Source organism: Qipengyuania sp. NPDC077563, assembly GCF_044901345.1.
GTDB classification, from domain to species: Bacteria; Pseudomonadota; Alphaproteobacteria; order Sphingomonadales; family Sphingomonadaceae; genus Qipengyuania; species Qipengyuania aestuarii.
Map to the genome: position 1 here is coordinate 160,687 of NZ_JBJDPC010000004.1, position 56,177 is coordinate 216,863.

Annotated in this window: 48 protein-coding genes and 1 tRNA gene (1 of these 49 running past the window's edge); 17 read left to right on the forward strand and 32 right to left on the reverse strand. The window is 60.4% G+C overall.

From position 1 onward, the window contains the following. Positions 1-207, forward strand: partial view of a potassium channel family protein gene (locus ACI2I1_RS15245; RefSeq protein ID WP_404679802.1) — the final stretch only. Its footprint begins 489 nt before the window's first position; the window shows 207 of its 696 coding nt (coding positions 490-696); the start codon falls outside the window, past its left edge; its stop codon occupies positions 205-207. Here ACI2I1_RS15245 and ACI2I1_RS15250 read toward each other — a convergent pair. Beyond that, a complete protein-coding gene (locus ACI2I1_RS15250) occupies positions 189-1,088 on the reverse strand; it encodes a family 16 glycosylhydrolase (protein WP_404679803.1) in 900 nt (299 codons plus the stop codon). The two genes, ACI2I1_RS15245 and ACI2I1_RS15250, sit on opposite strands and share 19 nt — an antisense overlap. 176 nt (positions 1,089-1,264) lie before the next feature. On the opposite strand from ACI2I1_RS15250, the gene ACI2I1_RS15255 reads away from it, so the two are divergent. Then, positions 1,265-3,169 (forward strand): M1 family metallopeptidase, encoded by a 1,905-nt coding sequence (locus ACI2I1_RS15255; RefSeq protein WP_404679804.1) that lies wholly within the window; start codon positions 1,265-1,267, stop codon positions 3,167-3,169. Between the two features lies 1 nt (position 3,170). Here the strand turns inward: ACI2I1_RS15255 and fumC are convergent, their stop codons facing one another. Beyond that, positions 3,171-4,556, reverse strand: coding sequence for a class II fumarate hydratase (gene fumC / locus ACI2I1_RS15260; protein ID WP_404679805.1), 1,386 nt, complete (start codon positions 4,554-4,556; stop codon positions 3,171-3,173). A 232-nt stretch (positions 4,557-4,788) separates the two neighbouring features. Here fumC and ACI2I1_RS15265 point away from each other — a divergent pair, with 232 nt between their 5' ends. From ACI2I1_RS15265 to ACI2I1_RS15275, 3 genes are all read left to right on the forward strand, one after another. Next, entirely contained in the window at positions 4,789-5,736 is a 948-nt protein-coding gene (locus ACI2I1_RS15265) for a hypothetical protein (RefSeq protein ID WP_404679806.1), read from the forward strand. Positions 5,737-5,797: 61 nt separating this feature from the next. Further along, a complete protein-coding gene (locus ACI2I1_RS15270) occupies positions 5,798-7,891 on the forward strand; it encodes a RelA/SpoT family protein (RefSeq protein WP_404679807.1) in 2,094 nt (697 codons plus the stop codon). A 10-nt stretch (positions 7,892-7,901) separates the two neighbouring features. Further along, positions 7,902-8,267, forward strand: a complete 366-nt coding sequence (locus ACI2I1_RS15275; RefSeq protein ID WP_404679808.1) for a VOC family protein — start codon at positions 7,902-7,904, stop codon at positions 8,265-8,267. A 102-nt stretch (positions 8,268-8,369) separates the two neighbouring features. On the opposite strand, the gene ACI2I1_RS15280 is transcribed toward ACI2I1_RS15275, so the two are convergent. The 4 genes from ACI2I1_RS15280 to ACI2I1_RS15295 are packed head-to-tail and all read right to left on the reverse strand — an operon-like array spanning position 8,370 to position 10,534. Beyond that, positions 8,370-8,810: a hypothetical protein gene (locus ACI2I1_RS15280; RefSeq protein ID WP_404679809.1), complete on the reverse strand. Its 441-nt coding sequence runs from the start codon at positions 8,808-8,810 to the stop codon at positions 8,370-8,372. Continuing rightward, the gene (locus ACI2I1_RS15285) at positions 8,807-9,256 is read right to left on the reverse strand and encodes a hypothetical protein (protein WP_404679810.1); all 450 of its coding nucleotides are present in this window, start codon (positions 9,254-9,256) and stop codon (positions 8,807-8,809) included. The genes ACI2I1_RS15280 and ACI2I1_RS15285 overlap by 4 nt, the downstream gene beginning before the upstream one ends. Beyond that, positions 9,253-9,570, reverse strand: coding sequence for a DUF1905 domain-containing protein (locus ACI2I1_RS15290; protein WP_404679811.1), 318 nt, complete (start codon positions 9,568-9,570; stop codon positions 9,253-9,255). Before ACI2I1_RS15290 ends, ACI2I1_RS15285 begins: the two co-directional genes overlap by 4 nt. 4 nt (positions 9,571-9,574) lie before the next feature. Then, positions 9,575-10,534 (reverse strand): peptidylprolyl isomerase, encoded by a 960-nt coding sequence (locus tag ACI2I1_RS15295; protein WP_404679812.1) that lies wholly within the window; start codon positions 10,532-10,534, stop codon positions 9,575-9,577. A gap of 254 nt (positions 10,535-10,788) precedes the next feature. Between ACI2I1_RS15295 and ACI2I1_RS15300 the strand changes: the two genes are divergently transcribed. Then, positions 10,789-10,879: transfer RNA gene (locus ACI2I1_RS15300), tRNA-Ser, on the forward strand. Positions 10,880-10,922: 43 nt separating this feature from the next. Here ACI2I1_RS15300 and ACI2I1_RS15305 read toward each other — a convergent pair. The 4 genes from ACI2I1_RS15305 to ACI2I1_RS15320 form a co-directional block, all read right to left on the reverse strand. After that, the gene (locus tag ACI2I1_RS15305) at positions 10,923-12,569 is read right to left on the reverse strand and encodes an HAD-IIIC family phosphatase (protein WP_404679813.1); all 1,647 of its coding nucleotides are present in this window, start codon (positions 12,567-12,569) and stop codon (positions 10,923-10,925) included. Positions 12,570-12,814: 245 nt separating this feature from the next. Then, on the reverse strand, positions 12,815-13,060 hold the full coding sequence (locus ACI2I1_RS15310; RefSeq protein WP_224813229.1) for an acyl carrier protein: 246 nt from the start codon (positions 13,058-13,060) through the stop codon (positions 12,815-12,817). 42 nt (positions 13,061-13,102) lie between these two features. After that, a complete protein-coding gene (locus ACI2I1_RS15315) occupies positions 13,103-14,293 on the reverse strand; it encodes a hypothetical protein (RefSeq protein WP_404679814.1) in 1,191 nt (396 codons plus the stop codon). Between the two features lie 4 nt (positions 14,294-14,297). Beyond that, positions 14,298-15,866 carry an MBOAT family O-acyltransferase gene (locus ACI2I1_RS15320; protein WP_404679815.1) on the reverse strand — a complete coding sequence of 523 codons (1,569 nt, stop codon included), beginning with the start codon at positions 15,864-15,866 and terminating at the stop codon, positions 14,298-14,300. Between the two features lie 532 nt (positions 15,867-16,398). Between ACI2I1_RS15320 and ACI2I1_RS15325 the strand changes: the two genes are divergently transcribed. The 3 genes from ACI2I1_RS15325 to asnB all read left to right on the forward strand — a co-directional run bounded on the left by ACI2I1_RS15325 (position 16,399) and on the right by asnB (position 20,821). Then, complete coding sequence (locus tag ACI2I1_RS15325; protein ID WP_404679816.1) at positions 16,399-17,250, forward strand: sulfotransferase family protein; 852 nt, start codon at positions 16,399-16,401, stop codon at positions 17,248-17,250. Positions 17,251-17,472: 222 nt separating this feature from the next. Continuing rightward, the gene (locus tag ACI2I1_RS15330) at positions 17,473-18,714 is read left to right on the forward strand and encodes a polysaccharide pyruvyl transferase family protein (RefSeq protein ID WP_404679817.1); all 1,242 of its coding nucleotides are present in this window, start codon (positions 17,473-17,475) and stop codon (positions 18,712-18,714) included. Between the two features lie 136 nt (positions 18,715-18,850). Further along, entirely contained in the window at positions 18,851-20,821 is a 1,971-nt protein-coding gene (gene asnB, locus ACI2I1_RS15335; protein WP_404679818.1) for an asparagine synthase (glutamine-hydrolyzing), read from the forward strand. Positions 20,822-20,824: 3 nt separating this feature from the next. Here asnB and ACI2I1_RS15340 read toward each other — a convergent pair whose 3' ends face one another. Both ACI2I1_RS15340 and ACI2I1_RS15345 read right to left on the reverse strand, forming a co-directional pair. Further along, positions 20,825-22,159, reverse strand: a complete 1,335-nt coding sequence (locus ACI2I1_RS15340) for a lipopolysaccharide biosynthesis protein (protein WP_404679819.1) — start codon at positions 22,157-22,159, stop codon at positions 20,825-20,827. Further along, entirely contained in the window at positions 22,156-23,601 is a 1,446-nt protein-coding gene (locus ACI2I1_RS15345) for a hypothetical protein (protein ID WP_404679820.1), read from the reverse strand. The genes ACI2I1_RS15340 and ACI2I1_RS15345 overlap by 4 nt, the downstream gene beginning before the upstream one ends. A gap of 589 nt (positions 23,602-24,190) precedes the next feature. Here ACI2I1_RS15345 and ACI2I1_RS15350 point away from each other — a divergent pair. Together ACI2I1_RS15350 and ACI2I1_RS15355 are read left to right on the forward strand one after the other, a co-directional pair. Beyond that, positions 24,191-25,156 (forward strand): pectate lyase, encoded by a 966-nt coding sequence (locus ACI2I1_RS15350; RefSeq protein WP_404679821.1) that lies wholly within the window; start codon positions 24,191-24,193, stop codon positions 25,154-25,156. Positions 25,157-25,186: 30 nt separating this feature from the next. Then, on the forward strand, positions 25,187-26,368 hold the full coding sequence (locus tag ACI2I1_RS15355) for a glycosyltransferase (RefSeq protein WP_404679822.1): 1,182 nt from the start codon (positions 25,187-25,189) through the stop codon (positions 26,366-26,368). On the opposite strand, the gene ACI2I1_RS15360 is transcribed toward ACI2I1_RS15355, so the two are convergent. The 6 genes from ACI2I1_RS15360 to ACI2I1_RS15385 all read right to left on the reverse strand — a co-directional run bounded on the left by ACI2I1_RS15360 (position 26,340) and on the right by ACI2I1_RS15385 (position 33,458). Further along, the gene (locus ACI2I1_RS15360) at positions 26,340-27,119 is read right to left on the reverse strand and encodes a class I SAM-dependent methyltransferase (RefSeq protein ID WP_404679823.1); all 780 of its coding nucleotides are present in this window, start codon (positions 27,117-27,119) and stop codon (positions 26,340-26,342) included. The genes ACI2I1_RS15355 and ACI2I1_RS15360 overlap by 29 nt on opposite strands. A gap of 167 nt (positions 27,120-27,286) precedes the next feature. Next, positions 27,287-28,525, reverse strand: coding sequence for a glycosyltransferase family 4 protein (locus ACI2I1_RS15365; protein ID WP_404679824.1), 1,239 nt, complete (start codon positions 28,523-28,525; stop codon positions 27,287-27,289). Positions 28,526-28,699: 174 nt separating this feature from the next. After that, a complete protein-coding gene (locus tag ACI2I1_RS15370) occupies positions 28,700-29,929 on the reverse strand; it encodes a hypothetical protein (protein ID WP_404679825.1) in 1,230 nt (409 codons plus the stop codon). Positions 29,930-30,631: 702 nt separating this feature from the next. Beyond that, a complete protein-coding gene (locus ACI2I1_RS15375; RefSeq protein WP_404679826.1) occupies positions 30,632-31,321 on the reverse strand; it encodes a PIG-L deacetylase family protein in 690 nt (229 codons plus the stop codon). Continuing rightward, positions 31,318-32,181 (reverse strand): methionyl-tRNA formyltransferase, encoded by an 864-nt coding sequence (locus ACI2I1_RS15380; protein ID WP_404679827.1) that lies wholly within the window; start codon positions 32,179-32,181, stop codon positions 31,318-31,320. Before ACI2I1_RS15380 ends, ACI2I1_RS15375 begins: the two co-directional genes overlap by 4 nt. A gap of 59 nt (positions 32,182-32,240) precedes the next feature. Next, positions 32,241-33,458, reverse strand: a complete 1,218-nt coding sequence (locus ACI2I1_RS15385; protein ID WP_404679828.1) for a glycosyltransferase family 4 protein — start codon at positions 33,456-33,458, stop codon at positions 32,241-32,243. A 392-nt stretch (positions 33,459-33,850) separates the two neighbouring features. On the opposite strand from ACI2I1_RS15385, the gene ACI2I1_RS15390 reads away from it, so the two are divergent. From ACI2I1_RS15390 to ACI2I1_RS15415, 6 genes are all read left to right on the forward strand, one after another. Beyond that, positions 33,851-35,935 (forward strand): polysaccharide biosynthesis protein, encoded by a 2,085-nt coding sequence (locus ACI2I1_RS15390; protein ID WP_404679829.1) that lies wholly within the window; start codon positions 33,851-33,853, stop codon positions 35,933-35,935. Beyond that, on the forward strand, positions 35,925-37,124 hold the full coding sequence (locus tag ACI2I1_RS15395) for a DegT/DnrJ/EryC1/StrS family aminotransferase (protein ID WP_404679830.1): 1,200 nt from the start codon (positions 35,925-35,927) through the stop codon (positions 37,122-37,124). The genes ACI2I1_RS15390 and ACI2I1_RS15395 overlap by 11 nt, the downstream gene beginning before the upstream one ends. Before the next feature lie 36 nt (positions 37,125-37,160). After that, positions 37,161-37,736 (forward strand): polysaccharide biosynthesis/export family protein, encoded by a 576-nt coding sequence (locus ACI2I1_RS15400; protein WP_404679831.1) that lies wholly within the window; start codon positions 37,161-37,163, stop codon positions 37,734-37,736. Further along, entirely contained in the window at positions 37,736-38,986 is a 1,251-nt protein-coding gene (locus ACI2I1_RS15405) for an outer membrane beta-barrel protein (protein ID WP_404679832.1), read from the forward strand. The genes ACI2I1_RS15400 and ACI2I1_RS15405 overlap by 1 nt, the downstream gene beginning before the upstream one ends. 216 nt (positions 38,987-39,202) lie before the next feature. Then, positions 39,203-41,548 (forward strand): GumC family protein, encoded by a 2,346-nt coding sequence (locus tag ACI2I1_RS15410; RefSeq protein WP_404679833.1) that lies wholly within the window; start codon positions 39,203-39,205, stop codon positions 41,546-41,548. 3 nt (positions 41,549-41,551) lie between these two features. Next, on the forward strand, positions 41,552-42,130 hold the full coding sequence (locus ACI2I1_RS15415; RefSeq protein WP_404679834.1) for a sugar transferase: 579 nt from the start codon (positions 41,552-41,554) through the stop codon (positions 42,128-42,130). Here the strand turns inward: ACI2I1_RS15415 and ACI2I1_RS15420 are convergent. From ACI2I1_RS15420 to ACI2I1_RS15485, 14 genes are all read right to left on the reverse strand, one after another. Continuing rightward, positions 42,127-42,837, reverse strand: coding sequence for an HAD family hydrolase (locus ACI2I1_RS15420; RefSeq protein WP_404679835.1), 711 nt, complete (start codon positions 42,835-42,837; stop codon positions 42,127-42,129). The two genes, ACI2I1_RS15415 and ACI2I1_RS15420, sit on opposite strands and share 4 nt — an antisense overlap. Next, positions 42,821-43,786 carry an ATP-grasp domain-containing protein gene (locus ACI2I1_RS15425; RefSeq protein WP_404679836.1) on the reverse strand — a complete coding sequence of 322 codons (966 nt, stop codon included), beginning with the start codon at positions 43,784-43,786 and terminating at the stop codon, positions 42,821-42,823. The genes ACI2I1_RS15420 and ACI2I1_RS15425 overlap by 17 nt, the downstream gene beginning before the upstream one ends. After that, positions 43,783-44,916 carry a glycosyltransferase family 4 protein gene (locus ACI2I1_RS15430; RefSeq protein WP_404679837.1) on the reverse strand — a complete coding sequence of 378 codons (1,134 nt, stop codon included), beginning with the start codon at positions 44,914-44,916 and terminating at the stop codon, positions 43,783-43,785. The genes ACI2I1_RS15425 and ACI2I1_RS15430 overlap by 4 nt, the downstream gene beginning before the upstream one ends. Before the next feature lie 200 nt (positions 44,917-45,116). Further along, entirely contained in the window at positions 45,117-46,418 is a 1,302-nt protein-coding gene (locus tag ACI2I1_RS15435) for a UDP-glucose/GDP-mannose dehydrogenase family protein (protein ID WP_221543224.1), read from the reverse strand. Positions 46,419-46,637: 219 nt separating this feature from the next. Next, positions 46,638-47,435 carry a LuxR C-terminal-related transcriptional regulator gene (locus tag ACI2I1_RS15440; protein WP_404679838.1) on the reverse strand — a complete coding sequence of 266 codons (798 nt, stop codon included), beginning with the start codon at positions 47,433-47,435 and terminating at the stop codon, positions 46,638-46,640. Between the two features lie 298 nt (positions 47,436-47,733). Next, positions 47,734-48,666 carry a hypothetical protein gene (locus tag ACI2I1_RS15445; protein ID WP_404679839.1) on the reverse strand — a complete coding sequence of 311 codons (933 nt, stop codon included), beginning with the start codon at positions 48,664-48,666 and terminating at the stop codon, positions 47,734-47,736. Beyond that, positions 48,657-50,030, reverse strand: coding sequence for a glycosyltransferase (locus ACI2I1_RS15450; RefSeq protein WP_404679840.1), 1,374 nt, complete (start codon positions 50,028-50,030; stop codon positions 48,657-48,659). The genes ACI2I1_RS15445 and ACI2I1_RS15450 overlap by 10 nt, the downstream gene beginning before the upstream one ends. Before the next feature lie 188 nt (positions 50,031-50,218). Next, the gene (locus ACI2I1_RS15455; protein WP_404679841.1) at positions 50,219-50,554 is read right to left on the reverse strand and encodes a hypothetical protein; all 336 of its coding nucleotides are present in this window, start codon (positions 50,552-50,554) and stop codon (positions 50,219-50,221) included. Between the two features lie 183 nt (positions 50,555-50,737). Beyond that, complete coding sequence (locus tag ACI2I1_RS15460) at positions 50,738-51,310, reverse strand: NTP transferase domain-containing protein (protein ID WP_404679842.1); 573 nt, start codon at positions 51,308-51,310, stop codon at positions 50,738-50,740. Continuing rightward, entirely contained in the window at positions 51,285-52,136 is an 852-nt protein-coding gene (locus tag ACI2I1_RS15465) for an XdhC family protein (protein WP_404679843.1), read from the reverse strand. The genes ACI2I1_RS15460 and ACI2I1_RS15465 overlap by 26 nt, the downstream gene beginning before the upstream one ends. After that, a complete protein-coding gene (locus ACI2I1_RS15470) occupies positions 52,136-54,325 on the reverse strand; it encodes a xanthine dehydrogenase family protein molybdopterin-binding subunit (protein ID WP_404679844.1) in 2,190 nt (729 codons plus the stop codon). The genes ACI2I1_RS15465 and ACI2I1_RS15470 overlap by 1 nt, the downstream gene beginning before the upstream one ends. Then, the gene (locus tag ACI2I1_RS15475; RefSeq protein ID WP_404679845.1) at positions 54,322-55,308 is read right to left on the reverse strand and encodes an FAD binding domain-containing protein; all 987 of its coding nucleotides are present in this window, start codon (positions 55,306-55,308) and stop codon (positions 54,322-54,324) included. The genes ACI2I1_RS15470 and ACI2I1_RS15475 overlap by 4 nt, the downstream gene beginning before the upstream one ends. Beyond that, a complete protein-coding gene (locus tag ACI2I1_RS15480) occupies positions 55,305-55,832 on the reverse strand; it encodes a 2Fe-2S iron-sulfur cluster-binding protein (RefSeq protein WP_404679846.1) in 528 nt (175 codons plus the stop codon). The genes ACI2I1_RS15475 and ACI2I1_RS15480 overlap by 4 nt, the downstream gene beginning before the upstream one ends. A gap of 120 nt (positions 55,833-55,952) precedes the next feature. After that, on the reverse strand, positions 55,953-56,177 hold a 225-nt coding region (locus tag ACI2I1_RS15485; protein WP_404679847.1), incomplete at its 5' end, for a hypothetical protein.

Consider the following 56,177-nt stretch of genomic DNA (forward strand, 5'->3'; position numbering starts at 1 on the left):
CTGCCGCTGGTGACCAGCGAATGCCGCAAGAAATTCGATGTCACCGTGATCGGCGTGAAGCGCCGCGGCGAGGATTTCATCCACGCCATACCCGACACGCTAATCATGCCGGGCGACCTGCTGGTGGTATCCGGCAAGGTGGAAAACCTTGAGGCCTTCGCCGCGCTGCAGCCCTCTACTGCGGAACCTCAGCCTTCGGGGGCGTAGACCCTGACCCAGTCGACCAGCATCGCGACCTCGCCCGACTTCACCGCATCGACTGTATCCTGCGGTACGCCGTTGTAAGGTTCTTCGATCCGGTTGGTCTTGAACGGATAGGCACCGCCCATCGCGAAATTGAGAATCAGGTATTTCTCATTGTCGAAGCGCCAGTCGCCATAATTCTCCACCATCGGGCGGGTAACGCGGTAGTGGACATGACCGTCGATCAGGAAGTCGATCTGCCGGTCGGTCCATTCCACGGCGTAGGTATGCCAGCTCGTGACATCAACGCCTTCAGGAAAGAAGAACTTGTTTACCAGCGGCGTCTCGCCTGAGTAGCCGGGGCCGTGCAGGGCCACGCCGACCCAATCCTTTTCGCCGACATATTCCATAATGTCGATCTCGCCCGTGCCCGGCCATTTGTCGTTGCCGAGTAGCCAGAAGGCGGGCCAGACCCCGACATTGGCAGGCATCTTTATCCGCGCTTCCGCGCGGCCATGTTCGAAGTCGAACTTTCCCTGCGTCTCGATCCGGCCTGACAGGAAAGCTGCCTTGCGGTCCCGGTTCGGATCAATGCCCGGCTTGAATACCGGGCGCAGCATCAGCACGCCGCCATCGGCTCCTTCGATCCCGTCGATGAAATTGATAGTCGCTGGGTCGTCGACATAGGCCTGCTGTTCGTTGTTGACCCAGAAGTCGGTGCCGATGACAATCCATTTGTCCCGGTCGAGCGTGCCAGTGTTGAATTCGTCTGCGAAGAGCAACTCACGCTCCGCCGAAGGTTCGCCGTGCGGCGAGGTCGGCATTTGCGTTGATTGCGCGGAAAGCGGCCCTGCGGTTGCGAGCGCAAGTGCTGAGGGCAGGGCAGTGAAGATAGTGCGGATCATGAACCTCTCCCAAGATTTCTGTGAACGTTCTCATGGCCGATCCTTGGGGAGAAGGCCAGCCTTCGGGTACGATTGCACGTCTCGGGCTGGATAAGCGCGCCCGGATCGGCAATAGGCATTGCAGCATTTGGACAAGGCCGGCCCATGCCGGCTCCGAGGTTTTTCAGGAGAATTCCATGCGTCGCATCGCCACTGCCCTTTCGCTGCTGCTTGCCAGCACCGCTTGCACTACCGTTCCGTCGGAAGGCGGATCGATGACGGCGGGTGAACCGATGGTCTCGCCGATCCTGACCGGTGCCGATGCGGTGGACAGCATGACCTATGCGCAGCCACAGGTGGCTCGGGTGACGCATGTCGATCTTGACCTGGCGCTCGATTTCGATCGCAAGCGAGTGACCGGCGTCGCCAATCTCGATATCCTCGCGCGGCCCGATGCGGGTGCGATCGTGCTCGATTCCAATGGACTGGAGATTGTGGGGGTGCGCGACGGCGCGGGCAATCCGCTGGCTTGGAAGCTGGGCGATACCGTCAGCGAAGGCGGCAAGGGCGCGCCGCTCACGATTACCATGGGCAACGCCCGCGAAGTGCAGATTCAGTACGCCTCCGCTCCCAATGCCGAGGCGCTGCAATGGCTGACTCCCGAACAGACGGCGGGCGGTCAGTATCGCTATCTCTTCAGTCAGGGGCAGGCGATTCTCAATCGGACCTGGATCCCCACGCAGGACAGCCCCGGCATCCGTCAGACATGGGCAGCGCGCATCACCGCACCCAAGCCGCTCGATGTGGTGATGAGCGGCGTCCGTCAGGGCGAGCCCGAAGATCTTGGCAACGGCCGCCGCGCTTTCCGCTTCGTCATGGACAAGCCAGTCCCGCCGTATCTCATAGCGATTGCCGCAGGCGATATCGACTTCGCCGCGATCGGTCCGCGCACCGGTGTCTGGGCCGAGCCGTCCACACTGGCGCGCGCGCGCGCCGAGGTGGGCGATACGGAAGAAATGGTCGAGGCAGCGGAAGAACTCTACGGCGATTATCGCTGGGGCCGCTATGACATGATCGTGCTGCCACCGTCCTTCCCTTATGGCGGGATGGAAAACCCGGTGATGACTTTCCTCACGCCGACCTTCATCGCGGGCGATCGGTCGAACAACGGGCTTGTGGCGCACGAGCTGGCGCATAGCTGGTCGGGCAATCTGGTCACCAATGCAGTCTGGGAAGACAGCTGGCTGAACGAAGGTGTGACCTCCTATTTCGAGAACCGGATCGTGGAAGCCGTATACGGCAAGAAGCGCGCCGAACAGGAAGCCGCGCTGTCTTTCGCCAATATCGAGGAAACGCTGGCCGAAGTCGGCATGAATGCGCCGGGCACTGCGCTGCACCACAGCACCGACGGGGCCGAGATCGGCAGCGCCATCACTTACGACAAAGGACATTTCTTCCTGCGGACGGTCGAAAGCATCGTCGGACGTGAGCGGTTCGATGCGTGGCTGCGCCAGTGGTTCGACAATCACGCCTTCCAGCCCGCCACGAGCCAGCTCTTTTATGACGACATGATGGCGAACCTCGTGCGCAACGATGCCGAAGCCGAGCAGCTGGCTTTGCGGGAATGGATTTTCCAGCCGGGCTTACCCTCCAATGTGGCCCGTCCGGACCCTGCGGCCTTCGCTGAGGTCGACAGTGCAGTGCAGGCTTATGCCGCATCCAGCTCGATTCCGGCAGCTTACAACGGATGGACCAGCGCCGAGCGCATGCGTTTCCTCGATAATATCCCGAAGGAGCGCAGCGCGGCGCAGTTGTCTGAACTGGATCGGCAGTTGGGTCTCTCGACTACCCAGAACAACGAGATCCTGTTCCTGTGGCTCGAACTGGCGCTGGCCAATCGCTATGAACCGGCCGTGCCTCAGGCGGAGCAGTTCCTCGCCCGCGTCGGGCGAGCAAAGTTCGTGCGCCCGCTATTCCAGGTTCTATGGAGCGAAGGCGAATGGGGGCGCCCGATCGCGAAACGGATCTACGCCAAGACGCGCCCGAGCTACCACGCCGTGACGCGCGGGGCAGTGGACCGGGTGCTGGGAATGGCGGGCTAGGTCAGACCATATCCTGAGGGCGGACGAGCCGGTCAAAGGTTTCGGCATCGACAAGGTCGAGCTCGAGACCGGCTTCCTTCAAGGTTTGCCCATTGGCCAGCGCATGCTTGGCGATCTTCGCCGCGTTGTCGTAGCCGATCTCGGGTGCCAATGCGGTCACGAGCATGAGCGAGCGGTCGACCAGCTCGGCGATGCGATCCTTGTTCGCCTCGATCCCTTCGACGCAGCGGCTGGCAAAGCTGTCCATGCCGATGGCGAGCAGCTCGATCGAACGCAGGACATTGGATCCGATCAGCGGCATGAAAGTGTTGAGTTCGAACTGACCCTGCATGCCGCCGACGGTCACCGCCTGATGGTTTCCGATGACCTGCGCGGCCACCATGGTCAGCATTTCCACCTGTGTTGGGTTGACCTTGCCCGGCATGATCGAGCTTCCCGGCTCATTCGCCGGCAGCGACAGTTCGCCCAGGCCCGATCTCGGCCCGGATGCCAAAAGCCGGATATCATTGGCAATCTTGTTGAGTGCGACGGCTAGCGTGTTGAGAGTGCCGGAAAACGACACGAGCCCGTCTTTCGCGGCCAGCTGTTCGAAAGTGTTTTCGGCGGGTCGGAAGGCTTCGCCCGTGATGGCGTTGATTTGCTCCACCATTTCCGCGCTCCACCGCTCGGGTGCATTCAGCCCTGTTCCGACCGCAGTGCCCCCGATAGCCAGTGCCGCGAGATCGCGGCTAAGCGAGTCCTCGATCCGCTTGCGGCAGCTGTCAATCTGAGCGGCATAGCCTGAAAATTCCTGGCCGAGTGTCAGCGGCGTTGCATCTTGCGTATGGGTGCGGCCGATCTTCACGAGCTTCTCAAAGCATTGTGATTTGGCTGCCAGCGCTTGATGGAGTTTTTCCAGCGACGGCAGCAGAGTTTCCCGTGCAGCCATGAGGGCGGCGATGTGCAGCGCGGTCGGAAAACTGTCGTTCGAGCTTTGCGACTTGTTGACGTGATCGTTGGGATGGACCGGCTCCTTACCGCCCCGCGTCTGGTTTAGAGCTTCGTTGGCAATACCGGCGATCACTTCATTGATGTTCATGTTCGTTTGCGTGCCACTTCCAGTCTGGAAAATGGTCAGGGGAAACTGGTCGTCATGCTCACCTCGGCGGATTGCTTCAGCCGCATCCTCGATCGCATGTGCCAGTTTGGTGTCCAGCCCGTGCCTGCGATTGACGCGGGCGGCCGCCTGTTTGACGGTCGCTTGGGCATGCACGATCTGAAGCGGCATGCGCTGGTGCGGAGGGAAGGGGAAGTTCTCCAGGCTGCGCTGCGTCTGCGCACCCCAATAGGCATCCGCAGGCACTTCGATGGGCCCGAGGGAATCGGTTTCGGTTCTCATGTCGCTCATGGTCGGCCTCGCTAGGATGCTGTCGGTTGACCTTCAAGCTAGTGACTAGAGCGAGGCCTTGCCACCTGTATGGGGGTGTTCGGAGGTTCGCTCTTTTCAGATCGGTTGAAGCGATCTATTCTCAAGGCATGCCGTGGCAGCATGCACCGGAAGGGCAAAGGCCCGCCATTACCGCCGATCCCTGCGGGTCGCATTGGTGACCTCTCGTTCTGTCTCCAAGGCGGTGCCACTGTTGGTGCTTCTCGCCCCCTTTTTCGCCATACTATCCGCTCGATTTGCGACACATAGCGACCTTGCCGCGCGCTATCCGCGCACTGCGGCGCTCTTGTTTGTCTGGATTGCCGCCGACGCTCTGGCGCTTGCGCTGTTAGCCAAGGCGCCGACTAAAAATCCCGATCTGCGCGCGCTATTGGGAGCGATTGCGCTTGGCTGCGTCATCGCCACCGTTTCGGCAGCTATGCCTGTCAGATCGGCCTTGCTCGATATGAAGGCTTTGCTTGTCGCCATGGGGCTCACGATCATCGCCTATGTGAGTTGGAGCCTGCATCTCGCCGTCCAAGCCTTTCGCCGCACACGCTCAATGCAAGCCGCGGCATGCGTTGTCCTGCCGGAAAAACTGGTGCGCTTCGCCGTGTATGAAGGCGCAATGATGCGACTGGCGCTGTTCAGTTGGAAGGCGCAACCTCATGTGCCTCCCAACGCGCAGGCATTCGCTTATCACAAAGTCATCAACCCGCTGGCCGCCACTTTTCTGGTGCTGCAATTGATCGAGATCGTGGTGGTGGACCTTCTCGTCAGCCATTGGAGCGAAACCGCCGCGCTATTGCTGCTCGGCCTGGGCGTCTGGGGTGCGCTCTTCATTATCGCGATGATGAAAGCCTTTCGGCTCTATCCAGTGCTGCTCGAGGCCGAAGGCCTGCGTGTGCGCGGCGGGAGCTTTGTGGACTTTACTGTGCCTCTGAACGCCATTGCTGCTATCGAGCCATCAATCAGTGATGCGAAAACGCGGCAGGCGACTGTCCTGAACGCGGCCATCCTCTCTCCTCCCAACGTCGTTCTGCGCCTTTCATGGCCGCTGGAATATCGCCCGCTCTTCGGCAAGGCGCGCATGGTCGAAAGAGTGGCTTTCAGGCTCGACAATCCAGCCAGCCTCTTGCTCCAGCTGGAAAAGCATATTTGAAAGCGACGCCCGCGCTTTTTCGTTGCATTGCAACTCTGTTTGCCCACATCGTGATCCGACCATGTTGCGCCAGTACGAACTCGTAGAGCGGGTCCTCGATTACGACCCCGATGCCGACGAGGCGATGCTCAATCGCGCCTATGTCTATACCGTTCAGAAACACGGCACACAGACACGCGCATCGGGCGATCCCTATTTTAGTCACCCGGTCGAAGTGGCCGGATTGATGACGGATCTCAAACTCGATCAGGAAACCATCGTCACCGCGCTGTTGCACGATACGGTGGAGGACACACTCGCCACAATCGACGATATCGAGACCAATTTCGGGGGCGAGGTCGCGCGTCTGGTCGACGGGGTGACAAAGCTTTCGAAGATCGAGCAGATGCCCGAGAACGAACGGGCAGCGGAGAACCTGCGCAAGTTCCTACTCGCCATGAGCGAGGATATCCGCGTTCTGCTGGTGAAGCTGGGCGATCGGCTGCACAATATGCGCACGCTCCATTTCATCAAGAAACCGGAAAAGCGCCGCCGCATCGCACGTGAGACGATGGATATCTACGCCCCTCTCGCAGAGCGGGTGGGCATGTACGAATACATGCGGGAAATGCAGTTGCTCGCGTTCGAGCAGATCGAGCCCGAAGCCTATGCCACTATAACCAACCGCCTGAAGCAGATCCGCGAGGAGGATGGCGGACAGGTCGATGCCATCGCTCTCGACATGAAGCACGCGCTGGCAGAAGCCGGTATGCAAGTCGAAGTGTCGGGGCGAGAAAAGCATCCCTATTCGATCTGGCGGAAGATGGCGGAACGCCACGTGTCTTTCGACCAGGTCACCGACATCATGGCTTTCCGCGTCATCTGCGATGATGTGGCGGATTGCTACCGAGCGCTAGGCGTTCTGCACACGACGTGGCAATTTCTACCTGGCAAGTTCAAGGACTATATCTCGACGCCGAAGACGAATGGCTATCGCAGCCTTCATACTTCGCTGATCTATGGGAAATCGATGCGCGTCGAGGTGCAGATTCGCACGCGTGAAATGCACCGGACCAACGAATTCGGGCTCGCGGCTCATTGGGCCTACAAGCAGGGGGATCGGCCGGATGGTGCGGTTGGCTGGCTGCGCGACCTTATCGAGATTATCGACACCAGTCAGGATGCCGAAGAACTTCTCGAGCACACACGCATGGCGATTTACCAGGATCGCATTTTCGCCTTCACTCCCAAGGGGGCACTATTCCAGCTGCCCAAGGGATCGACGGCGGTCGATTTCGCTTTCGCCGTCCACACTGATCTCGGCGCGCAAACGGTGGGGGCGAAGATCAACGGGCGCCACATGCCGCTGCGCACGCAGCTCAACAATGGCGATGTGGTCGAAATTCTGAAGGGCAAGAATGCCGAGCCGCAGATGAGCTGGCTGGGCTTCGTGGTGACTGGCAAGGCGCGCGCCGCCATCCGACGTGCTGTCCGTCAGAAGGAACGCGATGAAGTCGCCGATATCGGTCAGAAGCTCTACGACGAGATCACCACCCGCTTGCCCGGCAAGGTGGGCAAGAAAGCGCTACGCGAAGCGCTGAAGCGGCTGGAAATGAACGATGCTGAAGACCTTTATTACGCCATCGGTTCGGCCAAGATCAAAGATCGCGAGGTGATGGAAGCGCTGATCCCTGGTTCGACCGATGGGATGGCCGAGGAAGATGACGAATGGCTGCGCAATGGTAAGTCGCTTTCCATACGCGGCCTGACTCCGGGTGTCGGCTATACCTTGGCGGATTGCTGCCATCCGGTTCCGGGTGACCGGATCGTGGGACTGCGCAAGGAAGACGAGGCGGTCGAGGTCCATGCGATCGACTGTCACCGACTTGCCACCGGAATCGATAACGACTGGCTCGACCTCAGCTGGGGGCGGCGTTCGCGGGGGGCCGTCGGGCGTTTGCGCGTGACGCTTTACGACCGGCCCGGCACGCTGGCCGAGATGGCGGGCATCTTCGCCAAGAACGTGGTCAACGTGACCAGCCTGGACCAGACGCAGCTCGATCACCCGTTCACGACTTACGAGGTCGATCTGGAAGTGCAGGATCTGGCGCATCTCAGCCGTATCCTCAGCGCGCTGCGGGCAAGCGACGCCGTCGCGCAGGCGGAGCGGGCGTGAGGCAAAATCAATGAGCCTGATTACCGGCATCGACCACGTCCAACTGGCCATGCCACATGGCGGAGAATGGAATGCGCGCGAATTCTGGACTGGCCCGATGGGCCTAAGCGAGGTACCTAAGCCTTCACATCTGGCGATAAATGGCGGCTGCTGGTTCGAAGGGGAAGGCGTGGCCATTCACTGCGGCGTGGAAGACGCCTTCCTGCCCGCACGCCGTGCGCATCCCGCTTTACTGGTCGAAAACCTCGGCGCACTGGTTGCCAAGTTGCAAGCTGCAGGCGTAGCTTTCAAACCCGGCAAACCGCTGGAAGGCTATCGCCGGGGCGACATTGTCGATCCGTTTGGCAATCGCATCGAATTGATGGAAAAGTTCTGAACTTTTATCTGGGGCCAAAAGCGGCTGCAGCCTACTCCAGCGCTGGCACATGATAACCTAATCCGAACGCCATCTCACGCCGTGCATGGAGGCAATGCACCATCAGTGGATGGGCTTGCGGACCAGTTCGGCGGTGTGTCCGGGAATCGTCAGAAAGAGCCGGTCGCCTTTAACCTGGATGGTAGGAGTGCTTTGCGGCCATAGGCGGAACAGCCGTTCATTTGGCTGCTTGATGCACAGGGCCAGCGTGCATATGCGCTGACCCTCATCGCTCCAACCGCAGGCATTGCAGCCGTCGTTCCAGCCGCGGATCCGGCCCCAGCGAAGGCTCACGGCATAGTTCGCCTCTCGCACATCGATTCCGTCTATGCTGACGAAATGCCAGGAACCGTCTTCTTCCGGTGCCGCGATGAGGTGCCAAACGGTTTCGCCATGAGGTATGAACATTCCGCCGACAGCCAGCACCAGTGCCACGGCAAGACCTGCCAGTGTCACCCGAGCCAGGCCCTTGTGATGCTGGCCAACGGTTGGCTTCCTAATCATCGCGCCTCGACTCGTCGCAATTCGCCGCGATGAAGCTCGTCGTGCAGCATCAAGCGGGAGCCTTTCAAGGTCATGGTGGCGGTCGCCCGGGTCAGCTGCAAATACGCTTCATCCGTTGGCTGTGACGCGCACTCCTGCAAATCGATGGTGATGATGCGCTCGCCATTGTCGAGCACATTGCCGTCGCTTGTGCCCCAATTGTTGCAGCCGTCATATCCGGCGATCACCTCGCCCCAATGAATGCGGACACTGTATCCATCGGCACGGACATAGCGGTCGTCGATCATGGTGAATTGCCAGGTGCCATCTTCTTGCGGGGCTGCGAGGGCGTGCCAGAGGCTTTCATGGGGCAGGAAAAGGCTCGATAGGACGGTTGCTGCTCCTACTCCGAGCCCGCCGGCCACCAACCAGGCTAGCGCGAGATGATGCTGGCCGCGGCGCTTCACAGCAAATCCAGCTCAAGTGCGATCCTGTCGCCCTCGGACAGGTCCTCTGCTCGCATGACTTTTTTCGAGACGAGAAGTACCCATTCGGTCTTGCCCTGCTGGGGAAAGACGGAGGTCTTCCATGCGGTTTCACCAACCTGCGCCATAACCTTTACCGATCCGAAACCGCGCCGGGCGCCAAACTCCAGTCGGTGGAGCCGTTCGTGCATCTCGATGGCTTCAGCCGCCGAACCGGCCAGCGTAATGAGATGGTAGGTTCCGCGACTTCCCTGCCATTTCCGCAGTGTGGCATTGGTGGCCAATGGGTCTGGCACGATTTTAGCGAGCGGTGCGCCGCACAGGTACAGGGATGTTGCAGATATCCGCGCCGCCCGCGGCAGTGATAAAGAATGGGTCCCGGCGATTGGCGCGGGCGTCAGCATACTCGGCGAATTTTTCGCCTTCCGTCGAAAGATACTCGAACGATGGGCGCTCTCCGGCGCGCAGGTCACTTGCGATGCGGACCGACATGATGGGCGTTCGCTTGCTGCTCTCTTTCGCCGTATAAAACCCCAATGCGCCTGACCCGCGTGGCAGGGAGGAGAGGTGCTCCATCCCCTCGACGATCCGTCCGACAAGCGCGATATTACGATCTAGATGGCGCGGCGCATGACCGATCACTGTATAAAGCTCAGCCCCGGTGCCGGTATCGGGAGACATCCCGCGACCAACGCCAACCATGCCGTAACAGTGAACAGGCCAGTCCTTTTTTCCGTCTGACGCAATTGGCCAGCCTTTGTATAACTCGGTCCATGCGGCATAGGCATCGCCCCTCGTCCTACCATAACCTTCGGGCGGCATATCCCCTATCCGAATGCTCGTGACTGGGGACGTATAGTCTTCCTCGTCAATCGTCCGCAGCCCCTCTGGCAGCGGCTTTGCCTCCCCTTCCGCTTCCGGGTTGTCGTAATTGGGGTCGCCCCACTGGACGACGTAATTGTCTTGTACGCGGTTGATGGTGATGTCGTCGTACCAGCCCGCGCGGGCCAGGGTGCGGATGTTCTTGACCCAGCCTTGGCTGAAAGGTTCGGGAATGAGTTGGATCATTACCTCGCGCGGCTGGCCGTGGGAATCTGGTGCCAGCGTCATTATCACCAGATCTTCTGCCGCGATTTTCACCCATTCATCTTGAGAGGCTCGATCCACTATTTCGCCGGGACTTGGCGCGGTTTGATTCTGGGCAAAAACCGGAGTGGTGAGGGCGAGCGTTGCAGCGAGCGAGATTAGGTGCTTGTTCATCGCGGGTCAGCTTGCCACCAAGTGTGCAAAAGAAAAGCCCCTTCCCGCGCGTTTTGGTGGGCGGAAAGGGGCATTGTACGGCGTTCGAAGGAAATGTCATTCCGCGCAACACCGTGACTCGGGGGTATAGCAGCAACTATTGCCTGCTTACTTGGGTTCCCACGGCTCGTCGCATTCTTGGCAGATGCAAATGTGGCTATGGAAGCAGTTGCGCCGCTCGTCATTGCCCGCTAGAGGCGCGCGTTCCGGGATGCGGAGCAGTGGCCGAGTGGTCGAAGGCGCACGCCTGGAAAGTGTGTATACGGTAACCCCGTATCGAGGGTTCGAATCCCTCCTGCTCCGCCACTTACGTTTCCTCGGGCCCGCCGTTAGGCTGCGCTGACATCCGTTATCCTGCTTGGTATATTTCGATGAATGTACGGTGCGGCACATAATCCGCCACCGCGCATGAATAACGCACCGATCCATCAGTCTGATCGTCGCCTGCAGGAAAGCCGAGCCGTGGGTAAAAATCAGCCACCATGGCGTTGCGGTCAGTGGGTATATAGGTGGAGCGAATTTGCTCAATGCCTGCCGCAGCAGCGGAGTCGAACAGCGCGTTCATGACGCATTGCTCCACCCCGCGTTCGAGCACGCGGCAGGATTGCAGCCAACTGTCGATTGTCCATGAAGTATCTTCCTTGCGCACGATAACTACGCCGATCATGCCGTGCCGGGCAAACTTGTCCTCCAACCCAACCTGCCAGCCTATCACGTCAGGGTTTTCTTCAAATTCACGCACTTCCTCCTCGCCATAGCGGCGCGTGGTGAGGTTGAATTGGTTGGATTTGTTGATCAGCTGCGTAATCCGGCTACGCCCGGCGCCGTCGAAGGGGGCGATGGACATGCGCATGGAGAGCGAGGTCAGGTAATCTTCGTAATTACCGATCCGCGCACGGATTTCGGCGGCGGCCGCACGGCCGCCATAGCTTTCCGCCCGTGCGATATCTTCCTGATTGAGCGGGAGGTGATCGAACAATCCTGAATGCGAGATTCGCTGGATGAAGAAAGAGGGATCGTCGCCCACCTCGATTGTCGAGACTAGCGGAAGTTCTTGCCGCACCCTTTCACGTTCGGCGGAATTGTCGTCCACGAATGCGAGCGATTCGAGGCCGAGGCTCAGCGTTTCGGCGATGGTCTTGATGTTCGTCGCCTTGTCGCTCCAATTCGCCTGGAACACGGCAATATGGTTTTCTTTGATGACCATCTCGGAATGGGCGCGAAAGGGTTCGCGCGCTATATCGTCGGCGTTCTTGGAACAGACCGCCAACACGACGCCCCGGTTGCGCAGGCTTAGGACGAAGTTCTGAAACGCCACAAAGGCTTCCCCTTCAGGAGAATTCTGACCGAGCCTTATTCCAGCAAGCCCATCGTCGCCGATGACGCCGCCCCACAGCGTGTTATCGAGATCGAGCACGAGGCCGCGCGCAGCCTTGCCCTTCATCGCGGCCAGCAGTGCCGCGATATTGTCTGCGGCCAGTGGGCATGCATCAACACTGAAAAGTGTTTTCGCCGCGTGATAGCGGACCGGATCGAGCCATTCGTCAAGACCCACTCGGTCGGCGAGGGCCGCCTGATCCCACAGCAGCCACTTTCCCTCGTGCGCCCCATCCGCCAGCAGGAGATTGAAGCGCTGCCTGAAGCGAGCCATCGAGCCAGGTGTTGCAAGATCGGATGACGAGATCTGGTCGGAACCCGGAAGAGTAGCGAAGATGGCCCGGCACCCAGATTTTTCTCTCGCAGCGGCTGCTAGCGTCATCACGAGCTCCGCCGCTTCGGCCAGCGCGGCTTTCTCGGCTTCGTGATCGAGGATGACACGCTGCCCGGAAATTGCGCTCTCGTCGAGTATGACCAGCAAAGCGTCGAGTGGCTGACCGAAGCAGTCGACCGGGGAATAGGCGTAGCTGGCGACACTGTCATAGGGAGCTTCGAGAGCGGAAATATCCAGACCGCGCGCCAGGCCAGCGGCGGTCAGCGGGCCTCGAAGAAAGCTCAAGGTACGGTTGCCAAGGAGGCCAAGCGTTATCGGAGCGAACCCTTGAGGCATGAGGGCCTGCTTTTTTACTTTTTGTGCAAGGCGCTCCATCCGCAAATGTTCGCGCATGCCTAATCTTTGATTGGCGAGAGTTTTCAGGGAAATATAGTCCGGTTCCTGCCCGGAGCTTACAAGCGCTTCGACGGCGGCCAATCGATCAGCCCAGTTTTCGGCAAGCGGAGGCCGCCAGAGGAAACGCTCTTTTATCATGCCTTCTGCTTCGCCGACGCTCTGACGAGGTCGCCAAGATTCTTGAAGCTCTGCATCTCCGAAGTGCTGAAATGGACGCCGAGCTCCATCTCGATCATCACCATCAGACGAACGTGAGAGAGGCTGTCCCATTGGGCAACATCGTTGGCGGTTGTTTCCATGGTGACAGGGCCTTCGTACTCATCGAAAATGTCCCTGATTATCTCGGCAACCTGGTCGAGAATGGCTTGGTAATCCGACATATTGCTTATCCTTCCGGCTTGCAGGCAGCGCAAACGCTTGGTCTAGAACGTGGAGTCTGCATTCACTCGGCCGAGTTGGCTGTTGGTGGTGCGATAATTTTCGACTGCCGAACGAACGGCCTGCTCGTGTTCCGCCAAATTTTGACGGGTCAATCGATTGCTGTCGGTCGACAGAGCGCTCACAAAGCGGTGGAGGATGGCAGGATCGTAGACATGGCCGACCTCACGAAAATTTGCGAGGTCGCCGGCAATGACGGGATCGTCGTCGAAGGCGAAAATTCTGACATTCGAAAGATCGGCCGCAGCATTTACCAAGCAACGGCGCGCGACCAGCTGCTCGTCGAGCAGGGTCGGGCTGATGTCGTTCTGGCGGACATAATAGAAGGCATAGGATGCAATAGGTACGAGTATGTCGACCCGCACGCCTCGCTTGGCGAAGGATCGCAGTCGCGGGATTAGCTGATCATTGATGGCATGGAAGCTGTCGCAATTCCGCCCGCTGAGAGCACCGACCCGGCCACGGCCGCGCTCTATCACGCGTGTGATTTCTGCCATTTGCGACGGCTGCTGAAAGCCATCGTACATGGTATCGATATAAGACTTGTAAGTCGTATCGTCCGGGTTGCTGTAGGTCTGGTTGCCCGCCAAGACATCGAACGTCCTCCGGATAGTTGGCAAATTGACCATACGGAGATCGTTGGTCAGATCGTCGTCGTAAAGAAAGGCGGGGAAGCCACGGTTGGTGACTTCCGGATCCTGTATATAGGTCCAGTCGAAGGTCAGGATGAGATGCCGCAGGTTTGGGTTGTCGGCGAGCTGGCCGAGCACAAGGTCCCGGTCGCGGGGACGGGGGCCGCCGTAGCTGAGATTCATGACCCGCGCATCTTGCCCCAGTACGCTCTGCATATAAGCAGGGGAGTACATGGCAGTCACCGAACTCCCGACGAGGAAAGTGTTGTAGGACTGATCCTTGGCGGCCACGTCGATCCAGTCGATGACAAGATCCCTTGGCGTATCGCCGGCCTCGATGCGCGGATCGGCGCCCCAGCTGTAGACATTTTGCGGATCCACCGCGATGACGAGGGCCGCCAGAGACAGGTAGACGGCAGTAATCAGCGATGCGGCGAACAGCATTGGGCGCGCTGCCCGCCAACGCGTGGCGGAAATTGATCTTTGTCCGGTAGCCGCCGATTGCGCGGTGACGAAATGTGATGAACGGATCGGTTTCGTCATTTCGTCAGAACCCCTGGTAGAGGAATGGCGGCTGGCGGGAGACGTAATAGAGCGAGGCGAGGACTAGGACCGAGATATAGCTCGCCTGTACCCAGCCCGGCCGCCACAGTCCGCGCATCATTGCTAGGCCGTAGCTCTTGTTCTCGTAAGTCATGATGGCGGGACGATAGCGTCGCATCAGCTCGACGCTGTTAGGACAGAAATAGATTATCGAAAACGCGATCATCAGCATCATGACTGGTTCGCGCATATTGAAGAGTGAACGCGCGTCGAACGATGTTCCGAACATCTGCGAGAACAGGTGGAAGCCGCCGCTAACGCTTTCGGAGCGGAACATGGCGAGGCTCAGCAATAGCGGCAGGAAGAACCCCGCCCGCTCTAGGAAACCGAGGATGACCGGGGAGGCCTTCGCCTTTACCGACTTATACCATTTGGATGCCCGGACTTCGGTCTCCAAAGCATACCAGAGGCCATGCATCAGGCCGAAGACGCAGAAGGTCCAAAGTGCCCCGTGCCACAGGCCGATGATCTGGAAATTGATCAGCATCGGGAACCACAGGCTGAGAAGATGCGCTGGCACCGGAGCAAGCCGGTTGAACATGGCGTAGCGAGTCCCGGCTACTGACAGGGGCGTGTAAAGAAAACGCGCAATGACCCGGGTCAGTGTCATGTGCCAGCGGCGATAGTAATCGATGATGCCATTGGCTTTGAAGGGGGAGAAGAAATTGATCGGCAATTTCAGGCCGAACATCCGAGCCAAGCCCAAAGCCATGTCCGAATATCCCGAAAAATCGAAATAGAGCTGCGCCATGTAGGCCAGTGCGCCGATCCATGCCTGCATCGGATGGATTTCCGCACCGACTTGAGCGGCTCCGAAAATGATGTCCACCGTGGGAGCCAGATTGTCTGCAATCACGACCTTTTTAAACATGCCGATCGAGATGAAGGTCAGCCCAACGGCAAGGTCGATCGGGTCCAGGCGGAGAAAGCGCTTGGACTGGGTCTGCGGATTGAACTCGCTTAGGTAGGTGATAGGCCCGATGATCAGCTGCGGAAAAAAGCTTACAAAAGCGCCGTAGCGGCAGAAGGCTGCACCGACCGACCGCAGCGATCCCAATTGACCAAGAAATTGAGCCACGTTCTTGTCCCGCGAATAAGCATCCGCAAGGAAGGCCGCGCCCTGAAATGTGTAGAATGAAATGCCCGCTGGGATGGCAATGCCTGCGATATCCACCATGATGCCGGCACTCGGACCGAATAGCAGGCTGGCGATCTTATATTTGAAATAGCACAGCGTGATGATGTTGTAGGCCTGGCCAGCGAGATAGATGCGCCGACGGCTCTTTTTGCTTTCGTCGAGGAAGGTTACCGCGAGTGCCACGACGAAATTTACGACGAGCGCAGCGACCAGCAGGATCGCGGAAAACAGACCGTATGGTATGTAAAACGCGATGGAGGCGACGAATAGTACAGCGAGCGCGGCATTTCTGCCGAGAAAATTCGCGACCGTATAAAACGCGAGCAGAGCAATGGGGAGAAACACGAATAGGAAGAGCGGGTCAGTAAATATCACATGTCACCCCCTCGATTGACGGTTGCCGATACTCGTCTTGGTCTCGTCTGCGCGAGCCGGTGCGAATGTCCCCGAGTTGCCAAATTTGGTGCGGCGGAAAAATTGGGCATCGGTATAAGCCGACTGCCGTAATGAGATTTCCGATCCCATTGGGGTTAGTGCTGTCGGGCATTGGCTTCGGACTGACTGATCTGTCCTACCACTCCGGCCTCTGGGGAAAGTGTCCCTTCATTGGGCGATTGCATCACGCAGTCGCGTCGCCGAGTGGGACCCATCGGTCCGCAGAAAGTCCACATTTTCGCGCTTTGAATGATGCTTCAAGGCAGTTCGTTCGGCGCATCGGGCAACGGCCGGGATTACGGTGCCCATCAGGATAATTGACGCGGTCGGGTTCAAGCGGGAAAGTCTTAGACCGCCGCGGCCCGCGCTGGGTCGCCGTTGCGCTACAAGTCAGGCTCGATCGCGCCGAGTGAAAGGGCGCGATCGGCTTTGTCCGGTGTTGAGTTAATCAGGGGGGCCATAGCCAATGCAATTGAGCGAAATCGATTTCGTAATCATCGGCGCGGCGAAGTCAGCCACGACCTGGCTACAAACCCAATTGCAGGCAGACCCAGCGGTCTACATGCCGGATCCTGAGCTGCATTATTTCTCGCGTGAATACGATCGCGGCAAAGACTGGTATCTTTCGAAGTTCAAGGAAGCTTCGAATGGCCGGCTCATCGGTGAAAAATCGAATTCCTATCTGTATTCGCCCGAGGCCGCTGCCCGCCTCCATCGCGACTTGCCACAAATCAGGCTGATTGCGCAGCTCCGTAATCCAGTTGAGCGCGCCTACTCCAGCTACTGCATGCTGTTCAGGCGGGGCGAAGTGGGGCCGAATATTGAATCCTACCTCGACCCCTCTCGCGGCGAGAATATGCAGATCTTGGGATCGGGTAATTTCCATTCGCATCTTGAGCCATTCATCGACCTTTATGGTCGCGACAGGCTTCTCATTCTCTTCTTTGATGGCGTTACCCGCGATCCTGACGCGCAAATGCTGCGCGTTCGCACGCACCTCGGGCTGCCGCCGCGCGCAATCGCGCAAGTGGGATCCCAAAAGGTGAAGGATAAGACAGCACCGCTCGTGCCACCCACGATGCGGCGGAGGCTCGCATGGCTGAAGCCCATTGTCCGCCCACTTAGAGGTTCCGCGCCTTTCGAAGCAGCTCGCGGGCTCGTAGCGCGCAAGACCGAATACCCGCAACTCACGAAGGAATTGCGGGATCGCTTGGGTGAATATTATCAACCATCGGTAGAAGCGTTGGAGCGCTTGAGCGGGCAGTCGCTCCATCACTGGTATGCCAACCAACCAAAGCAGCATCTTAACGGCGCCACCATGTAAGACTGAATTAGCGACTGCCGTGAGGGAGGAGTGGAAGAAAGACTGATGCGGGAAGAACCCTAATCAAATCGGGTTCTTTGGGGCGCAAACGAGCTAATCGCTTTGCTCACCTGCAGCGCGACACTGGGGCTGGTAACGCACGGCTTGATCACCCCTCGGGAGATCGGCGTCGGGGGCCTTCGGAAGGGCCTTGCACCCTCCAGCGAGAGAGTCTGAACCACTATGAAGAAGTTCATCATCACCGGTATCCAGATGAGAAACAAGGGCTCTCAGGCGATGTTTCTCTCACTCTACTCAGGGTTGAAGGAGAGATATCCGGATTGCGAAGTGATCGGCTTTGCCAATAAATACGACGAACCGGAGCAATATGATTTTCAGCTCCTTCCGTATGACTATTTCACCAGGCTTCTCTACAGGTATCGATTGAGCAGCGTGCCGGTCCTGACTCCGCTGATTACGTCCTTCGCCGGTTTCTGGCGCAAGACCGACAAATGGAATGGGAGTGTGGGCCAGATGGAGCAGGCACTGCGCGACGCAGATGCCATCCTTGATGCCAGCGGGTACACGCTCGGCTCTGGCTGGGGCAAAGGAGGCGGGCGCCTGCTGCTGCAAACGGTCAGGATCGCCAGACGCTATGGCAAGAAGATCATTCTCATGCCGCAAAGCTTCGGGCCCTTCGATTGGGGAGAGGATGACGATGCAGAATTCCTGGCGGAGGTTAAGCAAGAACTGAGCTACTGCACTAAGATCTATGCACGTGAGATCGAGGGATACGAGTGTCTGAAAGCACTGGGCCTGCGCAATGTAGAACTGTCGGCGGACATGGTTATTCGTGAGGCAATCTTCCCCAAAGCGAGTGATATCCATCCCGATTACGTGCCGCCGAGGATGGAACATCCCGAGGCCGGCGCGGTCGGCTTCATCATCAATGAGAACGTTTTCCGGATCGGCGATCCTGACGCAGTTCTCGAGCTCTATGCCAAGCTGCTGAGCAAATTGCTGGACGATGGGGAGAACGTTTACGTTTTGAGTACGTCGACCGCCGATTTCCAGTTGGTGGAAAGAGTTCTCGCCAAAGTGGACGCAAGGGACCGCATCGGACTCATTTCCGGAGAATATTCGAGCCCTGAACTCATCGATATCATCGGTCAGTTCAAATATGTGGTCGCGTCGCGCTACCATTCGGTGGTGTTTGCCTACCGGTCAGGTGTACCTGCAATCATTCTTGGCTGGGCTAGCAAATATCTCGATCTTGCGGCTCACTTCCAGCAGCAGGACTATGTCTTCGACATCAGGGATCCTGGTGTCGACCGTATCATCAGGCAGATCGAAAAAATGGGTGCCAATCATGTGATCGAGGCGACGCGCATACGTGAATGCCTTGCTAACATGCAGGCCACTTCCGTCATAGAAGCTGCTCTGGCGGCGCTCGAAAGGCAAAGCCAAACTGCGGCCGCAGCGTGAAGTTCAGCACCGCTGTGCGGCTGTGATCGCCGTGACTACCACCGCTGCCTGTCACTCGGAGCTTACTCACCCTTAGTTCTATTCCGATACCCAAAATCCCCCTCGCATGGGTCCGGGGGCCATTTACATTTGTGCGATGTGCGGAATTGCTGGCTTCGTTGACTTCTCCGGCAGGCTTCAGGCCGATCCGCGGCGTGTGCTCGACCAGATGCGGGATTCTCTGCATCATCGCGGGCCAGACGCCGGCGGATCCCTGCTTGAGGCCGGAGGACGCATCGGCTTCGGTCATCGCCGCCTCGCAATCATCGACCTGTCCGAAACCGGGGCGCAGCCGATGGCATCGGCCTCTGGTCGTTATGTCTTCCTCTTCAATGGCGAAATTTATAACTTCCCTGCGATGCGTTCTGAACTCGCCGCCCTGGGTACCCGCTTCCGCGGGACATCTGACACCGAGGTTCTGCTTGAAGCCATCGAACGCTTCGGCCTTGCCGATGCACTTGAGCGGGCCGATGGAATGTTCGCGCTCGCCCTATTCGACCGCAAAAAAAACGAGATTTCTTTCGCGCGAGACAGGCTTGGAAAAAAGCCACTCTACATCGGCATGGTTCAGGGAGCCCTGGCGTTCGGATCCGAACTGAAGGCGATCCGAAAACATCCGGCGTTCGCCCGTCCCGAAATCGATGGAGCCGCTGCAGGGCATTTCGCCCGGCTCGGCTATATCCCCGCCCCATTGTCGATCTATCGCAACATCGGCAAGCTCGCTCCTGCGAGCTATGTTACCATCGCAGTCGACGATCATCCCCCCGACCTCGCGACGCTGCTAAATCTTACGCGCAGCTATTGGAGCATGTATTCGGCGGCCAGCAATGGTTGCGCGACACGCTTTGATGACGAAGGCGAGGCGCTCGATGCGCTGGAGCATAGCCTCGGCCAGGCAATCGAACAGCGACTTATCGCAGATGTGCCGGTAGGTGCCTTCCTCTCGGGTGGCGTGGATTCTAGCCTTGTTTGTGCGCTGATGCAGGAGCGGCTTCCCGGTGCAGCCAAAACTTACACGGTTGGTTTTGCGGAACCGGAGGTCGACGAGACGGCCCACGCGGCCGAGCTCGCCCATCATATCGGATCACAGCACACCGAATTGATGCTGGCCCCCCATTCGGCACTTTCCGCCGTGGAGGAGATGCAAGAGGTTTTCGATGAGCCATTCGCCGATCCTTCTCAACTGCCCTCGCTGCTGATTTCCCGCCTGATCCGGTCGGAGGTCACAGTTGCCATCTCCGGTGATGGGGGGGACGAATTTTTTGGCGGATACATGCGTTACCCGCGCATGCTCGCTATGGAGCATTTGGCGCAGCAGATACCCGCCGGTCTGCGGCGCCTGGCCACTGGGACACCGGTCTGGCTTCTCGATGCCGCCACCAAGGCGAATGCGCTTCTAAGGCCCGGAAGTGTTGCCGGGACACTTGGAGGAGACAGGGCGGAAAAACTGCTCGGCATTATCGCCGAACCCGATTTTCGACATCGGTACGAACATTTCCTATCCCAATGGATCGGTGTTGACGGAGCGCGGCCGAGTCCCATCGTGTCGGCAGAGATTCCACAGGGGCTCAGCAAGCTCGAACAAATGATGTTCGTCGATGCCATGAGCTACCTACCCGATGACGTGCTAGTGAAGGTCGACCGGACGTCAATGGCGGCAAGTCTGGAAGTACGTTCGCCGCTGCTCGACCATAAGGTGATTGAGACGGCGTGGCGCATGCCCGACAGCTTGCGTATGCCGGCGGGTACGGCTGGCAAGGTCGCCCTTCGGAGGTTGCTCGCACGACGGGTGCCCGACCACATGATCGATCGCCCAAAGCGCGGGTTTGGCGTGCCCCTTAATCATTGGTTGCGCGGTCCGTTACGCGAACTCGCGGAAGAGCACTTGAGCGCGGCTCGAATAAAAAAGCTAGGGCACTTCGACAGCGAGGCAGTCGCTCGTCGTTGGCAAGAACATTTATCCGGACGCAGGAACTGGGGCTTCCATCTATGGACATGCATCTGCTTCAGCATGTGGCATCGCCGTTGGATGGAAGATCCGTTGGCAGACGAGGTGCGCGCAGCGTAAACCCTAGGATGCCTCTATCGCGTCAGGCGACGCCGTCCGACGGTGAAAATTCTTCCACATCCAAACGTCGAGCAGAACGGCCGTGACCAGCCCGAATCCGATATGCGCGTAGCTTGCCCCTATCGCTCCGTAGATTGGAATGGCTTGGAGCGCGATACCGAGAAACACAGCAGTCGAAAAGACCGCTGTTGCGAGGACATACAGTGGGCGGTTCATGGCAAGCAGCGCCGAACGTGAAGGGGCGGAATGCATGATCAGGAAGACCGCGGTCAATTGAGCCATCAGGATCGGATATGCAGGGGCAAAGCCTGTTCCGAAAGCGAGCGGAACCAGCGTCTTCCCCATCAGAAAAGCAGCCAGAATAATGCCGCCCATTATGACCGCCAGCAGGCCTTGCACGCCGAGGATGATCTGGCGGAACTTGCTCCTTACCCTACTTGCCCAAATCCTTGCCAGATCGGGGTAAACCACCATCTGGATCATCTCGCCGCAGGCCATGGCTACCTTCGCCATCCGCTTTGCCAGATGGTAAAAGCCGGCAGCTTCCGTGCTGTCAGTCAATGCGCCTACAATCAAAGTGTCGGCTTCATGAGTGATGGTACGCAGTGCGCTGGAAGCGTTGGTCGTAAAGGCGAAACTCAAGAAACCGGGAAAGTCCTGTAAAAGATTGCCAATGCGAGCGCGTAGCGGAGAGGGAGTGCGCTGGCGGCTCAGCTGCCGGAAAGCGATGAAGTTGTAAAACAGGGCATCGATCACCTGCGATATGGTCCACACCCAAACGAAAGTGATGAGGCCGCTTCCGGCCCAGTAGAAAATGGCGGCGAGGAACAGGCGCAGGAAGCCCGCGAGAAAAACGATATAGGCCATCGTGCGGAACATGCCTGCCATTCGCATCACTGCCGACGACATGCCGCGGAGGTTAAGGGCAATCGCGACGGAATAGATCGCGACAAGTGAGAACATATCGGGCGGGAAAGCGAAGAAGCGGGTAAGTACAAACCCTACCATTATCGAAAGAAGCGCGGCGACGATCGCGCCCACGACGTCTAGGATGAGACCGAAGAGGTATAGCCGCGACATGCGCTGAGGGTCCGCAGCGGCTTCCTCTGTCGCAGCATAGCGTACCAGCGGTTGCCAGGACTCGAAGCGGACGATGCGTTCGCAAACGCGGCCTACCGCCAAGGTCATGGCCATTACGCCGAATGCCTCAGGACCGAGTGCTCTGGTGGCGAGTGCTAGGCTGCCGATCATGACAATGGCATTGCCGACACTTCCGGTCATCAGGTGCAGCACGCTTACGATGCGTGAGCGCAGCAAGGTTTTCGCTGTGCTTTTCATTGGAAGATGCCAAGCTGGTCGGACTTGGGTACGTCAGCTCCGCGCTTTTTCTCGATCTCGCATGATGACCGCGATCTCACCTGAATGGGCTCCTTTTGCAGGCAGGTAAGCAGCGCTAGGAAAATCGGTGCAAGCCAGAGCCGCGCATACATATGTGGCACCGTAAGCGTGAAGAGGCTGAAAATCAGCAGCACCCCGATGCAGATGATACCGCGCTGCGGATTATCGGAAATTCCTGAAAGGCCGCGGAACCACATGAGGCCTAGAAGAGCGATAAAACCGATCAGGCCTAGCAGACCTGCTTCAGTAAGGAGGAGCAGGGGGAAAACATGGACCGGCGCCTGATGCATGCTGACAACCCGGAATCCATCCGCGCCCAGACCGACCACCAAGGTGTCCCCCGCCATCCGCCACGCCTCTTCAGCCAGTTCCATCCGCCCGGTGAACGTTCCTGCTTCTTCGAGTCCCCCACCCGAAAGAGCGCCGAGAACCCGCTGTTCAAAGGGGGCCGGCAGTGGGAGGCCGCTCGACATGTAGGCAGCGCCAATGGCCAGAATGGCGAGAAAGGCGACGACGGCCCGGTGCGGCCAGCGGACTAGCATCACGAGGGCACTCGCTGACAGGCAAATGACAAAGCCGCCGAAGCTGGCTGACGAAAGAAGCCCCCAAAGAAGAAGCAAAGCGCAAATGACGCTGAGCAGTGGGTTCATCAGTCTGCGGTCGACGACGTAAAAGAGGAGGACCAGAGCGAAGCCCGCCATGGCGCTGTTGTTGTTAGCGTTTCCAGAGAACGCGCCGAGCCTGCCCATGCCGGTTATGAAGTTGTTGCCTAGGTATGGCGCAGTGTCTGCGTAGTCAAAAAAGATATTGGCGATATTCCCGACAGCCTGTGAAAATGTGACCCCAAGCACGTAGAATACCACGCAGCGCTGCAGTGTCCTGTGACCGAAGCTGGCGAACATCATCGGCAGCAGCAAATAGGCAAAGCTGTATTGCAGGGCGACGATGAGCCAGCGGGTGATCTCCCCGTTCACCAGCGTGCTGACAAACAAGCTGCCCAGCATCAGGATGAGAGAGAACAGCCAGGCTGCAGACAGGCCCGCGAAGGGTGCGAGGTTCAGTCTCGCCGTGCCGACTAATCCCAGCACAACCATGAGAAACGCAGCATCCGAAATGGTGAAGTTGAGATTGCCGGGCCTGACGATATGCCAGGAAACCGAAAAGACCCCGATCAGCAGAAATACAGTTAGCACCTTGTCGAGCGACATGTTCGCTTTGGAGGATGGCATTTCGCTCCATGCGTCATGCCGGGGGGTGCGCGGATCAAATCCGTAATGGTTTTCCAGGGTGCCCATCGCACCGAACTGGTAAAGTATCTGCGCTGCCCGACCAAAGGCGGGTTTGGCTATCGCCTGCCCCTGATGGCGGGCCGCGCGCGGCAATTATGAGGCCGAAACTACGCCTTTCGGAGGGATACCTATTCCACGCGTCGAAAGTGGGTCACGAGCAATACCCGGCTGAGCCGTATACAAGACATCTCAGGAAATGCAGTTTTCTGGCATAATCCGCCACGGTCCTATGCGACCAGGTCTCCGGAAAATAATGCTGCCTATGAGAAACAAACGGACCCCTTTGCCTTTCACGCTGTGGCTAGCATTGGCGTTGGTGTTGGTCGCCTGTTCCCGGCCTGCAGAGAGCGGCACGCAGGCAGACGAGGCGACAGCGGCTTGGAGAGCTCCGCACATTCCGGCCTTCCCTGGGGCTGAAGGCTACGGATCGCGAAGCAAGGGCGGCCGGGGAGGCAGGATCATGCAGGTCGTTTCTCTTGCGGATTCCGGCCCCGGAACCTTGCGCGAATGTATCGAGGCTATGGGACCCCGGGTATGCGTTTTCCGTGTGTCAGGACTGATCCGGTTTACCGGTCCGCCGCCGCGTATCCGGCACCCTTTCATCACCATTGCGGGGCAGTCGGCTCCCGGCGAGGGTATTACTTTGGCCCATGGGGGTGGAGAAGTTGGACGGACGCCTTTGGTGATCAAGGATACTCACGATGTTGTTGTGCGTCACATCCGTGTGCGTAACGACCGTATCGGTAATAGGAGGGGCAGCGAGGATTCCATTACCGTAGAGAAGAGCTCGCATGTCATCATCGACCACGTAAGCGCCAGCTGGGCGCGCGACGAGCTGGTGAACGGCTACGACCGCAACAACTTCATAACCATCAGCAATTCCGTCTTTTCGTGGGGTATTCCTGATCATGACAAGTGCGCGTTGCTGGCTTCCGATCCCCACATGCCCCAGCATTTCAGTTTCGTGGGCAACCTGTGCGCGCATAGCGGTGACCGAAACCCGGACATCAATTTCCCGCCCGGGTCCTGTGTCGAGGTGGTGAACAATGTGTTCTACAACGCACGATCCGAGTTCGCCGAGGTTTGGGAAAGCTATGGTGGAACACCGGTGGCGATCATCGGAAACACTTTCGTCGCCGGTCCGGACACGCTGGATAACGCGGTTGGTATCAAACGCCAGCGCATCGCAAGCAAAGGCTCTGCAAAGGTTTATGCCACCGGCAATCAGTTCATCGGCAATTTCCGGCAACGTGACGAAGATCTCAGTGAAATCGAAGTGGCGCAACCGGCATGCACACTGACGATTTTGCCCAGCTCGGCGGCGCAGGCTTACGACCGCGTTCTGAATAATGCGGGGGCCTTCCCTCGCGACCCGCTTGATCGCCGGGTGGTGGACGATGTGCGCAGGCGCGCTGGTGCGATTGCGAAAAGGCCTGGCGCCATCCCATTTTTCTCAGCGGCCCGCGCGGCAGCCGACACCGATCGCGACGGCATGCCGGATGGGTGGGAAAGGGACAATGGTTCGAATGCGGACTTTCCCGATGCCTGGGAGGATGCAGACGGCGATGGCATCGCTAACCTTGATGACTGGCTTGACGAGCGGCATCGCCAGCTAACCCGTGCTGCGAACTCGCAGGCCGGTGCCTAGCGCTGGGCAAGGGTAGACAATGGGATCGGCATGAAAATCCTTCACATTATCACAGCCCTCAATTTCGGAGGTGCCGAGAACATGCTCGCCAAGCTGATGGAGCAGGGCGGTGCCGATGACCATGAGGTCCTCTCGCTGCTGCCTCCCGGTCCGGCCGCTTCAAGGATTGCTGCGTGCGGCATCAGGGTTCATTCGCTGGGCATGCGACGCGGTATGGCGGGTCCTTGGTCTATTTTGCGATTGCGCCAGCTTGTCGAGGATATAGCGCCCGATTTGATCCATGGATGGATGTATCACGGAAATCTTGCGGCCAGCTTCGCCCGCAGGTTTTGCACTCGTTCCTTGCCTTTAGTCTGGAACATCCGTCACTCAATTCCGGATCTTGCGATGGAGAGCTGGCAGACGCGTCAATTGCTAAAAGTCAGCGCGTGGATCTCGAATGGTCCCCAGGCCATTATCTACAACGCGTATGCCTCGCGCGAACAGCACGAAGCCCTCGGCTACTCTTCCCGCGACGGATTAGTGTTGCCCAACGGCTTCGACACCGAGCGCTTTGCGCCCGATCCTGACGCTCGCAAATTGGCTGAAGCTCTCTTCGGGTTTTCCGACAGAACGTTCCGCATAGCTTGCGTCGCACGATTTCACCCGATGAAGGACCAGATGCGGTTGTTGTCTGCGGTTTCGGACGCGCGAGCAAAAGGCGCCGACATTCAGCTTCTGCTGGTCGGCCACGGATTCGAAAACCCTCCGCCTGAGATTGCAGCGCCAATCGCCGATCATATGTCACCAGACAGCGTATTAATGTGCGGAGCTCGCTCCGATGTGGCGGACTGGCTGCCGGGAATAGATCTGCTGGTACTTCCTTCTGCTTGGGGTGAGGGTTTCCCGAATGTCCTCGGCGAAGCGTTGGCTTGCGGGGTGCCAGTGGTAGCCACAGATGTCGGTGACAGCGCACGTATCGTCGGTCATCATGGTTTGGTGGTTCCGCGGAAAGATACCGGAGCCCTCACTCAGGCCTTGCTTGCCATGGCCGCGCTGCCTGCATGCGAACGTGCCGCCATGGGGCGGGCAGGTCGCAAACGGATCGTTTCCGACTACGCCATCGGGAGCGTCGCGGCCCATTATAACACGCTGCATGCGGCCTGCCTTGAGGATTGGCAGCGGAGCAAGCGGACCGGGCCGGTTACTGGGCGCCTGAGTAATTTTCGATAAGAGTTTTCGGGCTGAGGACTTCGTCCGACTTCGTGCCCAAGAAATAGACCCCGCTTGCACCATCGACGGCAAAGCTTTCCGGTATAAAACTGTCGAAGTACTGCGCCCAGAAGAATGCGAGCTTAGCGAGTTTTCCGGCTGTGCGAGAGCGGAAGACGCTGCGGGCGAAATAATCCACGGCCCACATCAATGTGCGCCCGGGTCCTGCAGAAGCGCCTGAATCGATCAAAGCGAATTTGCGAAATAGGTAACGATGGCCCCGTTCGCTGAAACGCGTGAAATCATACGCAGCTTCATGAACTTGTTGCATGAAGGGGGTCTCCGCATAGACGAGGCCGCCGGGCTTCAGCACTCGCCAGATTTCGTCGACGACACGTTGCGGCTCGAGCACGTGTTCGAGCACTGCCTGGATGACCACTCCATCGTAATAGTCATCGATAATCGGGATGTCGTGCGCGTCCGCGACGAACTGAACCAGCAGGGTCGCATAGATATCAAATGAGCTGACCGTGATGGCGGGATCGTCATAGATTGCATCCATGCCCTGACCGACGCTTCCGCCTCCTATAACCAGTATGCGGGGGGCGGTTGACGCACATTTGATCTTTTCAATGAAAGTCGCAACGTTCCGCTTTGTGGCCTTCTTTTCAGGAGAGAGAACTGCCTTGATCAATTTAGCCAAGGAGGAATGATGGGGCCGTGAAATCACACTCGCCGCGCTAGTCGTGATCACATCGTCGCGCTGGATCACAGATCGCTCGAAATCGATGAGAACCGGCAGGTCTCCGGCGAGCGGAAAGTCGCAGTCCTTCCCGGTATCGGCCATGGCAAGCCTGCCACTTTTCCGGTCGAAACGGATAGGTCGATAGGTTTTCGGGCATCGCAGGGCGCCGTCGAGTTGCTCGATCCTGGCGATCATCAGCGTTTTCCCTCGAATTGGTGGTGAAGGGGATGCTGCACAGGCGGCAGATTGGTCTCGATCGCCAAATTTTCGCGATCAGGGGCCGCTCGCAGCTGTCTGTCGACGAGATCGGCGTAGACCTGCTCCATCTGCCGCATGTGGCGATCTTTCGTAAATCGCCTCTCTGCCATTTTCCGCGCCCGGTCAGTAACCTCCCGAATGCATTGGGGATTGCCGAGCAGACGGAGTGCCGCCTCGGCCATCGCTGGCGGATCATCGGGGGGGACGAGAATTCCGCAATCCGCCAGCGCCTCGGCATTGCCACCCGATCTAGTGGCGACCACTGGGGTACGCACCAGCATAGCTTCGACCAATGTGCGACCGAGTGGCTCATTCAGGGCAGTGACCAACAAGGCATCGCATGCCGCAATCCAGTGGTGGCCCGGCTCGCGGTAGCCCATGAGCGTTACCGGGGGTGGGGAGGTTTGGCAGCTAAGCCGGTCTTGCATCCTCTCGGACAACGAGCGGTCTTTTGCCTCGCCAAACATCACACCGACGACGGGGCGCTTCGACATCTTGCGCAATTCATCTACGGCATCGATGAATGCTACAGGACGCTTGCGAACAATGTACTGACCGAAATAGCCGCAGATGATCGCATCTTCGGGGCAGCCGAGTTCGGCCACCAATCGTTGGCGCATGTCGTCGCGGTCCACCGATATCTCAACATCGAACGGGCTATGAATTACTTTTGCCTGTCTCAATTTACCCCAGCGGTTCGTAGGCAGGGCATAATCGGATACGGACACAATCTGGTCGGCAAGCAAAGGCGCGACCATTCCTGTGCCGCGGGCATCGGGATCGCCGCGATGATGCCAGACCATGCGTGCTCCCGCGAGCTTTGCGGCGAGCGCCCAACTGGCATGGGTGCGCCCGTCATTGGTGTGAACGATATCCACTTCGAGGTCTTTCAGCAGCTTTGCCCGACCGATTGCTCGGGGAAGCGTGCTTAGCGCGTTGCCGATGCCGAAGCTGCGACCGACCTTGAAAGGTTTTCGCAGCGCGCAAGGATCTTCAATCTGCTCATAAGCTCTGAAATATTCGGCAATCCTCCCATCCGGAACCTCGAGGACCAGCAAAATCCGGTAAAGGCTCTGAGGAAGCTCATCGAGCAGCCCTTTCAGGGAGATATGGCTTCCGCCCAGCCTGTCGCCCGCGAAAGCGAAGCAGATCGTGATCTTTCGCTCTGCGCTCATTCAAATAGCCCATCGTTCCTGCGATCCTGTTGGACCGGGTTTCGTCGAACAGCGAAGATCGGTCAGGTGGGGGGGAGGCTCAACCTATCTTTGGTATAGGTGGGGCCGGAAAGATGGGCATGCGCGAAAGTCCGCGGAACTGGCCGAAGGATCGAATGCTGTGCGTTATCGCTTTCACCGTCCGCAATTGCTTGCTGGCAATGGCCCCGACGAACTGAGGAGGCCGGCACCATAGCGTTTGTCATCCGCGGCAAGCATGCTCAGATATTCCTCGATATTGGGATAACCGTCACCGTCGGCGTCGTCATTGGCATCCCAGCGTGCCGCATCGGTATTGGCAAAGCGGTTTTCCCAAGCGTCGGGCATGCCGTCGTTGTCGCTGTCCGGCAGCGGGGCAAAGCCAGCGGTAATTTTAGCAAACCCGCCGTAGTCCGCAGGATTTCCACTCGTGAACCCGCCTTGGAATAGATAGGGCGGACGGTCGCAGGTGCGAACGTCTTCGATGTAGAGGGCGTCGACATTGTCGCGGCAAGAGCCCTCCCGGCAGAGAATTGCGCCTGCCTGATCGAACACGGTCCTTTGAGAGGTAGCTGCGTCTGCCAACATCCACGGGAGAAGGTAATTTTCGCTTATGCCGGGAGCGTAAGTCCAGTCGGTCTGGTATACGCCTGCTCCGATGGTAGAGCCGGGATAGGGGCCGAAGCCACGGCGGGTGACATTTCCTGCGCGGTAGATTGAAAATCCGAAGGCAGCATTGGTTGCCCGGTCGAATAGGGCCGGGAAGAAGGAGTCGGGCCGGTCCTGCGAGAGCACACCCTCCAGATGGGTGTTGTTGACCCAGTTGAGGTAAACGCTGCCGAACTGATTGGAAATCAGCCCCGGCTCACTGATGAAGTTATAGACGGTGTTGCCGATGTAATCGATCTGGCCTGTGCTGTTGGAAGTGGGTCTCTGGACGCCCCCCGCGATATTGGCTCCGCGTTCGTCGCCGTGCTGTGACAGATTGTAGGCCACTGTCACGCGATTGACAGGTTTCATGAAAAAGGTCTTGCAGTGATAGCTGCCCGGATCATGTCCGGCGTTGCGGCAAAGATTGGGGCCGATCATCGAGAATTGGACGGTGCAATCGGTGCACACAGCATCGAGGCTCTCGTCGGTTCCGAACATGGCAGTCACGTGATCGAGGATCTGGCGGCTGCTGTCCCCGATGCGAACGGAATCCCCGTTGCTGCTGGGCGCATCGAGGTGATTTCCATATCGAAATCGGATGTGCCGCACGATGGCGTCGTTTTGCTGCCGAGTATAGAAAAGCGGCGCATCGACCAGTCCGGTGCCGCGCACGACCTCGATGCCCTGGGGCGATGTCTGGCCGGCGATGTAGAGCCCGCCGACTGTGATACGCATTTCGGATTGGATGACTATCTGGCCGCTCACATCAAAGACGCAATATCGGGGGCGACCGGAAGGAATTGCATAAGGAGAAGTCACCTGAAGTGCGAGCGCGCATTCACGCAATGTGATCAGTCCATCATTCGGGTCCGCTGTGTCCGCCAGACTGTTGATCCGATAGACAACGGCATTGGTCGAGCGTGCGCTTGCCTGCGCTCCGAACCCTATTGCGGTGGGAAACGCCAGAGGGTGACGGCCAGCCTCTGGTATCTCGCCATCGTCGGGGTTGGAGAACGCGGATCCGGCACCGGTATCTGGCGGAGATGGAGGTGAAGCGGGAGCAGGCGTAGGAGACGGGCTCGGTGTGGGAGGTGGCTGGGAATCCCCGCCTGAACCACAAGCTGCAAGGAGTAACAACGTGGATAGAGCAAGAGCGGATCGCTCCGGTCTTATTTTACCTGGCCCATCCTTCCGAGAAATGTGCTGCATCTTCAATCCGCCTGTGACGAACGACACCCTTAAGAAGTCCAATGACGCCGACTGCCGATATGGAGCTTTTCGCAATCCACCAAATGCCGCTGAATCTTTTCATTGGCCAATTTGGCGACACGTGCAGAAAAGAGGGTGAAATGCGCAATTATATTCCCGAAGTGCGAGTTTGGGCAAAGCTTTCGGAAAGATAATCGCTGAATGGCGAATTCAAGATAGCGCCTGAATTTAGAGCCTGTGGATCGAGCGGACATGCATGAAAGCCTCCGCTGCCCGTAAATGGACCGTAGAGCCGCGGACTGCCGCCAGCGCTCGAAGCGCTTCCGGACTGCGTTCGTCGGGGAAGCGGCGGACCTGGCTCTTGAACGCCGAGAATGCCTCGAGTTTGAGCTCAATCGTGTCGGTGATGTCGATGAACACATTGGGTACGAAAGCAGGGGTCGTTGGAGCGGCGTACCAGTTCGTTTCGCTGACCGTTTCGTAGCACAGGATCTGACGGGGCGCCCGGTCGTGCCGCGGGCGGGCGGCGACCATGGATGCGAGGAAAGTCAATTGATGATCCAGATGAATATCGCCCACGAATGGTAGCAGCAAGGTATCCGGCCTGATCTCTTCGACGAGATTGGCGAAGGGCGCGTTGCAGTCGCTGGCTGGTATCGTGTCGAGCGCAGCGGCCGGAAGATCGAGAAGGCGGGTGTCGCCGACGCCGATTATGGCATGGGCGCGCCGCATCTCTTCCTGCACCTGCTCCACCTGATCGGGTGGGAAGGTCGGCTGCTTGCCGGTGGTGGCAATCGCGATCGTGACTTCGCCGCCTTCCGCAACGAGCCGTGCAAGCGTGCCTCCACACCCAAGTATCTCGTCGTCAGGATGCGGTGCGATGGCAAGCACGCGGCCGAACTGCTCTGACAGTTTCAAAAGCCGGTTCCTCCGAGTACGGCGTGCTGTTTCGGCGCTTTGCCAGATGCCGTTTCCCAATCGTGAACTCTCAACAATCCGCCCCCGGTCATCACACTGAAATGGTCTTCGCTTCGTTCTACCACCTGCCCTGCAATCGCATGGTGGACTCGATCGCTGGGAAGGACGCTGCTGCGCCAGATCGTGAAGCGGTCATCCTTATTGAACGTGAAGGCGCCGGGATACGGTTTGCCCACGGCACGTATCAGACGGTCAATGGCGTTTGCGCTGTCATTCCAGTCGATCAACCCATCTTCGCGTGTCCGCTTGGCTGCATAGGTGGCGTAGCGCGGATCCTGCGGCTGACGAGCGATGTCACCTATGGCAATCTTGGCCAGCGATCTTTCAAGCATCTGTGCCAACGCGCCCTGATGCTTTTCATACAGCGTTTCAGCCGTTTCGTCCTGAGCGACATGGAAGAATTCCTGGTCGAGCAGGTCGCCGTCGTCCACCCCCTGTCCCAGCCACATCAGCGACCCGGCCGTAATGGGCTCTTGCAGCAAGATGGTCCAGGGCAGGGCCGCTCGCCCACGCAAACGCGGCAAGGCGGCCGGGTGATAGCCGATGATCCTGTCGGGCTTGAGCGACATGAATTGTTCACGGCAGATCTGCGACCAGCCTATCACGAAGATGAAATCAACATTCGCGCTGGCAATCGCCTGAAGCGTTTCCGGGCTGTTCGAATTGAGTGTCCGAAAAAGTTCCGCACAAGATTGCGACGCAGCATCCGCCAGGTCGACGAAGTCCGAATGACGCGAAGCCGCCGCCAGCTCAAGCGTCACGATCAGATCGAGCGACCAGTCAGGAGCGTGGGCCAACATTCGAGCAGCAAGTTCTGTGCTGCCTACGCATCCAACGAGTGCGGCCTTCGGCATGGCTTTCAGCCCTCCGCTCTCACGCGAAGCTGCTTTTGCGAATGACGGTCCGAGTGCGCGACATCTTGTAGCGTTTGCGTATTTGAGGATCGTAGCAGATCTATTTCGCCGAGGAGCTGGTGGTTGACCTTGCGCACGTCGTAAATTTCACGAGCGATTTCGAGAGAGGCCGAGCCCATTCGCTCGACAAGAGATGGATCTGCCGCAAATTTCTTCATCGCCTCCGCCAGACTTTCCGCGCTGCGCGGAAGAACCAGCATGCCGTTGTGGCCTGGTCGAATGGCATCACGGCAACCTGGTAGATCTGTCGTGATTATCGGCCGACCGCTGGCCAGCGCCTCGAGTATGGTGCGCGGCAGACCCTCCCGGTAATACGATGGAAGCACGAAGACCGAGCATGCCGCAAGGTAAGGCCTCACGTCGTCGGTTCCGGGCACCAGCTCCACTCCGTACTGCGCTGCCAGCTGGTGGCTCTCTTCATGAGAGATACCAGAAGGATTTTCATCCTCGCAGCGACCGACTACCTGAAACTGACAGCCGGGATAGGTTTGCCGAACCACCCGTGAGGCTTCCAGAAACTCCAAGATGCCCTTGTTGCGCATCAGCCTTGCAATCAGCAGGAAGCGGATCGGCTGCGTCACGGGAGGGGAGGGCGGGAAACGTTCGAGCGAGACGCCGGAACCTGGCACTTTGACTACCCTCTGCTGGCGATTGATGATCCCCAGTGCCATCATGTCATCGCGATCATCGGCATTAAAAACGAAGGTTGTCCGGGCATGTGCAAGCGCTGTCCGATAGAGCCTGACTACCGCAGCCCGCAGCCATCCTGGGTAATCAGCGTCCGTGCTGAATACCTGGCCCAGACCTGACATCAGCGCGTAGAAGCGAGGTTTGCTTCCGCCCGCCGCGGCGAATCTTGCCGCTGTGCCTCCATATATTATTGGTTTCTGAGTGTATGCGAGGACGATGTCGGGCTTGTGTCGCCAGATCGCCAGAACGTAGCTGAAAAGAAGCCGTAGATCGGACAGCACGCTTGTCCCGGTGCGCTGCATGGGCGTCAGGTGAAACTCGACACCCATTTCGGCCAATTTGCGTTCGGTCGCAACATCGCGGTCTGGCGCGCAGGCGATCACGTCGTGACCGTTGTCGATCATCGCTTTCAGCAGGTCGCCGCGAAAATTGACGAGGGAGTAAGCGAGGCTGGAGAACACCAGCACCTTCATCGCGCCCGCCACCTCGGCGCTTCTAAAAGAGTCACGACAAAAAGCTGGCGCGGAGGGCCGCTGACCCGTGATGCTGGGGTATGTCCGCAAATCATCGTCCGGATATGTGAGCAATATACGTGCTTCGACAACAGCGGCAGACGGCTATCATCCTTTCGATATGTGAAACGGGATTTTTAGGGACCTTGGCCTCCTGAAAGGAGAGAAAGACCTAGCCGAATGATCGCATCATATCCTTGCCGGGTGCTCAAGGACGGACTGCGACTAATCCGGATATTGCCTGCTTGCACAGGCTCCCACTTGGGCCGGCTGCTCTAGTCTCGGATGCATCGAAGAGCTGCCGCACCTTACCAATTGGCAGGTGCGGGCAGCAGAGCAACGAGCCAAAGCTTATGAACAAGCCTGATAACAGGATTCAGAGCAGGGATGCATATCTCGAGGCCGAACAGGCCCGATGGCTGATGCCGATGCGGCGGCGCAAGCTGCGCCGACTGATGCGGGATCTCGTGGTCATTTCCATCGATTTTACGATCCTGTTCCTGACCCTTTACGCAGCGCTCAACCTCCTGCCGGTCCAGCCATTCGGTCCGTGGGGGAGCTTCGGCATTTTCAGCCTGGTGTTTGGGTCTATCGCGACCGCATCCTTTGCCATCGCCGGCCTTTACAAGCGCAGCTGGCGGTTCATGGATTTCACCCATTCGAGCTTCCTCGGCCTGGTCATCCTGGGCGGCTTGTTCCTAGCCTGGATCATTGTTTTTTCATTCCGCGAAACGCGTGCCGAGGCTTTGTCTCTGCTTCCGGTAGGACTGATCCAGTGGGCCTTTGCCACGCTGGGGATGCTGAGTGTACGGATGATGCGACGGGTCGAGAGGCAGTATACGGAAAGGCGGCGGACGGCGCATCGCGCAAGGCCGAAGGCCAAGGTGCGCAAGAAAGCAATACTGATCGGATCCTGGCAATGGGCGCGGGTTTCGATCGACTTTGCGCAGGGTGATCAGGGCTCGTCGGTCGAGATACAAGGAGTTCTGCTTCCCCGTCAGGAAGATTCCCTGAAACGGGTTGACGATATCCCGGTGCTTGGGGGGCAATACGAACTGGGCGCAGTTCTTCGGCGGCTCGAGTTCGAGGACAATCTGCCAGATCATGTCATTGTCTGCGATGACGGCACTTTTCTCAGCAATCGCGATGTCGCGCGGATCATCCACACCTGTCGCGAGCGGCAGGTGGAAGTGTGCAGGGTGCGCGACCCTTGGGCGCAGCTGCTCCAGCATTCATCCGATCCCACCAACGCAGGTCTGCCGATCGAGGAATTGCTGGGTCGTAGCGAGTACAAACTGGATGCCAAAAGTGTCGTGCGTCAGATTGCCGGTCGCAGCATCCTCGTAACGGGCGCAGGAGGGACGATCGGATCGGAGCTGTGCCGACAAATTGCCCAGATCGAGCCATCAAGGCTGGTTCTGTTCGATGCCAGCGAATTCAATCTCTATAATATCGAGATGAGCCTGCGGGAGTTGCATCCCGATCTCGAGGTGGTCGCCGAGATTGGCAGCATTTGCGATCCCGCGGCGGTCAACCGCGTGTTCGAGAGCAACCAGCCGCTGATCGTCTTTCACGCCGCCGCGCTGAAGCATGTCCCAATCGTCGAAGCCAATCCATCAGCCGGCGCGATGACGAACATCATCGGTACGCGGATCGTTTCGAATGCGGTGTGCCTCTACGGCGCCAAAGCCATGGTCCAGGTTTCGACCGACAAGGCGGTCAATCCGATCGGGGTCATGGGAGCGACCAAGCGGGTCGGCGAACTGTATTGCCAGGCGCTGGACATGTGCGGGGTCGACGACCAGGGCGCGCCGCGCTTCATGACGGTGCGTTTCGGCAATGTGCTGGGGTCGAGCGGATCGATCGTTCCCCTGTTCGAGCGTCAGCTGCGCGAAGGAAGGCCGCTGACGGTCACGCATCCCGATATCGAACGGTTCTTCATGACTGTCAGGGAGGCGGTGCAGCTGATCCTCCTGAGCAGTTCAAGCGCGCTGGAATCGAGGATGCAGAGAGGCTCCATCTTCGTTCTGGATATGGGCAAGCCGGTCCGCATCGTCGACCTCGCCCGGCGCATGATCAACCTATATGGGCTGGAGCCCGAGGAAGACGTGCCAATCGAGTTCGTTGGTCTGAGACCTGGTGAAAAGCTCTACGAAGAACTGTTCGACATCTGCGAGGAGCAGGTGGAATCGGGGATCGAAGGCATTTTCGAAGCGCGCTCCCGCCCCATAGCGCTCCCCTTCATTACCATGGCCATCAATCTCATCGCCGAGCGCGCCCAATCGGGTGATGATGAAGGCATCGTGCGGCTAGTTCACGGCCTTGCCCGCTATCCGGCGAGCGGGAAGGAGGAAGACCTTCTGTCTTACTCTTCCGCAGCGGATCTCTCGCAATTGTTCGAACGGGCTTATCGGGCGGAGGCGATCAATGACCGCTGATGCAGCAACTCTGACAACATCGCACCGCGGGGTGTGTTCCGCTTGGCCGAGGTTCGACGCCGATGAACGCGCGGCGGTGGACGCCGTCCTATCCTGCGGTAAGGTCAATGCCTTGATCCACGGCGAAGAATGCGCGGGCTTCGCCAGCGAATTCGCCCAGTTTCTCGGTGCGCGCCAGGCGATCTGTATGGCCAATGGCACGGTGACCTTGGAGATTGCCTTGCGGGCGCTTGGCATTGGTGCGGGTGATGAAGTGATCGTACCGGCGCGCAGTTTCTTCGCTACCGCCAGCTGTGTGGCCGCCATAGGGGCCAGGCCGGTTTTTGCCGACGTGCTTTCCCCATCGCAGAATATCGATCCGGCGTCGGTGGAACGGCTTATCACTCACAAGACCAGGGCCGTGATCTGCGTGCATCTGGCAGGATGGCCCTGTGACATGGCTGCGCTAGGCGAGATTTGCGACCGGCACGGCGTGCTTGTGGTCGAAGATTGCGCGCAGGCTCACGGTGCCGCGATCGGCGGGCGCAAGGTCGGCACCTTCGGCGATGCAGCCTCCTTCTCCTTCTGCACCGATAAGATCATGTCGACCGGCGGAGAAGGCGGATTGCTGGTGATGCGCGATGAGACGGCCCACGAGCGGGCGTGGTCACTGAAAGATCATGGTAAGAATCCGCGCAAGCTTGCCGATGGCAAATCCGCGGTCGGACAATTCCGCTACATTCACGACAGCTTGGGCAGCAACGCACGGATGACGGAGATGCAGGCGGCCATCGGCCGGGCGCAATTACGCAAGCTGCCGTCCTGGCTCGCTGCGCGTACGGCCAATGCGAAATATCTCGCTCAGGCACTGGCGGAACATCCTCTGCTGACAGTGCCCGTGCCTCCGGAAGGCATCACCCATGCGTGGTACAAGTTCTACCTCCTTCTGCGCCCTTGTGTGAAAGACCCGAAGGGACGGCGCGCGGCCCTGATCGAACGGTTGGTTCAGAGGGGTATTCCGTGCGGCACCGGCTCCTGTCCCGACATGAGCCTCGAGCTTGCCCTCAAGAACCTCGATTGCCGGCGTGATGCCAGTCTGCCCAATGCCCATGCGCTGGGCGAGCGGACGATCATGCTGCTCGTCGATCACACTCTCGACAAAAGCGACATGGCGGTGATGGCGGATGCCTTGTGGGAGTGCGCTCGATGAACGGGCGCGGATGCAACGATTAGGAAAGGCAAAGACATGAACAATATCAAGACCCTGATGCGAGCTTTGCTTTGCCTCGCCGGATTGACATTCCTTGCTGCATGCACCGGTTCGCTCTCCGACCTGCCGCCCGTCTCCAGCGCGGAGATAGGTGATTACCGGATGCAGCCGGGGGACGAGCTGCTGGTTACCATTCAGGATGTCGAGCAGAATGATCGTTCCTATGTCATTGATAGTGGGGGGATGATCTCGCTCCCGCTGCTGCAGGAAGTCGCGGTGGCGGGGCTGGGTCTGCGCGAGATCGAGCGGAAGATCGCCGACGGGTACCGGGCGCGCAATGTCCTCACCGATCCGATCATTTCGGTCCAACCCGGAGCGCTTCGTCCCTTTTATGTCATCGGCGAGGTGAAGGGGGCGGGCGAGTTTACCTATCGCCAGGGAATGACTGTACTTTCAGCTATTTCCGCCGCCGGAGGCTATACCTACCGCGCCAAGGAAGGCGAGGTCGAGATCGTCCGTTCCGTCGAAGGTCAGCAGGTCAGGATGCGGGCCGGGGAGGATACACCAATCCTGCCGGGGGACCGGATCCGGGTCTATGAGAGGTGGTTCTGATGACGCTGCGGCGCGGCTTGCTGGCGACGGCGGCGGGCTGTGCGCTGGCCGGTTTTCCGGGCTCCGGATCGGCGCAGGAGATCGGTTCGACCGCCCCGGGAGTGTCCGGATTAGGCACCGAACACCCACTTGATCGGACGGTGATCGGCCCGATCACCCTGGACGTGGGCGGCGAAGCCCGGCTGCTTTATGACAGCAACCTTTTCGCCGAGCCGGAAGACGGTGCGAGCGATGCGATCGCTATCATCCGCTCCTATGCCAATATCCGGCACCGGGCCGGTGCGCTGACTACGGTGCTGTCCACCCGGCTGGATCTGCGCCGCCATGCCGAATTCGAGAGCGAGGACGCCGATGCCGCCAGCGTGCGTCTGGCGAGCGAGTGGAGCCCGCGCGGCGGGGAAACGCTTTATGCCAGCGGCCATGTCGACCGCGTGATCGAAGTGCGCGGCGATCCCGAATCCCGCCGCATCCAGGGCATCGGCCCGCGCCTTTACCGCATCGCGGGAGGATCGGTGGGCTACACCCGCAGCGGTTCGCGCTTCCTGCTCGAAGTGGTGGGCGATGCCCAGAATGTCGACGCGCTTGCGCTGCGCGATGCCGACCGCGATCACGATCTGTATTCGGGCCGTGTGACGCTGGGCTATCGGCCGGGCGGCCCGCTGTTCTTCACCGGCACCGGCTATTACACGCGGCGCCATTTTCGCCTGCTCGATCCCGTCACCAATGCCGACCGCGACGTGGCGACCACCGGGGCGCTGCTGGGCATCCGCTTTGCCGATGGCGGCCTGATCGAGGGCAGGGTGGGGGCGGGCGTCTTCCATGTCGAAGCCGACGATCCGGCGCGCGACAACCGCACCGGCTTTTCGCTGCAGGGGCGACTGACCTATCGCCCGCGCCCGCGCACCGCGATCAATCTCGATCTCTTCAACGGCGATGTCACTTCCTTCCGCACCGGGGCATCGACCCGGATCGAGACCAATATCGGCCTCGGCGTGGATCAGGAGATCCGCCACAATCTGCTCGGCTCGGCGCGGGTGAAATGGGAACGCTACAAATTCGCCGGCGGCGGCCCGGCGCCCATCCAATCCCCCGTCCAAGAGCGCTGGCAGGCCGCAGCCGAGATCGAATATCTGGCCAATCGCCGCATGTCGATCGTGGGCGAGGCGGCCTATGGATCGCGCAGCAGCGACGACCCGCTCGATGAATACAGCCGTTTCAGGGCCGGGGTGGGCGTCAGGCTGCGGTTCTGACGCCGGCGCCGGACCGCGGGCGCAATCCCACCGCGCCGCCCCGCTCGTAAAGGCCGCCCAACAAGGGCCGCCGACATATCAAAATGGCTACCCAGTAAAAGCCGCCGCCGATACCGATGATAGGGCGAAAAAACCCCGCGAACAGCGCATTGTCACCGGCAGGATAGATCACCGCGTGCAGGCTTCGGCAGAAGCGCAATGGGGCTGGAAAATCGCATGGCAAATCTGGTGGAAGTCAACGACACGGCCGGCGCTCTGTCAGCGGAACGGCGGCTCGAGTGGAACTATCGTCCCGAAACGGTGGCGCATCACACGCTGTCGATGCGCGACTTCGTGCGGCTTGTCGAACGGCACAAGCGCATGATCCTGATCGTCATCGCGCTGATTACCCTGCCGGTGCTGGCTTACCAGCTGCTGTCGCCCAATCGCTACAGTTCCACCTCGCAGGTACAGGTCCAGCTGATCGACGAGGTCGGCACCAACCAGGCTGACATCAGCAACCGCAACGAAGTGCGCGTGTCCAATGCCGTGCGTCTGCATCGATCACGGTCCTCGGCCGAAGCGGTGGTGAACGATCTCGACCTGCTCGACGATCCGGATTTCCTCAAGGAAATGGGCGCGCCCGCCGATGGCAGCGTGAAGATGCACCGCGCGATCAACACGCTGCTGGGCATGCTGAGCGTCACCAGCGAACCTGCCTCCGACCTGATCCAGGTCACCATCACATCGGGATCGCCCGAACTGTCCGCGCGCATCGCCAACCAGTATCCGCTGTCGGTGTCCAAGGTGCGCACCCGCCGGGGGACGGAGCAGCGCGAGCAATTGCTGCAATCGCTGCTGACCGAACGGGACGAGCGCGAGGAAGCGGCGCGCAGCGCATCGAGCGCGCTGGCCGAATTTCGCCGCGATGCGGGCATGCCGTTCGGCCTCGGGACGAATGAAAACCTGTCCTACATGAACCAGATCGCCGCCGAGGCGGCATCGGCCAGTGCCAATAGCGCGGGTTCCTCTTCGCGCAGCGCGGTCATCGCCGGTGCCGCGGGGCTACGCAGCACCGCGCAGGCCACTTCCGCCGCGGTTCAGCAGCTTGAAAAGCAGCAGGCCACTCTGCTGGCTGAAAAGGCCCGGCTGGGCGCGACCTTCGGTTCGGGCCATCCGGATATGGCGCGCGTCACCAGCGAATTGTCTTCGGTGGAATCGGCGCTGGCCAGCCAGCGGGCCGATGCCCGGGCGGCGGCGCAGGCCGTGGCCAATGCGGAAGCGGCGCAGATGCGCGAAATGGCCCGCAGCCAGGCGGCACAGGATGCCGCGCGCGCCGGCCGTCTGCAGGGCGCACTGGCATCGGTCCAGTCCAAGGCTTTCGAGAACAATTCCAACTCGGTCCGCCTCGCGGAGCTGGAGCGTGATGATGCGCTGGCCAATTCGGCCTTCTCCTCGATCGTGGAGCGGATCGAACAGATCCGCGCGCAGATGCAGCTCGAAGGCGTGAACACCACCGTGGTGTCCCCCGCGGTGGCCGATTACGACCGCATTTCCCCCGCTCCTGCAAAGATGACGGTGATGGCCATGCTCGGTTCGGCGGTGCTGGGGATCATGATGGCGCTGGGGATCGAACTGGCCGATGGCAGGCTGCGGACCTCGGCGCATGTATCGCGCCATTTCGGCCTGCCCACGCTGGGCATGCTGCCGCGCATCGAGGCGGGCCTGTCCGAAAAGATCGCCGAAAGCCCGGTGATCCAGGACCCGCACTCGCTGTTCGCGGAGGCCGCGCGATCGATCTATTCCGAAATGCGCGGGCTGCGCACGCATGCCGGATCGCAATCGGTGCTGATCACCAGCCCGCTGCCCAATGATGGCAAATCCACCGTGTCGCTGACGCTGGCCGCCGCGGCCAAGGTGATGGGGCAGAGCGTGGTGCTGGTCGATCTCGACCTCAGGATGAAGGGCCTGCTGAAGGATGTGCAGGCCAATCTCGACACGCCGGATATCGTGGACGTGCTGTCGGGCCGTGCCAGCCTCGACGATCTGCTCCAGGACCCGGAGGCCAAGCCCATGCTCGATACGCCGGACGGCCTCAGCCCGGAGGATATCGACAATGCCTTTGCCCAGGATACCGGCCGCATTGTGATCCTGAGCGCCAAGCGGCCGGTGGAAAATCCCGCCGCCATCCTGACCGCGCAAAGGCTGCGGCACCTGCTCGCCGCGCTCAAGCAGCATTTCGACCTCCTGATCATCAACGCGCCTGCCGCGCTGGCCGTGCGCGATGCCCGCGCCATGTGCGATTTCACCGACCACACGCTGGTCGTGTCGCGCTGGGGCCGCACCACGATCGAACAGATGAGCGCGACGCTGGAAACGCTGTCAGGCCGGGCCGACGGGGTGGTGTTCGATCATGTCGATTACGCCGAACATGCGCGGCGCCAATATGGCGATGCGATCCAGTTCTATGTCGCGGCATCCGATTATTATTCGGACAATTACGAGGCTTCGCCCACGCTGCGCGAGCGGGTCATGCGGCTGTTCCGCGGCAAGCAGGCGGCGCGCGATGGCTATTCCTATTAGGCGGTGAGCGGGCCGGTGGTTGCGCGTGTCCTTGCCCTCGGCCTGCTGGTGCTGGCGCTGCCAGTGCTCGCATTGCTGGGCGTGCTGGTGTGGCTCTCGCTCGGATCGCCGGTGCTCTTCCGGCAAGTGCGCTCGGGCCGCGGCGGGGTGGGATTCACGCTGGTCAAGTTCCGCACCATGAAGGATTTGCGCGGTGTGGACGGCGCGCTGTTGCCCGATCCCCTGCGCACCACGCGGCTGGGCAATTTCCTGCGGCGCACGCGGCTCGACGAATTGCCCAGCCTGGTCAATGTCGTCTCCGGCGATCTGGCCTTCATCGGGCCGCGCCCGCTGCTGCCCAAGACGCTTGCCGCCATGGGCGAGGAGGGCAGGCTGCGCGGCGCGGTGCGGCCGGGCCTCACCGGCCTTTCGCAGGTCAGCGGCAACACGCTGCTCACGCTGGACGAAAAGGTCGCGCTCGACCTGTGGTATATCGACCATCGCAGCCTGTGGCTCGACAGCCAGATCATCCTGCGCACCGTGCTGGTGATGGTTGGGGGCGAACGCCGCGCTTTTGCCGTTCCCGGGTTCGGCAGGCGTTAGGCGAATCCGGCCCGGGCTTTCAGGCGAAGCTTATCGGCGAGATCGTCGAGCGAGGCGATCCGTATCTCTGCCGCATGATCGGGGGAAGGCGGTTCGGGGGCATGCACTCTGCCCGCACGGTCGATCTGGACGGTGCGCCAGCCCAGCCTCTTCGGCGCGATGAAATCCTTGGCCGGATTGTCCGCGACATAGACATGGTCCGGCCCCGGTTTGCCCGACCATGCCATGACCTGTTCGAAGGCGCGGGGGTGGGGTTTGCCCATGCCCGGCGGCAAGTCGCCGGTGGGGATGATCAGGCCGAAGAGGGGGCCGATGCCGAGCGCGGCGATCTTGGAGCGCTGCATCGCGGCGGGGCCGTCGGTGATGATCGCCCGGGGGCGCGGGTCCGTCTCCAGAAAGCGGGAAGTGTCGGGACACGGCGCGATCTGCGGGCGGTGATGGCGGTAGAGCGTGACGAGCTCTGCGATCCTGTCCGGGCCGCCGGCGATGCCGAACCGCTCCAGCGCGCAATCGAAGATGGCGCGGCGTATCCCGCTTTCGAACAGGGCGCGGCAGGTGCCCGGGACCACGGCATCTCCGTGCAGGCGGGCGAGATGCGCTTCGACGGCGGCAAACCCGCTGAAGGCGAAATCGCGTTCGCAATAGAGCGTGTCGTCGAGATCAAAGACGAGGACGCCCGGCTGCCCAGCCTCAGACGAAGATGGCATGGTCGTACCGCAGCATCGTCACCCCATCCTGCCAGCAATTGCGCGTGGTCAGCGGCAGCTTCATGGCGCTACGCAGGACGTTTTCGGCAAAGCGCGCACCGGCGCGGTCGGCCAGCGGGTAACCGCCGCCGAAGCGGGCGTTGATCTCGATCACGCGGGGGCCGAGTCGGGGGTCGTCGAACAGCTGGAAGCACATCACGCCCCGCGCGCCGGGCAGCGCCCGCGCCAGATTGCGCGCGATGGTCTCGAATTCGGCCCGGCGCACGGTGCGGCCCTTCTCGACCTCGCCGGCGCGGATGGACATTCTCAGATGCGGCACGGCAGGATGCATGAAGCCGCCATCGCAGACGAACAGGTTGACCGTGTATTCGTCCCCCTTGAGCGCCTGCTGCACCAGCATCGGTTCGGGATAGCTATCCTGCAATTCGGACTTGGAGTGGATGCACGCGATCCCCCGGCTGGCGCTGCCCGAGACGGGTTTGACGAATACCGGCCAATCCCACCCATCGCCGTTAAGCCGGAACTGCTGCAGCGTCGCGGTGCGCGGCACTGGCACGCCCGCCGCGGCCAGCACTTCCATGGTACGCTTCTTGTCGCGCACGATCGCGATCGTCTCCGGGGAAGAGACGTGGACATAGGTGCCGATGGCGGCAAATTCCTCGCGCGCCTCGGCAAGCGGCTGCAATTCGGTGTCGATCGTCGGCACGATCAGCGAAATGCCGTGATCGCGCGCATAATCCAGCAGCATGGGAATGTAGTCGGGATGGGTGCAGGGCGGGGCGGCGAAGCGCGCATCCGCCAGCGCGCAGGCCGCGCTGAGTTCGGGATGGAGATCGCAGGTGTGGATTTCCAACGCGGTCTCGATGCGGGCGGCGGAAGAACGGAAGCAGTCGAGCAGACCCGCCCGCCGCCCGGCGGAGGTCAGCAGCATCCGGAACGGCTCGGTCATTCGGCAGGCTCCCTTGAATTGGCGTAGGCCGCCGGGGAAGGCGGGGTGTGCGTCGACAGCGCTTCGGCAAGGGCTGCGTCCCATTGCTGCATCACCCATTCCGGCGCGAATTTGCGGATGGCCTTGGCCGCATTGGCACCCAGCTGGCGGCGCAGATCCTCGCTGGCGATGCAATCCGCCATGGCCCGCGCCAAGGCATCCGTATCGCCGGTCGGCACCAGCAGGCCGGTGCGGCCATGCGCGACCAGTTCGGCCGGGCCGAAATCGCAGTCGGTGGCGATCACCGGCAGGCCCGCCGCCATCGCCTCGCCCAGCACGTTGGGAAAGCCTTCATAGCGCGAGGACAGCACGAAAAGCCCGGCGTTGCCGACCCATTCGCCCGGGGCCGCGCTGGTGCCCATCAGCCCCGCCTTGCCCGACAGCCCCAGCCGGGCGATCTGCGCCTCGAGTGCACCGCGCAGCGGCCCCTCGCCGAAGATCTGCAGCTGCCAGTCGGTAACCGCGGCAAGGCTGGCGAAGGCGTTGATCAGGACGTCGAAGCCCTTCTGCTCGGTCAGCCGCCCGACCGCCACGATGGTCCGGGGCAGAGTGACCGGGCGCGCGGTGGGCCACGCGCTGATGGGGTTGGGGATGACCCGCAGGCGGTCGCCCACCTCTCTGGGGAAGCACCGCTTCACCGCCTCTGTCTGGCAGATGATGAGCCGCGCATGGCGATAGGCCCGGGCGAGCAGGGCGTTCCAGGCCGGGTGCTTCTGCTGCTGCGCGGGATTGTTGCGCTCGCAGCAGATGACCGGGATCGCCATTCTGCGCGAGGCCAGCAGAGCGATGAGATTGTTCTTGGTGAGGAAGGGGATGATCACATCGGGGGTGTCCTCCCGAAGCAAGCGGCGCAGATCGACCAGATTGTGCAGCTTGGCCAGCTTGCCGGAGACCCGGTTCCCGCCGGTTCGCCCCAGCCGGTGGCGGGTAATGGCGGGATCGAAATGGTGGAATTCGGCGTCCTCTGCCCGGTCGAAGCTGACGATGGCGACTTCCACCCCGCGCGCCTGCCAGTGCGAGGCGATCTGCGAGACCACCCTCTCCGCGCCGCCCGCGCCAAGGCCCGAAATGACAAACATGGCTTTCGGCATTGCGCACCCTGTCGTGTCCACGGCGCCCGGCGCCCGTAAGAATCGCTCAGCCAAGGGTACACCAGCGGAGGCGGCCCCAGCGCCTAGGCATGCGAGATACCACGATTGAACAGGCTGCTATCCGGATGGGTCACGCCTGCGCGGGCCATCCGCTGGAGATGCGCAGGATACAGCCGCGGCCCCATCCATGCCCGCCGTGGTCAGCGGCCTATGCCGACATATTTGATACCGAGCATTTCGACTTCGCCGCGATCGTAGATGTTCCGCAGGTCGACCAGCACCAGCCCCTTGAGCCTCGCCTGCACCCGGGCGAGATCGAGGGCACGGAATTCGTCCCATTCGGTCACGATGGCGAGGGCTTCGGCGCCTTCCATCGCATCGTAGGGATCGTCGAAATAATGGATGTCCGACAGGACTTCGCTGGCATTGGCCATGCCTTCGGGATCATAGGCGTGCACCACGGCGCCGGCATCCTGCAGGGTCTGGACGATCGCGATGGCGGGGCTGTCGCGCATATCATCGGTGTTCGGTTTGAATGTCAGGCCCAGCACGGTGACGACCTTGCCGCGCACATCGTCACCGATTGCATTGAGAACCTTGCGCCCCATTGCCCGCTTGCGCTTGTCGTTGACCTGCACCACCGCTTCCACGATGGCTTGCGGCGCTTCGAAATCCTGCGCGGTCTTGAGCAGGGCGAGCGTGTCCTTGGGAAAGCAGCTGCCACCATAACCGGGGCCTGCGTGAAGGAACTTGCCCCCGATCCGGTTATCGAGACCGATGCCGCGCGCCACCTGCTGGACATCCGCCCCGGTCTTTTCGCACAGATCGGCGATCTCGTTGATGAAAGTGATCTTGGTGGCGAGGAAGGCATTGCCGGCATATTTGGTGAGTTCGGCCGAGCGCCGGTTCATCTCCAGGATCGGGGATTTGTTCAGGCTCAGCGGGCGGTAGGCTTCCCGCATGACCTCCAGTGCGCGCGGGTCTTCGGAGCCCACCACGATCCGGTCCGGGCGTTTGAAATCCTCGATCGCGGCGCCTTCGCGCAGAAATTCGGGATTGGACACGACGGCGAAATCCGCATCCGGGCGCGTGTCCGCGATGATGCGCTCAACCTCGTCACCCGTGCCCACGGGCACGGTCGACTTCGTGACCACCACGGTGAAGCCTTCGATCGCGCGGGCGATATCCGCGGCGGCCGCATGCACGAAGCTGAGGTCCGCGTGTCCATCTCCGCGCCGCGAAGGCGTGCCGACCGCGATGAAGACCAGGTCCGCGCGGGCCACCGCTGGCGCAAGATCGGTGGTAAAGGAAATCCGCCCTGCCGCGGCGTTGCGGCGGATCAATTGCTCGAGGCCCGGTTCGAATATCGGGATCTGGCCGTTCTGCAGCGCCTCGACCTTGCCCTGATGGAGATCGACGCAGACGACCTCGTGCCCGAAATCGGCAAAGCATGCCCCTGACACCAGGCCGACATAGCCGGCACCGATCATCGTGATCTTCATTGCATTTCCAACTTGCTGGAATGGGAGTGGAGAACGGGCGCTGGCCCGTGTGTCGCTGACCCAAATTTAACCGGAAGAGTGGATCGGCGGTCTTCGCGTCGGGAGCCTCGTCTGGACGGGTAAGGCCGCAGACCCTTCGTCCCCGACCGGGGTCGAAAAAAGTCTGCGGCTTTGCCGGCCCCCTAAAAACTATCCGCGGTCGATCCGGCGGCGCCGGGCCTATGCGCTCAGCGCGTGAAGCTGGCTGCGCTTGTCCGCGAGCATGAATGGCTTGGCGAGATTGCTCTCGCAGACCTGTTCGAGTTCACGGGCGCTGTCGGCATTTTTCGCAGCGACAGGCTGGCTGGGTGCGGGCAAGGTTGCCTGCACACCATGATTGACCGCGCAGATCGCTGCCTGCGTGCGGTTCTGCACGTTCAATTTCCGCAGGATGGCCTTCACATGCACCTTGACCGTGGCTTCGCCAATATCGAGCCGGCGGGCGATGACCTTGTTCGGGTGGCCCATTACCAGACACCGCAGGGTCGCGATCTCGCGTTCGGAGAGGAGGTCCGAAAGTTCGCCTTCGGCCCGTGCCTGATCGGCAGTGGCGCCGGCGAGCTGCGGGAGCTGGTGCACCAGTTCCCCGGGAACGACCTTTTCCCCGCGCGCGGCGAGTTGCAGGCAGTTAACCAGGGATTCGCAGCAGGTTTCCTTCAGAATGTACCCGTCTGCGCCGGAATCGAACGCTTCGATCAGCGAAGCGACGGTCAGATCCTCGTGCAGGACCACGATGCGTGCCCGGGGCAGCGCTTCCCGGATGGCGACGATTTCCTTTGCGACATTGCGCATCGCGTCGGAATCCACGACGACCATACCGACTTCTGCCGCGTCCCGCTGGACTGCGCTGATCAGTGCCGCACAGCTTTTGTGCTGGCCGACGACGGTGAAATCCTCGTCGAGGAGAATGGACTTCAGCCCTTCGCTAAGGATGGAACTGGAACAGATTAGTGAAACACGTGTAGATGCCGTTAGCATGGTGTGAGCCCCCCAATTGGCTAAGTTGTGCTTCCCTTTCTTATTGCCCCGGCAGGCATAGTATTCGTGATGCGAACTAACTTTGCAGTTACGTATCTGCCAGGTTTTCGACTCGTTGTTCGATAGCCAATAGGGGTAATCAAAAGCGAACCTTCGACTAGGGCGACGTCTCTCATGCCCCAGAATGGAACACGTATGAGACGGCAGCTTGCAGTCCGGATTTGATCCGTTCCGCCCGCTGCAAATTGGCCGGATCATTGACAGCTAGACCGCACAATCCAGCCGGATTTTCAGCCTGTCAGAAGCGGCGCAGCACCCCGATTCGGGTCTGCAGATAGCTATAGTCTCCACCCGATACCGCGTTGTCGCCGGGCTGGCTGGTATAGATGAGATCCGCCTGCACCTGCCAGTTGCGATCGTTTCTGGGGCTGCGAACCCGCAGGTTGAGAAAGTCCGATCTGCGCCAGTCGGACGCGGCATCTTTCTGCACGCCCACACCGACCGCGCCGACCAGTTCCCAGCGCGAAACGAAGCGCCGCAGCTGGGCGACCGGCAGCACCTGAACGTAATAGCGCGGGGAATAGTAATCGAATTCGTTCGGTTCGCTCGAATGGAAATAGCGTGTCCGCAGCTGAGCGCTCAGGCCCAGTTCCGGATCGAGCACATGGACATAATTGGCCCGCGCATGCAGCCTGACGTTATCGCCGGTAAATTCCTGGACGCCGCCGAGAACGGTGAAAATGTTCCTATCGTCCACCGGAATGTCGATCGCGGCGCCGCCGAACGTCGAATAGATGCCTTCGTCCAGCCCGCGCGGAGTGGCCACGATATCGCGCTCGATGAAGGCTTCCTTGCGCCATGGGGCTTCATCGTGAACAGAAACGGAGCCGATGACCGTATCGCCATCGGTGCCTACCAGCGCCGACCAGGTCCAGTCGCCCGATACGTCGGCCGCGCGCAGAAACACGCGTTCCTTTTCGCGCGTCCCCGTGCCGGACGGATCGTACCAGGCCTTTTCCAGCCTGATACCATAGCGGCTATCCTCGCCGCGGTTCGCGATATCGAGATCGATCGCCGTGCGGACGATTTCGGTGTCATCGCTGTCGCTGGAGTAAAAGACCTCGGCGCCTGCCGCCGGGGCAGATTCCAGATCCTGGGCGGAGAGATGCGCGGGCGACAGGCACAGCGCGGACAGCGCCGCTGCTGCGCGCAGGGCGAATTTCAGTTCCATTGTTTCTTGCCTCCGAAGAGTTCGGCAAAGTAGCCCCAGACGGACACGGGCTGCATCAGTAGCGGGTAGATGAAAGCGTAGAGGATGAAGCCGATGAAGCTCTTTTCCATCTTCACATCCATCCGCTTGAGCATCCGGGTCTGGATGCGGAAGATCACCACGTTCCAGAGCGCCGCCAGCGGGAGCACCAGAAGGGTGATCGGGCCGGCGAGCCAGTAAATTCCCAGTACTGCGAGGACCAATCCAGGCAGGAAAGCGAGTGTGAATACGAGATCGATGCTGACGAACAGCAGGTTCCACCAGATCAGCATCGTGCGCAGGTTGCGCTTGGCCAGGAGCGCCTTGTGGATCGACAGGGCTTCGATCATGCCGCGGGCCCAGCGCTTGCGCTGCTTGGCCAGTTCGCCAAATGTCTTGGGCGCATTGGTCCACGCGATCGCGTCTTCGGCATGGCGCACGACCAGCCCCCGCCGCAGCAGCGACCACGTCAGGACGATGTCCTCTCCGACCGTATCGGGCCAGCCGCCGACATCCATCACCGCCTGCTTGCGATAGATCGAGAAGGCGCCCTGCGCGACCAGCGTTCCGTAATACATGCCCTGCATGCGTTTGACCGCGGCGATGCCGTGGAAATAGTCCCACTGCTGCGCGCGCGTGATCCAGCTGTCGTCGTGATTGGCGACGAAGACGGTCCCCGCGATAGCCGCGGTTTCGGGCGGGCTGGCGACCAGATGTTCGATCAGGCTGACGATGCAGCCTTTTTCCAGCAGCGTGTCGGCATCGATCGTCACGATGAGTTCGTGGCTGGCAAGTTCGAGGCCGTGATTGAGCACGCGCGCCTTGCCGCGGTTCTGCACTTCGCGGACCAGCCGCAGGTCCATGTTGGGGAGACCGTCGAACAGCGCCTTGTTTTCGATCACGCGATCGGATGTGCGGTCGGTCGATCCATCGTCCATGACGAGGATTTCCAGCTCGCCCGGATATTCAAGCTGGGCGATGCTTTGCAGGGTGGCACCGATCAGCTCTTCTTCCTGATAGGCGGCGACCAAAATGGTGATACCCGGCCAACTGGCCGGGGTTTCTCGTCGTGACTGGGGCCGCAGCACCAGGCTGACGAGGAGAAAGGCATTCATGAAGCCTGGTACATAGGCGATGAAGGTCAGCACAAAGAGCGCGATGAGAGGAGTGGCGAGATTGCCGAGGTCCGACAGCCAGGGAAGCGACATCCAGATGCTCAGCAGCACCCACCCCAGCGCGAACGCCAAGGCGACGAGATACCGCCTGCGCACCTTGTTGCGGTGCCTGTTCCAGAATTCCTGACTTTCGGGGGACCGTGCGCTCCCGATGGGCTCAAAGTAATTCAATTGGGGTGAACCTTGATTGCTTGTAAATCGCGGCTGGCATCATGGCCGTGCACATGAGCCGCCTGCCGCCATCAGTTCGCGCAAAAGGTTAACCCCCCGGTAACCCTGTTACGAAATGGTGCCTTCAATATATTCTGCGACCGCCTGCAGCTTCGCGAAGCAGGAGCGTAGCGGTGCAGGACAGTATTTTAGACAGATTGGTCGATGGGCTGATCGTGATCGGTATTTTCGCCGGAAAAGCGGCGCTTACCTTCGTCGGTCTCTGACGTATCCAGAGCCGTGAGATTGATGATCGCTTCGCCGCGATCTTCGATGGCACCGATGAACGCCTTGAGATCCGGCGGACTGGCGATGGCCGCTTCGTCCGTCGCATTGGCCAGCGCGGACTGAGCGCCCCAGACCATACCCAGAGCGCCGACCGCGGCTACTGCGGCCAGAGCGAAGACGGTAAGCGGTTTGGTGTTCGCATAGCGATATGCGTGGTTATCCGACTCTTGCGTAGTCGTGATCGATTGTTCTTGCATCGTTTGATCCTGCGCGACCCGAAACTCGAAGTTCGGGGGTGATTTCATTTTCTCTTGATTAGAAAATACGCGATTAAGTGAGTCGCAGGGGGCGCGTGTGGGGGATGTCCCGTAGTGAAACATGCCCGAAACCAGCGGTGACCAAACGGTTCATCGCGGAAACCTCGATTATGCTGTGCGCACCTAGTCCTGGTAGCGGGCTAGTTCGGACGGGGTGTCGATATCGATTACCAGCGCATGTTCGCCAGGATCGATGATGCGCGCATCCGGCAGTGACAGGCTCCGCGCTCCGCGATCGCCATCGAGAGTGCGGAGGGCGCCGAAGCTGGCCCGGTCGAAGGCGGCCGGGCAACCCGCCGAACCGTCTGTCTGGCGCGTAAAGACAGTGCCTTCTCCGGCTGCAAGCAGACGAAGATGATCGGGATCGACCATCGGCATGTCCGCCAGCGCGATAACGATCCGGCGATGCTCGGCCGCGGCTGCGACCCCCGCCGCGATCGAAGTCCCCATCCCGCGGGCAGCATCCGGATTGACGATTGTGTGCCAGTTCCGGCGGCTGCGGATCTTGGAATGGTCGCCGACAACCAGATAAAGATGCGCAAACCCGGCCTCTTCCGCGCAGCATGCGGCCCATTCCCACAAGGGCTTGCCGCGAAAGTGTGCCGAGAGTTTGTCGCCTCCGAACCGTTCGCTGCGACCAGCAGCGAGGAGTATAAGCGCTGTATCCCGGTCAGGCGGCGGCATGGAGCCGTTCATATTCCGCCACGATCTCTGCCAGAGCGGACAGGGCGAGCGAGGCAGGGGTCTTGCAGGAGGGGATCAGTCCGATCGGGCTGTGGATGCGCGCGATCCGTTCTTCCGCAACCCCGCGCTTCGTCAGCGCCATGGTCCGGGCTATGCGCGCATTTTCGCCCCCTTGCGCGCCGACATAGAAGGCGTCGCTGCCGAGCGACTGCTCCAGCAAGGGAAGTTCCCATTCGTGATCGTGAAACAGCAGTAGCGCGGCCGTCCAGCGATCGAATTCGCAGCCGGAGGCCTTCTGTCCGAGCGAGAGCCGGCTTTTATCACGGCAATCGAGATCGATATCGAGCGCCTGTGCCAGTTCTCCCAGCTTGGCTAGTTCCGGCCCCTCTCCGAAAGCCGCAATCCGCAGCGCGGGAATATAGCATCTTTCCTTAAGCGGGGAGATGCCGGGAAGCTTCAGGCTGGCAGACTGGCGTCCGGCGAGACGTTCGATGGCCCGCTGGCAGGCGCCCCGATCCGGTGCCGGGTTGAGCAGGATATCGAGCCCGCTGCCACAGGGCAGGCGGAAATCGATGACATCCGACCCGCGGCCATAGCGCGTGACCACCGGCTGCTGCAGAGCGCGCATGTCGGCGGCCAGCTGCGCTTCGAGGCAGCCGTCCGCCAGACTACCCAGCGTGCTTCCATCAGGCATGACGGCAAGCTGGGCGCCGAGACGGCGCGAGAAACTGCCGTCGATCCCGACAATCGTGCACAGCCCCACGCCCTGATTGCATGCCGCGGCCAGCGCGGCGTGATCATCGCTCAGGGATAGGGCCTTGGTACGCTCCTTCAGCATCAGTCCGGCATGGCCGACAGCACGCGATCGGGCGTCATGGGATAATCGAAGATGCGCGCGCCGCAGGCATTGTAGATCGCATTGGCAATCGCCGCTGCTCCTCCGCACATACCCAATTCGCCGATGCCCTTGGCCTGGATCGGGCTTGCTGCGGGATCGCGTTCTTCCACCATGATCACGTCGAGATCGGGCACGTCGCGGTGAACAGGCACGTGATATTCCGCAAGGTCGCAATTCACCAGATGCCCGTCGGTAGGATCAAATTCGAGCGCTTCGGTAAGCGCTACGCCGATGCTCCAGGTAATGCCACCAAGACATTGCGAGCGGGCAGTCTTGTGGTTCAGCACCCGGCCAAAGCCGAATGCGCCCAGCATCCGGTCGACCCGCGTTTCGCCGGTGAAGCGGTTGACCCGGACTTGCGCGAAAAAGGCGCCGAAACCTGATGCGGTGAAATCATCCTCGATATCGCCGGGTTCGTAATGGCCTTCGCGGGCAAGATCCTTGCCATCGAGGAGAGCGGTCAGGCTTTCGCCCGAAGATGCCTTGCCGTCCGACAGCTCCAGCTCGCTTTCCTTGATGCCGATCCGGTCCGCCAACTCTTCGCGCAAGGCGATGCAGGCGACATAAACCGCAGAGCCGATTGACGATGCACCCCAACTGCCGCCCGATCCCGGGCCGCGGGGATGACGTGTATCGCCGAGGTCGACGAGCACCTTTTCGGGCGGAAGGCCGAGCATTTCGCCAGCCAGCTGCGCCACGACGGTGTAGGTGCCGGTCCCGATATCGGTCATATCCGTTTCGACCAGCGCACTGCCATCGGCTTTCAGGGTGACGCGTGCCTTTGCCTCGGCGATGTTGTGCACCCGCGCCGCGCTTGCCATGCCGGTGCCGACCCACCATTCGCCCTCCTGCGTGTGTCGCGGCTTGCGCGGCCCATGGTCCCAGCCAAAGGCTTCCGCCCCCTGCTTGAGACATTCGGCCAGCTTGTGCGACGAGAAGGGCAGACCTTCTTCGGGATCCTTGTCCGGAATATTCTTCAGGCGCAGTTCGACCGGGTCGATGCCTGCTTTTTCCGCCAAGACATCCATCGCCCCTTCGAGCGCTGGCATGCCTACCGCTTCACCCGGCGCGCGCACCGATCCGGCCGTCATCTGATGAATGCGGGCCACCTCCAACAGCAGTTCGCGGTTTTCGCCGCCATAGAGGAAGTGGGATGATTGCAGCACGGGTTCCGCAAAGGTTTCACCCGGAAGGTTGGAAACGAGCGCCTGGTGACCGAAGCCGGTAAGCTTGCCATCGCTATCCACGCACAGGCGAAGCCGCTGGGTGGTTTCCGAACGGCGCATGATGCACTGGAACACCTGCTGACGCGACATGACGACGCGCACCGGCCGCCCTAGTTGCTTGGCCGCGATCGATGCCGCGACGGTTTCCTCGCTCACGCCGAGCTTCGATCCGAAACCGCCGCCAACGAAGCGCGAGATCAAACGGATGTTTTCTTCATCCATATCCAGGGAATCGGCCAATTCGCTGATATTGTAATTCAGCATCTGGAGCGATGCGTGGACCGTAAGCGTCTTGCCGTCCCATTCGGCAATGGCGGCATGGGGTTCCATCGCCGCCGAAGCGTGGCCCTTTGTTGTATAGGTTACATCGACTGCATGGGCGGCCTCCGCCATGGCATGCGCGAGATCGCCCTGGCGCACCGTCTCGTCTTCCTGTTCCTCGGGCTCTACGGCCTGCGGGTCGAGCGGGGCGCCTTCTTCCTCGCGGTACTCGATCTTGAGATGCTTGGCCGCGTGGCGCGCCTGCTCGAAGGTCTCGGCCACCACGAGAGCGATTGGCTGGCCCCAATAGCACACTGTGGCCGGCTCCTGCTGCGGAGCTTCATCGGCCGTTCCCTGAGCCGCGCGCGTGGTGAGAAGTGGATCGTCGATGACGGCAATGACGCCGGGCATCGCGAGCGCGGCATCCTTGTCGATCGATGTCACTTCGCCGCGCGTGATAGTCGAGGTAATCAGCACGCCTTCCGCGCAATCGGCGATCGTATATTCCGCCGCATAGGGCGCGGTGCCGGTCACTTTGGCCAGTCCCTCGACACGGGGCAGCGCCTTGCCCAGCACGCCCTGTTTCATATCGTCGAGGCGGTTGGCCTTGTCTGGCTTGTCCTGTTTGAAATGGACGGTCATGCCGCGTCCTCCGTTGCTTGTTCGAGGACGGCGTGAAGCGTACGCCGGGCCAGGGGAATCTTGAAATCGTTCTCGCCGAACCCGCGGGCGTCTTCCAGCAGGATATCTGCAGCGCGGTCGAAGAGTTCGGACGAAGGGACCTGCCCAACCAGCGCTTCGGTAATCCGGGGGTCATGCCAGGGTTTGTGAGCCAGCCCGCCGAACGCCAGATCGGCGCGCGAAAACTTGCCGTCCTTCAGTTCGATGATCGCCGCCACCGATACCAGCGCAAAGGCATAGGACGACCGTTCGCGAACCTTGCGATAGATCTGTGTGCCGCTGACAGGAGGGGGTAGGGTGACTGCTGTGATGATCTCACCGGTTTCCAATACATTCTCGCGCCAGGGCGTGTCGCCGGGGAGGCAATGGAAGTCCCGCACCGGGACCGTTCGCTCGCCGCCTTGAGGTGTGGCTATCTTGACCTGCGCATCGAGCGCGCTCAGCGCCACTGCCATGTCACCGGGATAGGTGGCGATACACTGGCTGCTCGTTCCAAGCACGGCGTGCAGCTTCGCAATGCCGTCGATGGCTCCGCATCCGCTGCCCGGCTCGCGCTTGTTGCAGGGCTGGTCGATATTGGTGAAGTAATAGCACCGCGTGCGCTGGCACAGATTGCCGCCGGTGGTGGCCTTGTTGCGCAATTGCTGGGTCGCCCCGGCAAGGATGGCGCGGGCCAGCACGGGATAATCGGACCGCACGCGCAGATGAACGGCGGTTGCAGTGTTCGTCGCCAGCGCACCGATCGAAAGGCCGCCATCGTCACTGTCCTCGATTTCGCCGAAGCCGATACGGTTGATGTCGGCCAGTTCATCGGGCGTCTCGACCTGAAGCTTCATGAGGTCGAGCAGGTTGGTCCCGCCGGCGATTGGAATGGCGTCATCTTTTGCCGTGATCTGCGCTGCATCAACGAGTGTTCGGGCGCGGGCGTATTGAAAGGGCTTCATGTGCCTTGCTCCGCAACTTCGCGAATGGCCGCGACGATATTCGCATAAGCGCCGCAGCGGCACAGATTGCCGCTCATGCGTTCACGAATTTCCTCGCCCGACAGCGCGATCTTGCCTTCCAGGCTCTCGCTGGCATCGCTCGGCCAGTCGGCTGCCAGTTCCTTGAGCATGGCTGTCGCCGAACAGATCTGCCCGGGCGTGCAATAGCCGCACTGATAGCCGTCATGTTCGAGGAACGCCTTTTGCAGCGGGGAAGGAGCTTCGGGCGTACCCAGTCCTTCGATCGTGGTGACCTCGTCACCGTCATGCATGGCGGCCAGCGTCAGGCAGCTGTTAATCCTGACGCCGTTGACCATAACGGTGCAGGCGCCGCACTGACCATGGTCGCAGCCCTTCTTGGTGCCGGTCAGTCCGAGATCCTGCCGCAGGAAGTCCAGCAGCGATATTCTCGGATCATCGGGGATCGGGTGGGCGGTTCCATTGATTGATATGGTGTCGGACAAAGACGCCTCCTTTGAAACCATAATGCGCAAGGCGCAGAAGGTGTCCGAGAATCACTGACAAGGGGAATCGATTCCTTCTGAGGGAATCGCTGCGGGACGAATCCGGTATGGGAATCGCCTCTGTTCGACAGCAACCGGGAGCTAAAGGAGGCTTTTTACGAAGGGCGCTCTGACTGGCTCCCGGGTGAGAGCATCCAGCGGCTGATCCGGAATGGCGGAATTCCGGGATATTTCCAGCTTTTGAAATATTCCTGCAAAAAACCCATTGACCGAATCCTGGGTGGGGCCTAGATGGCCCTCACCGACGCGGCGCTGACGGTTTCTACCGGACGCTGGGTTGGTCGCCAACATAGACGGATAGCCGGT

Coding starts and splice junctions, on each gene's coding strand:
- ACI2I1_RS15445 (WP_404679839.1), bottom strand. CDS start 48,666: ATGGAACTGAAATTCGCCCTGCGCGCAGCAGCGGCGCTGTCCGCGCTG.
- ACI2I1_RS15295 (WP_404679812.1), bottom strand. CDS start 10,534: ATGAACAAGCACCTAATCTCGCTCGCTGCAACGCTCGCCCTCACCACT.
- ACI2I1_RS15400 (WP_404679831.1), top strand. CDS start 37,161: ATGAACAATATCAAGACCCTGATGCGAGCTTTGCTTTGCCTCGCCGGA.
- ACI2I1_RS15365 (WP_404679824.1), bottom strand. CDS start 28,525: ATGAGCGCAGAGCGAAAGATCACGATCTGCTTCGCTTTCGCGGGCGAC.
- ACI2I1_RS15470 (WP_404679844.1), bottom strand. CDS start 54,325: ATGACCGTCCATTTCAAACAGGACAAGCCAGACAAGGCCAACCGCCTC.
- ACI2I1_RS15455 (WP_404679841.1), bottom strand. CDS start 50,554: ATGCAAGAACAATCGATCACGACTACGCAAGAGTCGGATAACCACGCA.
- ACI2I1_RS15280 (WP_404679809.1), bottom strand. CDS start 8,810: ATGATTAGGAAGCCAACCGTTGGCCAGCATCACAAGGGCCTGGCTCGG.
- ACI2I1_RS15270 (WP_404679807.1), top strand. CDS start 5,798: ATGTTGCGCCAGTACGAACTCGTAGAGCGGGTCCTCGATTACGACCCC.
- ACI2I1_RS15465 (WP_404679843.1), bottom strand. CDS start 52,136: ATGCTGAAGGAGCGTACCAAGGCCCTATCCCTGAGCGATGATCACGCC.
- ACI2I1_RS15480 (WP_404679846.1), bottom strand. CDS start 55,832: ATGGTTTCAAAGGAGGCGTCTTTGTCCGACACCATATCAATCAATGGA.
- ACI2I1_RS15430 (WP_404679837.1), bottom strand. CDS start 44,916: ATGCCGAAAGCCATGTTTGTCATTTCGGGCCTTGGCGCGGGCGGCGCG.
- ACI2I1_RS15410 (WP_404679833.1), top strand. CDS start 39,203: ATGGCAAATCTGGTGGAAGTCAACGACACGGCCGGCGCTCTGTCAGCG.
- ACI2I1_RS15440 (WP_404679838.1), bottom strand. CDS start 47,435: ATGCTAACGGCATCTACACGTGTTTCACTAATCTGTTCCAGTTCCATC.
- ACI2I1_RS15275 (WP_404679808.1), top strand. CDS start 7,902: ATGAGCCTGATTACCGGCATCGACCACGTCCAACTGGCCATGCCACAT.
- ACI2I1_RS15340 (WP_404679819.1), bottom strand. CDS start 22,159: ATGAAAAGCACAGCGAAAACCTTGCTGCGCTCACGCATCGTAAGCGTG.
- ACI2I1_RS15355 (WP_404679822.1), top strand. CDS start 25,187: ATGAAAATCCTTCACATTATCACAGCCCTCAATTTCGGAGGTGCCGAG.
- ACI2I1_RS15390 (WP_404679829.1), top strand. CDS start 33,851: ATGAACAAGCCTGATAACAGGATTCAGAGCAGGGATGCATATCTCGAG.
- ACI2I1_RS15395 (WP_404679830.1), top strand. CDS start 35,925: ATGACCGCTGATGCAGCAACTCTGACAACATCGCACCGCGGGGTGTGT.
- ACI2I1_RS15380 (WP_404679827.1), bottom strand. CDS start 32,181: ATGTTGGCCCACGCTCCTGACTGGTCGCTCGATCTGATCGTGACGCTT.
- ACI2I1_RS15250 (WP_404679803.1), bottom strand. CDS start 1,088: ATGATCCGCACTATCTTCACTGCCCTGCCCTCAGCACTTGCGCTCGCA.
- ACI2I1_RS15385 (WP_404679828.1), bottom strand. CDS start 33,458: ATGAAGGTGCTGGTGTTCTCCAGCCTCGCTTACTCCCTCGTCAATTTT.
- ACI2I1_RS15460 (WP_404679842.1), bottom strand. CDS start 51,310: ATGAACGGCTCCATGCCGCCGCCTGACCGGGATACAGCGCTTATACTC.
- ACI2I1_RS15315 (WP_404679814.1), bottom strand. CDS start 14,293: ATGACGAAACCGATCCGTTCATCACATTTCGTCACCGCGCAATCGGCG.
- ACI2I1_RS15255 (WP_404679804.1), top strand. CDS start 1,265: ATGCGTCGCATCGCCACTGCCCTTTCGCTGCTGCTTGCCAGCACCGCT.
- ACI2I1_RS15330 (WP_404679817.1), top strand. CDS start 17,473: ATGAAGAAGTTCATCATCACCGGTATCCAGATGAGAAACAAGGGCTCT.
- ACI2I1_RS15405 (WP_404679832.1), top strand. CDS start 37,736: ATGACGCTGCGGCGCGGCTTGCTGGCGACGGCGGCGGGCTGTGCGCTG.
- ACI2I1_RS15420 (WP_404679835.1), bottom strand. CDS start 42,837: ATGCCATCTTCGTCTGAGGCTGGGCAGCCGGGCGTCCTCGTCTTTGAT.
- ACI2I1_RS15475 (WP_404679845.1), bottom strand. CDS start 55,308: ATGAAGCCCTTTCAATACGCCCGCGCCCGAACACTCGTTGATGCAGCG.
- ACI2I1_RS15310 (WP_224813229.1), bottom strand. CDS start 13,060: ATGTCGGATTACCAAGCCATTCTCGACCAGGTTGCCGAGATAATCAGG.
- ACI2I1_RS15435 (WP_221543224.1), bottom strand. CDS start 46,418: ATGAAGATCACGATGATCGGTGCCGGCTATGTCGGCCTGGTGTCAGGG.
- asnB (WP_404679818.1), top strand. CDS start 18,851: ATGTGCGGAATTGCTGGCTTCGTTGACTTCTCCGGCAGGCTTCAGGCC.
- ACI2I1_RS15425 (WP_404679836.1), bottom strand. CDS start 43,786: ATGACCGAGCCGTTCCGGATGCTGCTGACCTCCGCCGGGCGGCGGGCG.
- ACI2I1_RS15370 (WP_404679825.1), bottom strand. CDS start 29,929: ATGCGTATCACAGTCGGCGGGCTCTACATCGCCGGCCAGACATCGCCC.
- fumC (WP_404679805.1), bottom strand. CDS start 4,556: ATGAGCGACATGAGAACCGAAACCGATTCCCTCGGGCCCATCGAAGTG.